The organism is Psychrobacter sp. KFRI-CH2-11 (genome assembly GCF_038239325.1).
Classification (GTDB): domain Bacteria; phylum Pseudomonadota; class Gammaproteobacteria; order Pseudomonadales; family Moraxellaceae; genus Psychrobacter; species Psychrobacter celer.
In genome coordinates this window covers 2,191,510-2,249,180 of the sequence record NZ_CP151283.1, presented here as the reverse complement: position 1 = coordinate 2,249,180, position 57,671 = coordinate 2,191,510, and the positions used below count along the sequence as shown (strand labels likewise).

Below are 57,671 nucleotides of genomic sequence, written 5' to 3'. Positions count from 1 at the left end.
GGCCAAGCGCGGCACTGCTGTCACCCAAGGCAGTAGTCATCGTTTTGAGGCGAGCAAACCTGCTAAGTTGGGTATGGCGCTGCTGTGCACGCTGGTGTTTGCGCTGGCTTTTTTGATACCGTTTTTGCAGCTTATCTACTGGACGGTGGCCAATTTTCGTCAAGACTTTGATGCTCGTTATATCGATTTTGTCACCAATAGTCTGATGATTGCGAGTATGACCACGATGTTTATTGCCTTTTTGGCGATTATCATCGCGTGGATCAAGCGTCAGTATCCTGACAAAACAACCAAGCTGATGACGACCTTGGCAAACCTAGGCTATGTGGTACCAGGTACGGTGCTGGCGGTGGGGATATTTATTCCCATTGCATGGTTTGACAATCAGATGATTGCCTTTGGTATCACCTCGCAGCAGATATTGTCAGGCAGCGTCATTGTGATGCTGCTGGCTCTATCGACGCGCTTTATGACGGTGAGTTTTCAGCCTGTCGATCGCCAGTTGCAGCGCCTGACGGTCAATCAAGAAGCGGCGGCCAAACTGCTCAGTGACAGTGCTTATCAGCGCTGGCGGCAGGTCATGCTGCCGGTATTAAGCCCCGGGGTTTTGACAGCGTTGCTCATGGGTTTTGTTGAGGTGATGAAAGAGATGCCCATAACTTTGATGACGCGGCGGCAAGGCTGGGATACGCTGGCGGTGCGGGTGTTTGAGATGACAAGCGAGGGCATGTGGGGGCGAGCTGCCCTGCCAAGTCTCTTAATCGTGTTGGTTGGGCTGCTACCAGTATGGATATTGCTGCGCCAAAGTGACAAACAAGGCTAACAGCAGTTTTGGACAGTAGGGGTTATGCACTTTATCAGCATGCGGTTTTAGCATGCGGTCTATGACTTGTGTGGCCTGAGTCCTTTAAACCTGCTACAGTACAATCTTAGTCGTTTTTAGCACCCATCTGTATGTGCGCGCAGCGTGCCCAAGGTTTTATTTTTTATCGCTAACTGGTATCTTTTATGTACACTGATTCAATCCATGATCCATCAGAATCTAAACCTATCCATGCCAGCAGTCTAAAGGCCAAGCCACTACCGGCCAAGTCTATACAAGCCAAGACGCGTCTTGAGCATCGAAAAAACGCCCCAGTTATCAAAGCCCATAATCTGGCGCATGCGGCTGTCGAGCAAGATGCACCAAAACCCGATGAGGCACCGCAAAAGATAGACGCCCGCCAAGACCATAAAGTTAAAAACACGAACTCCCAAAAAGACCAAGTAGATATCGCAGAATTGCCTTATTTTAGTGTCCAAGATCTCATCGTAGGCTATGACGATACGATCGTCGTCGATGGTCTGTCGTTGACGTTACAGCAGGGCGAGATTGGGTGTTTTTTGGGGTATAGTGGCTGCGGCAAAACCACGGCCTTACGTGCCATTGCAGGACTTGAGCAAAGCCGCGGTGGTAGTATTTATCTGAGCAATCAACGTCTGACAGACAAGCGCGCGCGCAAGTCGTTTGCCGTTGCGCCAGCCAAGCGCGGCATGGGTATGGTGTTTCAGGACTATGCGTTGTTTGGTCACCTAAGTGTGGCAAAAAACATCGCGTTTGGCCTGAACAAATGGTCTACCGCCGACAAAAAAGCCCGCGTGGCTGAGATGCTAAGTTTGGTTGACTTGACTGAGCACGCGGACAAACGCCCAAATGAGCTATCAGGCGGTCAGCAGCAGCGTGTGGCGCTTGCAAGAGCGCTGGCACCAAAACCTAAGCTACTGCTGCTTGATGAGCCGTTTTCTAATCTAGACGTAGTACTGCGTGAGTCGCTGGCGATGAGTGTACGTGATATTCTCAAACGCACCAACACCACTGCGATACTGGTCACGCATGATCAAAACGAAGCGTTTGCTATTGCTGATAAAGTTGGGGTGATGCATCAAGGTAAGCTGGTACAGTGGGCAACGCCAAGTGAGCTATATCATGAGCCAGTCAGTCCGTTTGTCGCTGAGTTTGTCGGTGAAGGCGCGATGATAGATGGCATCATCAAAGAAGGGCACGTCGAGACAGCGCTGGGTGATATCTATCGCCGTATGGAAGTCTACGACGAAGCCGGCTATCCGCAGTACTGTGAGTATGATTATCCAAATGGCACACCGATCAAGGTACTGGTGCGCCCTGATGACATCATTCATGACGATGACAGTACGCAGACTGCATTGGTAGTTGGCCGCGTGTTTCGCGGTGCAAACTATCTATACCGTTTGCAGTTGGATGATGGCCAGACGGTATTGTCTTTGGTCGCCAGCCATCACAATCATGAGATAGGCTCACACATCGGTATTTTGCCCATACTCGAGCATGTGGTTGTCTTCGATGAAAAGGACGTCAACGCCACCACATGGTCAGAGTACGATGGCGTAGAGCGGTTTGCAGATATTCGGCAAGACTGAGCAAGCGAGCAGGCAGGTTAGGCTTGCCGTGTTGCCAGTATATGCAGGTAGCGTCCCAGCCATTTGTAGGGCTCGTGCTGTGAATAGCGTAGCTCCATACGTATTACCGCCTCGGGGTCAGTGTGTCCGCCACGTTTGAGCGGGGCATAGTCATGAAACACGCGTAGACCACTGCTGCGTATGACGTGATAACGATGCGCGGTGAGCCAAGTCTCGACCTCTTCTTTTGCGACTGGATGATTGGGCGTTAGGCTCTTGACGTTGTCTGCTTTATAGTCGCTATTGTCGAGTAAATTAAAATTTCCCATGATTAAATTACGATAATCAAAGCTCGCTGGGTTATAAAAACACAGTGACAGCGCGCCTTTGGGCATCAAATACTGATCAAAAAAATCCATCACACCGGCAGGCTCTGCTAGCCATTCAAGCAGCGCATGACATAGTATCAAATCAAACTTTTCTGCATCTAACTTTTCTGCATCTAACTTTTCTGTGCTTAGCTTAGCTGGTAGCTCCTGATAAGGGCAGACATGCCAAGTGATATCAAGAGGCGTGTCTGTCTGCGCTGCATGAGCCTGGGCTTTGGCAAGCATGTTGGCGGAGATGTCATTGATTACCACAGTGTGCCCTTGGGCGGCCAGATCGATGGCGATTTGCGCCAGACCTGCGCCCACATCCAGTACACGTAGTGGCCGGCCAAGGCGCTGGCGCATCTGGGCGCTATACTCAAAAATATCACGGCGTAGTACCGCCAGCCTAATCTCACCCTTTAATCCGCCGTAGACTTTTTTTTCAAAATGATCGGCGATGGCATCAAAGCTACGATCTGTGCGCTCGCTACGGCTTTGAGGGGCTGCTGCTGGCTTGGCGGTGGCACCAGTGGTGGTCTTGGTTTTTACTTTGGAAGATGCGTGCATGTCGCTGAGACTGAGGTCGTTGTCGTTTGCCATATTTGTCATATTGTTATCGGTAGAAGGTGATTGTTGGCGTTGAGTGTGCTTAAGTGCTTGGTATCATCGGTTGCGGGATGAAAGGCTGAGCAGGCTTGTCGATACTCAACGCGGGTATGGCTGGTGCTTGTGATGCGCTATTGCGTCTGTTTTCTGGTAGCTTTTCGGTAGTGTTTGCGGTATAAATGTATCATCACTTGCCAAGGACGCATGGCGCTTTTTTTCACAATTTTTTACCGCTTTTGACTGCTAAGGATAGCCATTATGATCACTCCTCACTCACGGCGCGGACGCGCAGCGACTCACAAACCGATAGCGATGCGCAGTGTCTTATCAGTCGCCATCGCCAGTAGTATATGGCTGGTCGGCTGCGGCGATGACAATGACTTTGACAATGATGTTGATATCGTCTCATCAGCCACTGTTGAATTTGTCAACTCCTTTAGCGCCTCTCAAGTAGACAGCAGTTTTGGGCTGGGTAGTACCGCAACGCCCGCAGCCAAATGCGGCGTTACCATAGAAAAGGTCAGCTATGATACCAAGGGTGCTGCAGACGAAGATACCAATGCCACGGCTGCATTGATGCTGCCAACGGGCGATGCTCCTGAATGCCAAGGCGCGCACCCGCTGCTATTATATGCCCATGGTACGACCACCGACAAGTCTTATGACTTTGCGCAAGTGGGTAATATTCAAAATCCTGCGGTAAGCGAAGCCAACTTAATCGCTGCTAATTTTGCCGCACAAGGCTATATCGTTGTCGCACCCAATTATGCAGGCTATGATGATTCTACGCTTGATTATCATCCTTACCTTGTGGCTCAGCAGCAGTCGACAGACATGGTCGATGCCCTAGACAGCGCGCGCGATATCATGGCACGGCAAAAGCGTGCCAATGCGGTCAATTACCGTGATATTGCGGATTCAGGCAAGCTATTTATCGCTGGCTACTCGCAAGGCGGCTATGTCACGATGGCAACGGCCAGATTGCTACAATCCCAAGAAAAACCAGTGACAGCCATCGCGCCATCTTCAGGGCCTTATGCGTTAGCAGCGTTTGGTGATGAGATATTTAGAGGTAATGTCAATATCGGTGCCTCAAGGTTTGCGCCATTACTTGGCAGTGGCCTACAAGAAAAATATGGCAATATTTATAATAAAAAATCAGACATATTTTTGGATAAATATGCCAATGCGCAACTGCCAAATGCGTTGTCGTTTGGTCAGCTAGTGGAGATGGGCAAGTTGCCTAATAATGCGCTGTTTCAAAAAAATCCTAGTGACCCTAGGCTGGCAGGACTAGAGCAAGGCAAACTGTTTTCTATCTTGGGTGGTTATGATGAAAATGACTATCTGATTAAGACAGATTTTCGTGCCGCCTATGTCGCTGATACCGACAAACATCCTGATGGGCTGTGGGCAGAGAACGGCGATGGTCTGCCAGCGGCCATGCCTAAAAACACTTTACGTAAGGCATTAAAAGACAACGATTTGCGCGGCTATGTGCCGACCATGCCGACACTGCTTTGCGGCGGCAACCAAGACCCTACGGTTTATTTTGATACCAATACCGGCTCGATGGTCACGCTACTGCAAGCAGCGGCAAAAAAATCAGCCAAAAACCTTAATGTCACCGTGCTCGATGTCGATATCGACAATGCTGACGAGCGCCCAGATCAGCAGACCTTGAGCTTGATTGGCCAAGCTGCCATGAATACTTGGGATGCAGAGGCGGTCAGAGTCCGCGTACAGACTCGCTTTAGTCAGAGCGTAGAAAAGGTAAAAGCTGACGCTGAGGCGCAAGGCAGTATACCGCTCCTAGCATTTTATACCAACTATCATGGCGGTCTGGTCAGTCCAGCCTGTACTGAGGCCACGCGTGCGTTTTTTGATCAAAACTTTAAGACGGTAGTCAATCCAACATAATATCGGCAGCATTTATGTCATGTGCTACGGCTGCTATTTCGCGATAAGTTAACGATACTCAAACGGATAAATCGTCTGACAATCCACCAAACTGTGTCCATGAGGTTGGACGCAGTTTTTTATGCCGCTTAACGAGCCGTCAATAAGAGAAACCCTATGAAATCTATCTTGTTATCACTACTGGCTTGCGCCATTATTACTGCGCCCATCAGCCAAGCACAAGCTCGAAACACTCCTTGTTCAGAAAAAATGGGCGGGGTGTCGCACTGCTCAAAAGATGGCAAATTTGTTTGTCATAACGGCAAGATTAGTCAGTCTAAAAAGATCTGCCGCTGACACACAAAAAATAGAGAAAAAAAGTCAAAAAAATGACCGCTAATCTCCTGATTCGCTTGGTTTTAATCCTGTGCAAATGCCCCTAATACGGCAAATTTGTGCTAAAATAGCTTCTTTTATAAAACGTTACTTTTAACAAAAACCGTATCACTATTTTCTTGTTGTTTTGTGCACTGAGTGGGGGGGGGGTTGGGGTCTATATTTCGATGATGGCTACATTTTTTGGTAGCTGTATTTTTGTATGACCCAAAGACATCTCAAGCAGTGATGACAGCATCAGAAAAAAGTGAGTGAAGGAGTGTATATGAGCGAATCGGTCAGTCCTATTGGCATCGTAGATGAACTAAAGCAGTCGTATTTGGATTATGCGATGAGCGTGATCGTCTCACGTGCGCTGCCTGATGTGCGTGATGGGTTCAAGCCTGTACACCGCCGTGTGATGTATGCCATGCACGTGCTATCAAACGATTATAACAAACCCTATAAAAAATCAGCACGTGTGGTCGGTGACGTCATCGGTAAATATCACCCACATGGTGATAGTGCGGTTTATGATGCCATCGTGCGTATGGCGCAGGATTTTAGTCTGCGTTATCCGATGGTCGATGGCCAAGGTAACTTTGGTTCCATCGATGATGATCCACCGGCGGCCATGCGTTATACCGAAGTCCGTATGACTAAGCTCACGCACCAGATGCTTGCTGATTTGGATAAAGACACGGTCGATTGGGAAGACAACTACGATGGCTCTGAGCGCATGCCAAGCGTGATGCCAGCACGTATTCCCAATCTACTGGTGAACGGCGCAACAGGTATCGCCGTCGGCATGGCGACCAATATGGCGCCGCATAACTTGACAGAAGTCATCAATGCTTGTCTGGCCTATGCCGCAAACCCGCAGGTCTCAGCTGATGAGCTGATGTCGCATATCTCAGGCCCCGATTTCCCAACGGGCGGTATTATTTATGGCCGCGCGGGTATTTTAGATGCCTATCGCACCGGCAAAGGCCGCTTGCATATTCGTGGGCGCTATCATATCGAGCCGATGAGTGACACCGGTGTCAACCGTGATCGCGAGCGTATTGTCTTTACCGAAGTGCCGTATCAGGCCAACAAAGCCAAACTGATTGAGCGTATCGCCGAGCTGGTACGAGACAAAAAAATCGAGGGCATCACCGAGATTCGTGACGAGTCGGATAAGGAAGGGATGCGTATCGCCATTGACTTGCGCCGCGGCGAGACGGCTGAAGTCATTGTCAATAATTTGTTTTTGCAAACGCCGCTAGAGTCGAGCTTTAGTATCAATATGGTGGCGCTGGATAATGGTCAGCCGAAGCTGCTAACTTTGCGTCAGCTGATAGCGGCCTTTGTTCGTCACCGTCAAGAAGTGGTGACACGCCGTACGATTTTTGAGCTAAACAAAGCCCGTGTGCGTGGTCATTTGCTCGAAGGTCTGACCGTTGCGCTCGCCAATATCGACGATATCATCGCTACTATCAAAGCCTCAGCCAACCGCGGCTTGGCACGCGAGAGTTTATTAAATAATACATGGGGCTCCGGTAGCGTCGTGGCGATGCTAACAGCAGCTGGTAGCCAGTCTGTGCGTCCTGAATTTATCGAAGGCGAAGACCCAAAAGCGCCGTTTGGTTTGATCGAAGGTGAGGAGCGCTATCGCTTATCACTTGAGCAGGTCAATGCGATTTTAGACATGCAGCTGCACCGTTTGACGGGGCTTGAGCAAGACAAGTTGACCGAAGAGTACCAAGATTTGCTGCGTGAAATCGCTCATTTAGAGTCGATTCTTGGTGATTTTGATAAGCTGATGAGTATCATCTCTAATGAGCTTATCGAGATTCGTGATAACTTTGGGGATGAGCGTCGTACCGATATTATCGACTCGCGTATGGACTTTAACCGTGAAGATCTCATCCCTGAGCAGACTGTCGTGATGACTGTCTCGCGCACCGGCTACGCCAAGACTCAGCCTATCGATGACTATGTGGCGCAAAAACGCGGCGGCAAAGGCAAGTCGGCAACCGCCATGAAAGAAGACGATGTGATAGATCACTTGGTGGTGACCTCGACGCATGCGACCGTGCTGTGCTTTACGGACAGCGGCCGCGTCTTTAGCTTACGTGGGTTTGAAGTGCCGATTGCCAGCCGTGGATCGCGCGGTCGTCCATTGGTTAATCTCATCAGTTTGGATGCTGACGAAACTGTCACCACTATTTTGCCTATTCCAAAAATCGTCGAAGAGCTGTCTGGCAATGCTGTGAGTGATGGCGATGATGAGAACTCAGAGAGTAGCAATGAGGCCGAGCCGCCGTTTGTTTTCTTTGCTACTGCCAATGGTACAGTGAAGCGCGTGGAGCTCAAGCAGTTTGCCAATATCCGCTCAAATGGCTTGATTGCCATTGGTCTAGAAGACGGTGACAAACTGGTGAGCGCCCGTATCACCAACGGTAGTCAAGAGGTGATGCTGTTTGCATCGAGTGGTAAAGCCATTCGTTTTGATGAAAACGATGCCCGCGCCATGGGCCGTACTGCCAAAGGTGTACGCGGTATGCGTTTGGCTGATGATGAGTTTATCAAATCACTAGTCGTTATCGAAGATGATGTACGCGAAATCCTTATCGCTTGTGAAAACGGCTTTGGTAAGCGTACCTTTATCGACGAGTTTAATACGCAAAACCGCGGTGGCGGTGGTGTGATAGCCATCAAAACCAGCGCACGTAATGGTGCACTGGTGCGAGCGACGAAGGTTGACCCTACAGACGATATTATTTTAATCTCGGACAAGGGTACGCTCGTGCGCACGCCAGTTGAGCATGTGGCCAGCTCTGGTCGTAACACCCAAGGTGTCACCTTGATTCGCCTATCAAAAGAAGAAAAGCTGGTGGCGATGGCGCGAGTCGAGCACGAAGAGAGCGACGATGAGCTGGTCGATGCCATGCGTGAAGACGGCACCTTTGAGGTAGCAGGCCAAGCGCAAATCGATATCGATGCAGTGACCGATGACGCGGCGACGACCGATGTGCACGATGTGATCGACATTGCCAACGATCCTGTATTAGATGAGACAAATATTGAGGGTGAAAATACCGACGATAAATAACGGTTTCAGTAGTTTGCTTTTGCTCTAGTTTGGCATTTTTGCTCTAGAAAAGGCCTCTGACGTTATCGTTGGAGGCTTTTTTTTGGATGTTATTTATCGCTTATAGAATGTTGTCTTTGATAATCCTTTTTATCTTTTATGACCACTGTTTATGCTGATCTTTGAATGATACTTAATGATACCTAAAAAGTGCTAAGTTGAGGCTGTTGTTATGCTGACGACCAATCAAACCTTTCAGGGGACTATCGCGTCGATATCATCGAGCGTTTTATTTTCGATGATGTTTTTATTTGGGTTATTTATGCAGCCTTTGACGGGCACGCAAGTGGCGTCATGGCGTGTGCTGATGATGCTACTCAGTCTGGTGCTGCTGGTTAGTGTGAGCAAGCAGTGGCAGCATGTTTTTGATTATCTAAAAACGCTCAAAACTGCCAAAGACTGGCTGATATTTATACTGCCAACCCCGATATTGGGTGGGCAGATTTGGCTGTTTATGTGGGCACCTGTGAACGGTTATGGCCTTGATGTCACTTTGGGGTATTTTTTATTGCCGCTGGTGATGATCGTGCTTGGTCGCTTTTTTTATCGTGAGCCGATGAGCCTGCTGCAAGGAGCGGCGGCGCTACTAGCGGCTTTTGGTATTGGTCATGATATCTTGCAATACGGCTCGGTATCGTGGGTGACGCTGTTTGTATGCTTGGGCTATCCGCCGTATTATCTGCTCAGGCGGACGATTGCTGTGCCACCGATTACGGGGTTGTTGTCTGATTTGACGCTGCTGACGCCAGTGGTGCTACTGATACTCTATGCCAGTGGCGGCTTTAGTATGGCGGCGCAAAATATGAAGTTTTGGTATCTATTGCCACTGCTAGGCGCTTTTAGTGCGCTGGCGATGTCGTTGACGATGCTGGCCAGTAGCAAGCTGCCCGTGTCGCTATTTGGCGCGCTTAGCTATATCGAGCCTATGCTATTGTTTGTATTGTCCATCACCGTGCTCAGTCAGAGCTTGGATGAAGGAGGCTCATTGTTTATGTATGGCATGATTACGGCAGCGCTGCTGGTGATGATTGTCGATAGTGCGATAGGTTATCTGAGTCGTCGCCGTAGCGATCATTTGCATGGCTATCGCGAGCCACAAGTAGGCGGCTTTCCACCGCGCCGCCGCCTGATAAATCGCCGTATTGATGGCGCACTAAAAGCGCATCGGTTTCGTAAAATACGCCGTTATCAGCGAAAAATGGATAAAATCCAGCGAAAAATAGAGCAGTTAGATGCCAAATAAAGCCCCAAACTCGTAACGACATCGTTGCTCCGAAATAAAACTGGCATGCAAGATGCGATGTGTCAGGCGTTACTGGTATAAATTTTCTTTGCTTGCTGTGTGATTTCATCACGCCAGAGGCGGCATAAAATCCATTTCAGTAGTAGGGCACCTGTTTGAAAGTAGATCGGCTATATAAAAATTCAAAGACTCGTTAAGTGGATGTATTGCTTATCTATTCTGACTTTGACATAATGCTGGCTATGATATAAGTATGAGTCATTTCAAGCGTTTATCTTGTGGTATGTAACGACAGATGATTGTATTAGCCTGCTTTTAACACCGAAGGGTTTTAGCATGATTGGCGACGTACAACCTGCGTGTACAATGAGATAGACAACAGGTCTTGTAGACAAAAGCCTCCGACGTCCGCGTCTGAGGCTTTTGTTTTTTTCTAAAATTGCCAAGGACGTGCGCTTATCTCAAAAGGCTGTTTTTATGCTCACCACCACCCAAACGTCGCAGGGCACCATCGCTGCCGTGGCAGCAAACTTTTTATACTCATTATTGTTTTTATTTGGTCTGTTGATGCAGCCGCTATCTGGGACGCAAGTCGCCTCGTGGCGTGTGCTGATGATGCTGCTGAGTTTGGTACTGCTGGTCAGTGTATTAAAACAGTGGCAGCATATCTTTGATTATCTAAAAACCCTAAAAACACCCAAAGAGTGGTTTTTGTTTATCTTGCCGACGCCGATATTGGGCGCCCAGATTTGGATATTTATGTGGGCACCAGTCAATGATCTGGGGCTTGAGGTGACACTGGGGTATTTTTTGTACCCGATGATTATGATCATGGTGGGTCGGTTTTTTTATAATGAAGCGATGACGCCGCTACAGTGGGTCGCCACCATCTGCGCAGGTCTGGGCATCGCGTATGATGTTTGGCAGTATGGCGCGATTTCTTGGGCGACATTGTTTGTCTGTCTGGGTTATCCGCCTTATTATCTGCTGCGTCGCAAGCTGGCAGTACCACCCATCACCGGCCTTATCTCTGATTTGGTGCTGCTGACGCCAGTGGTGATGATCGCCCTGTATATGAGTGGCGGGTTTGCGCTGGCGATCACTACCGATAAATTTTGGTATCTGTTGCCGCTGCTGGGTATCATCAGCACCGCGGCGATGTCGCTGACCATGGTCGCCAGTCAAAAGTTGCCCGTCTCGTTGTTTGGCACGCTATGTTATCTTGAGCCGATTTTTTTGTTTATCTTTTCGATTACGATACTGCACCAAAGCATCAATGAGGGCGGCTCATTATTTATGTACGGCATGATTTTTGTCGCGCTACTGATCATGATTGCTGATAGTGCGCTTGGCTATAGGGCGCGTCGCCGTGATGATCGCCTGCATGGTTACAACGAGCCACAAGTGGGGAGTTTTCCGCCGCGTCGCCGCCTGACCAACCGCCGTATCAAAGGGGTACTTGCGGCTCATCGTTTTCGTAAAATTAAACGCTATCAGCAAAAAATAGACAAAATGACACGCAAGATAGAGCAGCTGCATTCAAAGTAAGGCGATTATTTATCGGGTGATAGGTTTGATTTGTTAGCCATGGTTTTTTAGCCATGGTTTTATCCCGCCAGTACTGCAGTTTGTGTGTCAATGATAGATGAATTGCGCTATTATCGAGCAGTATGCACGCCAAGCGCGTCAGGCGCAGGACACTTTGTCTATATGCTATTGCTCACTCACATGATAACTAGGACGGTTTATGTTACATCTTCATCATTTAGCAAACTCACGCTCGTTTCGTATTATTTGGCTGTTAGAAGAGCTAAACACCGATTATGAATTGACGTGCTATGAGCGCAACAAAGCGTATCGTGCGCCTGATAGCTTAAAGGAAGTGCATCCAATCGGTCATGCGCCAATGCTGGAGGTCAACGATCGCGTGCTGATTGAGTCAGGGTTTATCATCGAGTATTTAATCAAGCATTATGATACCGACAAGCAGTTCAAACCTGCTGATGACAACGAAGCGGCGTGGGAAGCTTATACCTTTTGGCTACACTTTGCTGAAGCATCGTTGATGCCGCCGCTAGTGATGCGTTTGGTGTTTAGCAAAGTCGTTCAGCAGTCGCCGATGCTCATCAAACCTGTCAGCAAAAAAATTCAAAGCCAAGTGGAAAAAAACATGATTAGCCGCAGCTTAGATAGTATGCTGGGCATGATGGAGCAGCACCTACAGGACAATCATTGGTTTGCGGGTAGTGAGTTTAGCGCCGCTGATATTCAGATGCATCTTGCCGTCGTCGGAGCCAATGCAGGCTCTGGTTTGGATAGCAGTAAGTACACCAATATTTTAAACTGGCTAAAACGCTGCGAAGAGCGTGAGGCGTTTAAACGTGCCGAAGAAAAAGGCGGGCGTTTAAAATTCTAAACAAGACGAATGGTATCAACGATTAGGATACGCTCTAATTATTGATTTAAAATTAACATAAAAGGTTTTGTTTATTTATAGACAAAACCTTTTTTAGGATAAGAAATGACAGACTTGAATAAGCCCAACAGGACACCGACTGACAGTGAGATTGCAGCCAAACAGCATATAGAGGCGGCAGAGGTGAATCGCCAGCAAGTATCTATCAAAGCGTGGTCACAAAAGCTGCTGGTGGTGATTTTGTGTGTTGCCAGCTTTTATGGCGGCTGGAAATCTTATGAGTCCAATATGGTCAATGAATGTACGGCCAATGGCGGTAAAATGATTGAAGGTCAAAGAACCATGCTATGCCAGTCATTATAGTAGATAAGGATTTAGTTAAAAGAGGGTATTTATGTTAAAGCTTACCTTTTTGGGCACCTCCGCTGGCGTGCCAACCAAGCAGCGTAACGTCACAGCGCTCGCGATAGAATGCCTCAATCCTTATAACTCGGGGGTAAGTCGACAGCAAAACAAAAAGTCGCGTCCTTGGGTTTTAATTGATTGCGGTGAGGGCACACAGCATCAGCTGCTTCATACCAAGCTATCTTTGCATCAGCTACAAGCCATTTGTATCACTCATGTGCATGGCGACCATTGTTATGGTCTGCCGGGGTTGCTTGCGAGTGCGGCCATGTCAGGACGTACTGCAGCGCTGACGCTTATTGCGCCCAAAGCCATTGCCAAAATGCTTGAGGCGATGAGGCTGACAACCGAGCTGTATTTGCCATTTGCCATTGATTTTATGGCGATAGAAGATATATTGTCTGAGCCAAATGATGAGTACAAAGGTGATGTAACTATCAATGTAGACCACCAACATCAGCTGGTTATAGACATTCATCCGTTATCACATCGCGTCGCCTCTTATGGTTTTGGTATTACTCAGACGATCAGCCGCCGTACCCTTAATACTGATAAATTGACAGCTGATGGTATCCCAGCCAGTGTGCTGTGGGGCAGGCTGCAGCAAGGCGAAGATGTCGTGACCGAAGACGGACACATGCTGTCGTCTGCTGAGTATGTCGATGACGATATGCAGCGTACCAAGGTCGTGGTGGCAGGTGATAATGATACGCCAGAGTGCTTGCATGCGGCGGTCGTTGATGCAGACTTGCTGGTGCATGAAGCCACTTATACCCATGAGGTGTTAAATAAGATTCAGGCAAAAAATCCAGAATTTGATCCCATGCATAGTAGCGCACAGCTGGTAGGTAGGTTCGCTCAAAACAATGAGGTTAAGAATCTAATTTTGACCCATTTTAGCGCTCGCTATCAAAGCTTTGATAATCCGCAGAGTCGTACGCCAAACATGGCGCATATTCGTTTGGATGCCCAAAGTGCTTATGCAGGTAATCTATGGCTGGCCGCAGATTTCGACCAATATATGGTGAATGGCGCAGCGAATTTGGTAAATGAAGAAGAGAGTAGCCGCGTGCAGTACTTAGGTTCTGCACGCGCTCCTAAAAAATGACTAGGGCGTGTTTAAGACAGACTGTCCTCAGCAGCTAACTGCGCTTGTCCTATCCAGTAGCGGCTAAACTGATAGGCCACTCGCCCCGAACGCCCGCCACGCTCTGATGCCCAGCGTAAGGCAGCGGCTCTGATATTGTCAGGTAGCGCTTTATTTTTTTCTTCATTATTATTACTTTCTTTACCGTCATTCGCATTATCTAGAGTACGATTTGGCGAAAGCGATAAATAATGGCGGACGATGTGTAAGTAAGTATTTTGATCCATGGGATGGAATGACAACCACAAGCCAAAGCGATCAGACAGCGATACCGTTTCGTCGATGGTCTCATAAGGATTGACTTCATCGGTTTGCCCATTATAAATATTGACATTGTCTTTCATCAGCTGCGGCAACAGGTGCCGACGGTTGCTGGTGGCATACACCAGTAGCTTGTCTTGCTCGGAGTCCAGCGCCCCGTCCAACACGCTTTTTAAGGTGCGGTAACTCTCGTCTTGACCGTTAAATGCCAAATCATCACAGTACACGATATAGCGGCAATCGGTGTCCGCTGGTAGGGCGCGGATGGCGGCGCGTATCTTATCAAGTACGCGCAGGTCATCACGGGCGATTTCGATGATACGTAGCCCTTCGCTATGGTAGGCTTGTAGCAACGCTCGAATCAACGATGACTTCCCTGCGCCGCGAGTCCCTGTCATCAGTACGTGATTGGCCGGATAGCCCTTTAAAAACTGCCGTGTGTTTTGCACCAGTTTTGCCTTTTGTCTATCGATACCATGCAAATCATCCAGACTTAAAAACAAATTGACCGCCAAAGGCTCCAAGCGCCCGCGGTGACCACCGACCCAGCGATAGGCCAGTTGCTGCGGATCGATGTCAATCGTCGGTGTGACTTGCTCTTGCAGATACTGCCCCAGTAACTCTAATAGCGGCTCGGGCAGGGCATAATTTGTAACGGATGTGGAAGACTGGGACATAATATTGGGTCGCTTATAACAAGAAAAATATTAACGAAAATAGGTACCGTCCTACTGGTATTTATTTTTTTGCGTGCTGTGCCTACGCCGGCAGATGCTGTGCAAAATGAATACCAGTAATATATGACATCAAGTGTGTCAATTTTATGTCGGTTTGACTATATAAAATGACGATATAAAAATACAAAGTAATTCTAAATAAAGGCCTTACTTTAGTATGAAAGACAATGCCAGTAATTCATCGTCATCGTTAAAACAAGCGAAGACATCGTCCGTATGGCAGGCTCATGCTCAGCAGATATTGCCTGTACTGACAAAAGAATTGGTAAAATTGCAGTATCGTCAGGTATCGCACTTGCGCATCGGCGTGTACGCAGGCGACTATCAGGGCTTGAGCCGTGCCATACACTCACAGTTTGGCCCAGTGCTACTAAAATGGCAATTAAGCGAGCATCATTGTCAGCAGAGCGCTCAAGCGGTATCTAGCGGTGTCTTTTATGAGTATGGCGTCATCACCGCGCTGTCTGCTTTAACGCCATATCAGCGCGTGGCACCGCCACTACTGGCGCATCATGAGTTACGCCTGCACATAGCAGTGCCGCCGTCAGCACTCATCGTTGTGGTGATGCCATATTATAAAAACGGCAGTCTATCACAGTATCTAAAGCAGCCGCTGCCCGCCCGTCAAAAGCATCAGCTTATCATGCAAGCGGCACAAGTAATCGCGCAGCTGCATCGCGCAGGCTGGCTGCATAATGATATTAAACCCAGTAATATCTTGCTAGATGATTTGGCGCCATCTCATTTTTTATTAAATCAGACGGATGATAACAGCCTCAAGACTGACTTATTATTAACTGATTTTGCGTTGGCCACTCGTATGGAAGCGTCAACCGTAGGTCATCCTGCGGGTACACCGGCGTATCTGGCGCCTGAGCGCTGGCGAGGACACGGCGCATCGGTGCAGAGCGATATCTATGCGTTTGGGATTATGTTGTATGAGATATTGGTGGGGGTGCGGCCGTTGCAGATTGATAAACAAAGTCGTGAGCCGCTCAAGGCATGGGCAGTCCAGCACTGTCAGCAGCCAATTCCAAGGCTACCGCCAGCATACCGCCATTATCAACCTATTATAGATCAAGCACTGGCAAAGCGAGTAGAGAAAAGGTATCAAAGCATGGCACAGATACTTTTGGCGTTAAGACGTATGCGGGATTAAAGAGGAAGTCGGTTGAAATCGGTGAGGGAAGAGTATTGAGAAATAAAGCGTAGTATAGCTTGGAGCAAGCAGCGAGCACTAAATACAGAAGCTTCTATACTTCGATAATAGCTTCGACGCTTGGCGTTGAGTAGGGACGTTTTAATTAGCAAGCATAAAAACTAACAGACACAAAAAAACCTGCATCAAGGCAGGTTTTAATATTTGGTCTAAGATGTACTATCCGAAAATGGTGGGGCTGGAGAGACTCGAACTCTCACACCTCGCGGCGCCAGAACCTAAATCTGGTGCGTCTACCAATTCCGCCACAGCCCCATTTTCGTTACTCTATCATCAAAAGCATGTGAACTCAAATGCTATCGAAATAGTTAACTGATTCGGTAGTGCGTCTCAGTGGTTGGCTATTATATAGAGTTTAAATTGTTTGGCAACCCCTATTTGCAATTATTTTCGATATTTTAGCAATTATTTTTCATATTTTTCATAAGTTAATGATATAAAAGATTTTTTTATTTTAAGTTTTTTTAACGTTTTAGTGATATTTATTTTGATCTTGTGCTGGTGTGAGGTTTAGTTGCTGCAATTTGCGTGTCAATGTATTGCGTCCCCAGCCTAGCAGGTGGGCCGCCACTATTTTTTTGCCACCACTATGGTTGAGGGCGGCGGTGAGTAGCACGCGTTCAAACTCAGGCATCGCTGTTTGTAGGATGTCGGTTTCGCCGGTCTGTAGCGCCTGCTTTGCCCATGCGGCTAGAGCCTGTTGCCAGTCGGTCTGCCTCGTCATAGGTGGATTGGGGCTAGTAGCGCTAGAGTCGATCGACCCTTGGGTGTTTATATCGTTCTGCGGCGGGATTTGGGATGAGCGCGCTGCATGAGGTGGCTGTGGTTGCTGTATTATATCCGCTGGCACAATTATATCCGCTGGCACACTATCGAGCAGCTCTGGTGGTAAGTCCTCTACCATGACCGTGTCACCGGTGGTCATCACGGTCAGCCACAGGCAGACATTTTCGAGCTGACGCACATTACCGCGCCACTCAAACGCCTGCATGACTTGCAGTGCTGCTGGATGCAGATGTTTTTTGGCAGTATTCATCTGCTTGGCGGCGCGCTGCATAAAGTAGCTGGCGAGGGCAGGGATGTCTTCGCGGCGTGTGCGCAGGGGCGGCAGAGGCAAGCGTATGACGTTAAGGCGATAAAACAAATCTTCGCGGAACTTACCTTGTTTGACCAGTGCTTCTAAGTTTTGATGAGTGGCGGCGATGATACGCACATCGACTTTGACAGGCTGCTGGCCACCAACGCGATAAAACTCGCCATTGGCCAATACTCGCAGCAAACGTGTCTGCGTACTAAAGGGCATGTCACCGATTTCATCCAAAAACAGCGTCCCACCAGTGGCCTGCTCAAAACGTCCTTGCCGTGTGGTCGTCGCCCCCGTAAACGCGCCTTTTTCGTGACCAAATAGCTCAGATTCGATTAAATCATGCGGAATCGCTGCCATGTTTAAGGCAATAAAAGGCTGCTGTCGCCGCGGTGAATGCTGATGCAGGGCGCTGGCGACCAGCTCTTTACCGGTGCCTGACTCGCCTGTGATCAACACTGTGATGGGAGAGTGGGCCAAACGGCCAATCGCGCGAAACACCGTTTGCATCGCTTGTGACTGACCGATGATGCCGCTGGGGTTGTCGGTCGCGGCGGGTGGTGTCGGGAATGTCTCTTTAGCAGCTGGTTTGATCGGCGCGGTGGTTGATGAGGTTTTGGGTGCTTGGTTTGTATGGCCAGTCGGCTCAGTAGGTTTATTGGGCTTATTGGGCTTATTGGGCGTCGCATCTGATCTAACAGTGGGTTTTTTGGTGTTTTTTGTCTTAACATCGGTATGGGGCTGATAATGAATGGCTTTATAAATCGTTGTCACCGCGTCATCTAAATCAAAAGGTTTGGGCAGATACTCAAACGCGCCCGTCTGATAGCTACTGATGGCAGAGCTTAGATCAGAGTGCGCCGTCATAATGACGATGGGCAGCTGAGGGAAATGCTGATGTACCCAATCGCTAAAGGACAGACCATCCATCATAGGCATACGAATATCAGTCAATATCACATCAGGGAGCTGGTCTGCAGGTGTTTGCTGCTGCAAGATATCATTTAGGCGTGTCCATGCCGCTTGCGCTTGCGTGAAGCTAATCACAGTGAGCCCTGCATCTTCAAAGGTATCGGCCAATATCAGGCGTAGGGCGGCATCATCATCGATAAGCCATAACGTAGCAGCGGCAGGACTGCTGGGCTTGTCCGTTGGAGCAGGTATTGGCTGATCGCTTGAGGGTTGATGGTCATGTAAAGCGCGGTGGTCATTATACTCAGTCATATCTTGGGCCTAGTGGGCGATAACATCAGAGGGCGTATTGGTTGTCATGAGGTTATTATAGGATTGTTATGAGGTTTTTATAGTAAGGTCTGGCTGGCTAAAGGGCAAATACAGGGCAAACTGTGTTTGGCGTGTGTGATGGGTGTTCGATTGGGCGGAGCTGACATCGATCATACCATGATGGCGGCTGATGATATCTTGGACAATAGACAGCCCTAGACCCGTGCCTGCTGCGCGGCTGGTGACCATCGGAAAAAATATCTGGCCGATGAGATCGGCATCTATGCCTGAGCCATTATCGGTGATGGTCACTTGCAAAACTTGTTTGTGCTGCTGGCTGCCGATGGTGTGCTGAAAGACCACTCGTGTTTGTAGATGTAGTATGGGCTGATAGGTAGAATTGCTATCCATTTGCATGGTAGCTTGTGGTGTTTCTTGAGATTCTGAGATTTTATGCTGTTGTAGCGTTTGTTCAAACTCAGTCATCGACTCACAAGCATTATTAATGAGGTTCAAAAATACTTGAATCAACTGATCCTTATCAGCGCAGAGCTCAGGCAGTGATAAATCATAATCACGCTGTAGCGTCACCTGTGGATATTGGTTGACGATTAGAGACAAGACATGCTCTAGCGGCTCATGAATATTGAGCATTTGCCAATTTGGTAACTGATGGGAGCCAAGAAACTGACCGATAAGCTGAGTCAGACGGTCGGTCTCTGCGATGATGATATCGGTGTAGCTGCGCAGTTTTGCCGCGTTTTTTTGTTTGTCAGGATGGGGGCTGGCAGCGCTTTGCTGAGTGAGAGCTGCCTCAGCAAAAAAACCGCTCTCACTGAACTTGATAAATTGCCGCTGCAACAACTGCGCCGCCCCGCGAATACCGGCCAATGGGTTTTTTATTTCGTGAGCGACCGAGCGTAGCATCTGACGCGCGACGTTATATTGCTGCTGCTGGCGCTGCTCCTCTGAGATACGGCTTTGGCGATCCTTGCCCCACATCTCAATGATAAAACCATGCTGCTGCTCATCAATGACCGGCGTCACGCTATAGTCGATCAGCAGCGCTGTATGATTGTTTAATTGTGTGCTCACAAGATGATCGTGATCAATAAATGGCTGTTGATACACTCTGGCTTGCCGAAAGCGCTCGCTCAAGGAGCAAGCGGCATCCTTTGTTTTTTTAGAATTGTGAGTATCGCTATGGGTTTTGAGATGATCTTTGAGGGGGGATTTGAAAGTCGATGTTGAGGTTTTTGGAGTGAGCAGTGCCAAGATAGATTGCCCCAGTAGGCGGCCACTACTGGTCGCCAGCAGTTGCTCTGCTTGAGCATTTAGCCAAGTAATGGTCAGATTTTCATCGACCCACAAGATAGCCGTAAACAAATGCTGAGCCATAAAGGCAAAATTGGGGGCAGGTTTTGTCACTACTACATCAGCTGTCATGAAGTACGCCTAACATAAAAAAGAAATCTACCAATATTTAATCATAAATCAACACTATAGAGCGGCAAAACTGGTGATTATCATAAAAAAAACGTACAATGCGCACAGCCAATTTATCTCAAGCAAGGTCAGCCATGCCCAACACCTCTACCGAGTCGGTAAATACGACGATATCTTCACAGCCAGCTTCTACTGCTCCAAAAAACACAGCCACTATCTTTAATCCTGCTAAGCCTGCGCACACGCAAAAGCAGTCAACGAGTCAGGCAGACGGCACTCAGCCCTATCACCACAAAGCCAATCACAATCAAAACCGCAGTATCGCGCAAAGTGGCGATGCTACAGTAGCCCGTACAGCTGCGAGCGATACGCCAGTTCAAGCCGCGCCAAAGATCGGTTTTGTGTCGCTTGGTTGCCCAAAGGCGCTGGTCGATAGCGAGCGGATCATCACAGAGCTTAGCCGCGATGGTTATCAGGTCGCAAGTGACTACGACGGCGCAGATTTGGTGGTGGTTAATACCTGCGGTTTTATTGTGTCAGCGGTACAAGAGTCGCTCGATGCCATCGGGGAAGCCATCAGCAAAAACGGTAAAGTCATCGTTACTGGCTGCTTAGGAAAAGAAGCGGATAAAATCCGTGAGATGCATCCAGCGGTGCTATCGGTCACAGGCGCACATGCTTATGATGAGGTCATCACTGCCGTCTCGCAGCATGTGCCCAAGCCCAAGCGCGACGTAGATAGCCATTACGATCCAAAAATAGATCTGATCAATGAAGCGGGTATTAAGCTGACCCCAAGCCATTATGCTTATCTAAAAATATCAGAAGGCTGTAATCACCGCTGTACCTTTTGCATCATTCCAAGCTTGCGCGGTGACTTAGTCTCGCGTCCGATTGATAATGTCATGAACGAAGCACTGGCGCTCAAAAACGCTGGCGTAAAAGAGTTGCTAATTATCTCGCAAGACACATCAGCTTATGGGCTTGATCTGAAGTACAAAACCAGCTTTTGGAATGGCATGCCGCTCAAATCCAAGTTTTATGATTTATGCCAAGCATTAAATGACTTGGGTATCTGGGTGCGCCTGCATTATGTCTATCCGTATCCGCACGTAGATAAAGTCGTCGAGCTGATGGGCGAAAAAAAGCTACTGCCGTATTTAGATATTCCGTTTCAGCACGCCAGTCACCGCATCTTAAAGGCCATGAAGCGTCCAGCGCATAGCGAAAACACCTTGGCACGTATCAAAGCGTGGCGTGAGATTTGTCCTGATATCGTCATTCGCTCAACCTTCGTCGTCGGCTTCCCTGGCGAGACCGAAGAAGACTTTCAATGTCTGCTCGATTGGCTCGTCGAGGCACGCCTTGATCGCGTCGGTGCCTTTACCTATTCAGAGGTCGAAGGCGCGGTAGCCAATGACTTGCCGGGTCATGTGCCTGAAGCGGTGAAGCAATCTCGCTATGAGCGCTTGATGACGCTACAACAAGACATCTCAGCACAAAAGCTGCAAGAGAAAGTCGGTAAAACCTTAACGGTATTGGTCGATGAGATTGATAGTGCTGAGGGCATTGCGATTTGTCGGAGTTACGCCGATGCTCCAGAGATCGATGGTCATGTCTATGTCGATGACATCAGCGCGCAGGTCAAGGTTGGTCAGTTTTTGACCGTCACCATTGACGAGGCCAGCGAGTACGACTTATTTGCCAGCTATCAAGGCTAGGGCGTGTCCTCATTTCAAAAATGGCGATAAAAATGAGATAAATCGCCGTCAAACAAGGAAAATAGCGCAGATAATATCGAGATATTAGTCAGCTATTTGACACCGTTTGGCCAGATTTAGCCATTTTTAGCCCATTTAGATGGCTATCGATTGAATTGAGGACACGCCCTAAGCCGTCATAATGATAGATGAGTGAAAATTGCCCAATCGCGGGCAGTTTTTGCTACAATTAGCGCAATTTGGCCTTTTTATCTACTCAGCACTGTATCACGAGTAGGGCGCTGCACGTAATCTAGCAATACGCAGACACTGGCTTGCGTATCGACGCTGGCTGTACGTAAATCAGAAGGCAATCTTCATTTGTATTTTATCGATGACTTTAATTATAATTTAATGCTAACAAGGTGACCTCATGTCTGACAAAAACCCGCGTTACTCTCGTATCTTGCTAAAACTCTCAGGCGAAGCCTTGGCTGGTGGCAAGGACATGGGTATCGATACCGAAGTGCTCGATAAGATGAGCCTATCTATCGCCCACTTGCGCGGCCTTGGTGTGCAAGTTGGTATCGTCGTTGGTGGTGGTAACTTATATCGCGGTGCCCAGCTGCAACAAGAGGGCCTAGTCGGCCGTGTGACCGGCGATCAAATGGGTATGCTTGCGACTGTGATGAACGGTCTGGCCATGCGTGATGCGCTTGAGCGCCGCAATATCAAAACGCGCTTGATGTCAGCCTTACCGATTGGTGAAGTCACTGAAAGCTATAGCAGCCGCAATGCCATTCGCTACCTAAAAAACGGTGAGGTTTGTATCTTTGTCGCCGGTACTGGTAACCCTTTCTTTACCACCGATACAGCAGCATGTCTGCGCGGTATCGAGGTCGAAGCAGGCTTGATATTAAAAGCCACCAAAGTGGATGGCGTCTATGACAAAGATCCAAGCTTGCATGCCGATGCCAAAAAATACGATGGTTTGACTTTTGATGAAGTCTTAGAGCAAAAACTTGGCGTTATGGACTTAACCGCTATCGCCTTGTGCCGTGAGCACAATGTACCGCTACAAGTGTTTGATATGACCAAGCCCAACGCCTTATTAAATGTGGTCATGGGCGAAAACGAAGGCACGCGCGTTTATCATTAATATTAATGGGCATAATATTGCCCAATATGCGCGGTCAAGCGCTCTGCTATGAGCGATGAATTGCCGAAAAATAACTATCTATTAACAACCATGAATGATTTATCGACAGCGATAAATAAGGATGCACAATGATTAAAGAGATTAAGCAAGACGGCGAAGCCCGTATGCAAAAAACCTTAGAAGCGCTTGAAAACACCTTTAGTAAGGTACGTACAGGCCGCGCCCATCCAGGCATGCTATCTGGCGTGATGGTCAGCTACTACGGCGCCGACACACCGCTCAACCAAGTAGCCAGTGTCAATGTCGAAGACTCGCGCACATTGCTTGTACAGCCTTTTGACCGTACGATGGTACAGGCCGTGGACAAGGCCATTCGCGAAGCGGATTTGGGATTGAACCCGATGACCGCTGATGTGATTCGTGTGCCGATGCCAGCATTGACAGAAGAAACCCGCCGCGATATGCAAAAACTGGCGCGCGGTGAAGCAGAAAACAGCCGCGTCTCGATTCGTAATATCCGCCGTGATATGATGAATGACATAAAAGATCTAGCAAAAGAAAAAGAAATCTCAGAAGACGACGAGCGCCGCGCTAGTGATGATATTCAAAAAATCACTGACAAATACATCGAGACCATCGACAGCCGTTTGAGCAAAAAAGAAAGCGAGCTGATGGAAGTATAACGAGCGATAGCAGAGCGCGACTGGGGTGCTGTTTTTAAATGCAGGCTGCGCCGTATCGAACGATAGCAGCACGCAAGTAACGTTTATACCAGTCGCGCAGCCCTATCTATAAAAGTTTTATTTCCAATAGACTATATGTCGTTTAGCAGCCACTGCGCCAGTGCGATTGGCTGCTTATTATTGTGTCGTCAATCATAAAGCCGTAGCAGACCGCTTTATGATAAGTTTGTGAATAATCACCACATCTTATCTTTTTGACTTTTTTGCCGTCATGACACGCGTTATTATTAAACCATCTTAACAATAAGCAAGCTAGCCTATGTCTACTTCAGCCGCCTTGGCTCCTGCTCTTCTACCCCGTCATATCGCCATCATCATGGATGGCAACAACCGCTATGGCAAAGCCAATCATCTACCCAAAGGCCATGGACATGTGGCAGGCAAAGATGCGCTAGACCCTATTGTCGAATACTGTGTCGATACTGGTATCGAGGTTTTGACGGTATTTGCTTTTTCTAGCGAAAACTGGCAACGCCCGCCGAGTGAAGTGGCGCTGCTCATGCAGCTTTTAACCTCGACCATTCATGAGCAAATGCCGCGGATGGACAAATACCGTATTCGCTTACGGTTTATCGGAGATCGCAGTCCGCTCAGTGCGGACTTACAAGCACTGATGGCCGATGCAGAAGAAAAAACCGCGCATTTTGATGCCATGACATTGGTCATTGCCATCAGTTATGGTGGGCAGTGGGATGTTGCCCATGCTGCCAAACAGTTGGCCAAACAGGTGCAGATAGGGGAGCTGTGTGCTGATGATATCGATAAAGACTTGCTTGGCCGCCATGTCCAGTTAGCAGACGCCCCAGCGGTCGATATGCTGATACGGACGGGCGGTGAGTACCGATTATCGAACTTTTTATTGTGGCAGTCCGCTTATGCTGAGTTGTTTTTTACCAAAACCCTATGGCCTGAGTTTAGCGCAGCAGAGCTGGCATCGATGGTTGCAGAGTTTGCCCAGCGCCAACGCCGTTTTGGTAAAACCAGCGAGCAAGTCGCTTGCGCGCAGCAATTACCCTAAACGACCCTAACGTCTTATCTTATACTTGCTTGTCTGATACTTGATCGCTGCTTGTCTTTTTTGTGCCTTAAAAGCCTGCTACGCTTTTAGTAGTGATTATTCACCGTGGTTAAGGCCGCGTGCTTATGAAATAATGAACCGCTTTTGTTGCAGTCAGTAGCAATGAGTGGGCTATTGTAGATTAGCTGCTATAATGCATTTTTTGACCATACGTTTTTCATTATTATAAGGCTCAATGAGTATGTGGCAACGGATTAAGACGGCAATTGTTCTCGTTATTATCGTTGGTATTGCAATGTTTGCGAGCCAAACACCAATTTTGTTTGCGCCGCTGTTGGCGATAGGGGTAATCATCGCCGCTCATGAATGGACCAAGCTGATGCCCAAATGGCGTCAGCCAGCGTTATTTGTGCTTTTGGTTTTGGCGCTGACCGTGGTGTCACTGCTGTTTAAAGTGACGTGGCTGTTTTGGTGGGCCGCATCGCTCGCCATATGGCTGATGGCGCTGTCTTGGGTTCGGGTCTTTCCGACGACGACCAATTGGTATGGAAAAAAGCTGGGCTTGATGGGTGCGGTGATATTAACCGCTGCCATCACGGCTATGTTTTATCTGTGGCAGCTATCGGCTTGGTGGCTGCTGTATGTGTTTTTATTGGTGTGGTGCGCGGATAGTGGGGCATATTTTGTCGGGCGCAAGCTTGGTCGCCGCAAAATGGCACCAAACGTTTCACCCAATAAAAGTATGGAAGGGTTGGCCGGTGGCATTGTCACAGGGTTGCTCGTCGTCGTGGCCATCAGCGTCTTTAAACTACAGCTGACAGGGGTGCCGCTGATCGCCTTTGCCGCGCTATCGGTACTGACGATATTGGCTTCGGTACTCGGCGATTTGTTTGAGTCAATGCTCAAACGCCGTGCTGGTGTCAAAGACTCAGGGACGATCTTGCCAGGGCATGGCGGTATCCTTGATCGTATTGACTCCTTATTGTCTGCCACGCCGATCTTTGCGCTTGGCTTTTGGGCGCTGCAATACTTTAATTTGATGGTGGTATAAAAGTGTCTTGCTTGGGTTTATCCAGTTAGGCTTTATTTTTATTTTTTTTGTATTATTGATAGGCAACGATGGTTATGATGCAACGTATCGCCGTATTAGGCGCAACTGGCTCGATTGGCGATAGTACGTTGGCGATTTTGGCGGCTCATCCGCAGCAATACCAAGTCTATGCCTTGTCGGGTTACCATCGTTTGGACAAACTGTTTGCGCTGTGTCAGCAGTTTGTGCCAAAGCGCGTCAACGTACCGACAGCCGCAGTCGATGATTTTGCTCAGCGTCTGAGCGCAGCGAAGCTTGATATCGAGGTCGTCGGGGGCGCAGCAGGGCTTATAGATATCGCCACCGATAGCCAAACCGATATGGTCGTTGCTGCCATTGTCGGTGCAGCAGGACTGCCTTCTACGTTGGCCGCCGCGCGCGCAGGCAAGCGTATCTTGCTTGCTAATAAAGAAGCGCTGGTGATGGCAGGACAGGTGATGATCGATGCGGTAAAAACGCACCATGCTACCTTGTTACCTTTAGATTCAGAGCACAACGCGATTTTTCAGTGTTTGCCGGTAGATATCCAACAAGACAGCTGCCAGATTCATCAGCCAAAGCACGGGGTGCGTAAGCTGTGGTTGACCGCCTCTGGTGGGCCATTTTTGCAGCAGTCATTTGCGCAGATGCAGCAAGCTGGTGTCGCTGAAGCCGTCAAACATCCCAATTGGTCGATGGGACAAAAAATATCGGTTGACTCGGCAACGATGATGAACAAAGGGCTTGAGCTGATAGAAGCCTGCCATTTGTTTGATTTGAGTGAGGATAAAATAAATGTGGTGATTCATCCACAAAGCATCATTCACTCAATGGTAGAATATAGCGACGGCAGCTTTTTGGCGCAGCTGGGCAGCCCAGATATGAAGACCCCCATTGCTCATGCACTCAGCTATCCTGCGCGTATTGATAGCGGCTCGCAGCCTTTGGACTTGTATGCGCTAAGCGGCCTAGAATTTATCGAGCCTGATTTACAAAAGTTTGCCTGTTTGCGTTTGGCGAGACAAGCCATGCAAGCGGGTACGCAGGCGACCATTGTACTCAATGCCGCCAATGAGATTGCCGTGGCCGCGTTTTTGGCAGGACAAATTCGTTTGACAGATATTGCTGATATCAATGAGCAGGCACTTAGTGAGATACAAGTACCGCTGTTAGCGGCGTCGGCGGATATAGAAGATATATTGTCGATTGACCAGCTAGCGCGTCGGCATACTGAGGCATTGGTGGCCAAGGTGGCAAAATTCATATAAGCGGCGCAGACGCTATAAAAATAGAAGTCCTGCAAATCAGTCTTGTACGAGAGAACTTGCTAAAAAACCATATTGAGAAGACATCATGACGTTTTTATTGACGCTCCTTGCGGCCATTTTTGTCTTAGGTCCGCTCATTGCTTTGCATGAATGGGGGCACTATATCGTGGCGCGCCTGTGCGGTGTTAAGGTGCTGACATACTCCATTGGTTTTGGCCCCAAAGTCGCAGGCTGGACCAGCAAAAAAAGCGGTATTGATTATCGGATTTCGGCGCTGCCACTGGGCGGCTATGTCAAAATGCTCGATGAGCGAGAAGGCGAGGTGGCAGCCGATGAGCAGCATTTGTCATTTAACCGTCAGCATCCGCTAAAAAAAATCGCCATCGTCGCAGCAGGCCCTATCATGAACTTTGTCATTGCGATTGGCTTGTTTTGGGTGTTGTTTATGACCCCATCTGAGCAGTTGGCGACAAAGATTGGGCAAGTGTTGCCTGATACGCCAGCGGCCACCGCTCAGCTGCCCGTTGGCGATAGGATCGTTGCCATCGATGGTCATGAGGTGCAGACGTGGGAAGGGATTAATTACCGTCTCGCTGGACGCATGGGCGAGACGGACAATATAAGTGTCACGCTACAAGCTGATGACAAAGATGCCAAGACCTACTACGCGCCTGTGGATGAGTTTATGCAAGGCGATGACCATGGAAAAGATGCGCTGAGCAGCTTTGGTATGCTGCCATGGCAACCGACGATCGCCCCTATCGTCGGTGAGCTGACGCCCGATGGTGCCGCCAATCGTCAAGGCCTCAAGGTCGGTGACCGTATCACGGCGATTAATGATGTCGCCATCGCAGACTGGATCAGTGCCACACGCATCATTCGCGATAATCCTGAGACTTTACTCAATTTTACCGTCTTAAGAGAGGGTAAGTCTGTACAATTGGCCATCATGCCGCAGGGCAAAAAAGACAATTTGGGTAACGACTTTGGGCAAATTGGTGCTATGGTGGCACAGTCTGAGATTGTCATTCCTGATGATTATAAAACCACAGTGGTCTATGGTCCAGGCGAGTCACTGGTCAAGTCGTTTGAAAAAACCGAACAGCTGGCGGTGATGACGGTCAGCTCGATGGGCAAAATGCTCTCAGGTATGATTGGTCTCGATAATTTATCAGGCCCGATTACCATTGCCAAAGTCGCCAAACAAAGCTTCGATATTAGCTGGCAGATGGTATTGTCTACCGCCGCGCTGATCAGTTTGAGTCTGGCAGTGCTCAACCTTTTGCCCATTCCTGTATTGGATGGAGGGCATATCGTCTATCATCTCATAGAGCTGATTCGCGGTAAGCCGCTCTCAGAAGGCGTACAAATGGCTGGACTTAATATCGGTTTACTCTTGCTGGCAGGTTTCATGGTGTTAGCAATTGGTAATGATATCAGCCGATTGTTTTGATGGTTTGCCCAAGCGTTTGGGTGATAAGGCAAGATGCACTAATGGTTTTACGCGTATCGGGCAGCGATTGCGGGTGTGACGGCAGAGCAGCTTTGTGCCGCCGTCTCTGTACTAATCGTAATTTTTAGTTTATTTTATGATGCGTTTTATATAAAGTGTTCTGAGTCTTGTCCGCCAAAGCATGCGACTTTATGGCAAATGGACAAGACAACATGTGCTTTTTAACTTAACTTAAGCAATTTTTTTATTGACGGATAGTGTTTATGCGTACGCCTTTATTTATGAGCGCGGCAGGGTTGCCGTTAGTGGTAGCGATGATGAGTATGCCGGTACAGGCTGCAGAATTTGTAGTGACTGACATCGGTTTTAATGGCTTACAACGTCTAACCCCCGATAGCCTCTATCCGGTTCTACCTATCACGGTAGGAGATACGGTAAATGACAGCAGCTTGGCGGCCAGTATTAAGGCACTATATGCGACCGAAAACTTCGCGGACATTCAAAGCCGTGTCGAAGGCGGTCAGTTACGCTTTGATGTCGTTGAGCGTCCTACCATCGCCGAAGTCAACTTTGAGGGCAATAAGCTCATCCCAAAAGAAGGACTAGAGCAAGGACTGAGCAACGCAGGTTTGTCTGTCGGTGATGTACTCAAGCAAGCGACGTTACAAGGCGTCGCCAACGAGCTGCAGCAGCAGTATATCAGCCAAGGCTACTACAACAGTAATATCGAAGTCGACCAAACGCTACTCGATGGCAATCGTGTCAAGCTCGATGTACGCTTTATCGAAGGCAAGCCTGCCAAAGTCGTCGATATCAATATCATCGGTAACAAGCACTTCAGCGATGATGAGATCAAAGATGTTTTTGCTGTAAAAGAATCTTCTTGGACACGCCTGTTATCTAAATCTGATCGCTATGCCAAAGAAAAGCTGGCGGCCAGTTTGGAAAACTTAAAAGCCTTATACCAAAATGACGGTTACGTGCGTTTTGCCGTCGACAATGCGGTACTTAACATCAGCGAAGATAAGCGCAGTGTGTTTATCGAAGTTAGCCTAAGCGAAGGCGAACAGTACCAGTTTGGTGAGGTCAATTTTTTAGGTAAGCCGACGTTTGAGACGACTGAGCTACAAGAGCTGGTCACCTTTGCCCCAAACGAAAAATACTCGCAAGCCAAACTTGATGAAACCACCGCCGAGCTCAAGCGCCGTTATGGCAACGAAGGCTATTATCTGGCCCAAGTCAGACCAGTACCACGTATCAATGACGATACCAAAATGGTCGATGTGGATTACTTCATCGATCCTGCCCGTCCTATCTACGTGCGCCGTATCAACTTTACGGGCAATATCAAAACCCAAGACGAAGTACTGCGCCGTGAGATGCGCCAACTAGAAGGCGCGCTTGCCTCTAGCGAAAAAATCCAATTGTCACGCACGCGTCTGATGCGCACCGGGTTTTTTAAAGCCGTCAATGTCGATGTCAAACCAGTGCCCAACCAGCCAGATCAAGTAGACGTACATTACACGGTAGAAGAGCAGCCTTCAGGTAGCTCGACCATTGCCGCTGGTTACTCACAAAGTGGCGGTGTGACCTTCCAGTTGGATTTGACCCAAAACAACTTTATGGGTACAGGTAACCGAGTCAAAGCTGCGCTGTCTCGCTCAGAGACCCGCGATTCATATAGTTTGGGCTATACCGATCCGTACTTTACCGAAAACGGTGTCTCTCAAGGTTTGAGCGCGTATTATCGTGAGACCAAGTATGATGACAGAAACGTCAGTAACTATGTGACCGACTCCTATGGTGCCACGCTCAACTACAGCTATCCTGTCGATGAAACCAAACGCGTCAGCGCAGGTCTCAACGTGGATAATACCTCAGTACGGGGTGGCCGCTTCTTAGGGGTTTCAAACGTCCAGCAGTTAATCGATGATGGTGGATCTTTTGAGCAGTTCACCTTTATTGATGAAGAAGGTAAAGAGCAGCTTTCAGGTCGTACTGGCTTTAAAAACGACTATCAGACCTATAATCTACTATTCGGCTGGGACTATAGCACCCTAGATCGTCCTGTATTCCCAACCAAAGGTATGAGCCATACCGTCGATGCGACCATCGGCCTTGGTGATGCCAGCTATCAAAAACTTGTGTACCGCGGCAATATTTATTATCCAATTTATAAGGATTGGATAGCACGTGGTTATACCAAGCTTGGCTATGGTAATGATTTACCGTTTTATGAAAACTTCTATGCTGGTGGTTATGGCTCTGTTCGTGGTTATGAAGCCTCAACACTTGGACCAAAGTCACAGACGTATTATGATGCCATCAATGATGATGTGCGTTATAAAGACGAAGAAATCGGTGGTAACGCGCTGGCCAGCTTTGGGGCTGAGCTGGTATTGCCCATGCTATTTAAAGGTGACTGGGCTGACCAAGTACGTCCTGTACTATTTGCAGAGGGCGGGCAAGTCTTTGATACCACCGATAAAGAAGACCGTACTTTCGTAAACCCTGATACGGGTGCTGATACTGGCGTACCATTATTGACTCAAGACAATGACTTGCGCTTTAGTGCTGGTGCTGGTATCACTTGGTATACGCCAATTGGCCCTATCTCCTTGAGTTATGCGATGCCTATCGGTGATAAAGAGGGTGATGAGACCGAAAAAGTACAGTTCCAGATTGGTAATACGTTCTAACGTAGCGGCCATCTGAAGCGCTTTGGTTTTTTGATCTTATTTATACGGCACAATAACTTGTGTGGTATAAATAGATGATACTAGATAAATTGGTCATCAAGCTGATATAGCAGCTTGATGACTGTCTTATTTATAATACGACTTTTATTCTTACTTCATACTAATAATAACTATGATAACGATTGAGCAAATTATCACCCAAATTGAGCAGCGCCAGCCGGTTAGAAATAAAGCAGAGCTGAGCGCCGAGCAGTTATGCCAACAGATTGGTGGTATCGGTAGTCTGACGACAGCCAATGACACGCAGCTGAGTTTTTTGGCCGATCCTCGTTACCTCTCTAGTTTGGCAGACAGTCAGGCAGGGGCTGTGTTAGTCACAGCAGGCCATCGCCAGCAAGTACCCGCATCAACCTTGGCGTTGGTGGTCGCAAATCCATACTTGGCTTACGCCAGCGCCAGTCAGTTATTTGCTTATCAGTCAGCCTCGAGTCGTATTCATCCGAGTGCGGTGATTGCCGATAGTGCCATCATCGGCGAGCAGGTGAGCATAGGGGCGTTTTGTGTGATAGGCGAGCAGGTGCAGCTGGGGGCGCGAACAGCGCTGGCTGCCCATGTGACGATTGAGGCAGGTACGAGGGTCGGCAGCGATTGTGTCATCAAATCACAAGTGGTCATCGGTCATGATTGTACCATCGGCGATCATGTCAGAGTGCATGCTGGTACAAGTATTGGCTCAGAAGGTTTTGGCTTTGCCCCGACCAACGACCCAAGCACGACCGGGTGGGAGCGTATTGCGCAGTTAGGCCGAGTCATCATCGGTGATCATGTCCGTATTGGCAGTCAGACTTGTATCGACCGCGGTGCTATCGATGATACCGTCATCGGTAATCATGTAATTATCGACAATCTGGTGCAAGTGGCGCACAACGTGCATATCGGTGATGGGACGGCCATCGCCGCGCACACCGGTATCGCTGGGAGTACGCACATCGGTAAACGCTGTATCATTGGTGGCGCGGTCGGTATCACTGGCCACATCGAGATTGCTGATGATGTTACATTGTCGGGTATGACGATGGTGACCAAATCCATCAAACAAGCAGGCTCTTACTCTTCAGGTACCGCGGCCATGCCAACTGCCAATTGGCGACGCGCTGCAGTTAGGTTTCGCCAGCTCGGTCGCGATGAGCGCTGATTTGACTGACCACAGGATATCACTCTATTTCATAACCTTTAATAGTTAACCATATAATATCCAATATTTTAACCCTTTAATCCTTTTATACTTAGCAATGAGCAAGGACGCGGCATATGAGCAGCAACGACATAGATATTTTAAATGATACCAACATGAAAAGCTTGGCTGAGCAAGGCCTGACTTTGCCTCTGACTTATCATACGCTAAAGCACTACTTACCGCATCGCTATCCTTTTATGCTGGTCGATAAAGTGATCGACTGTATCCCTGGTGAATGCATCACTGGGGTCAAAAATGTCACCATTAATGAAGAGTTTTTTAATGGGCATTTCCCCAATGAGCCTATCATGCCAGGCGTGCTGATGGTCGAGTGTATGGCTCAAGTATCAGGGGTGCTTGGGTTTATCAGCGCAGGATTAACTGCCGAAGATGGCTATCTGTATTTGTTTGCTGGGGTAGACAAGGTTCGTTTTAAGCGCCGCGTTATCCCTGGTGATCAGCTGATTATTCGGGCAAAAACTGTGATGCAAAAGCGCGGTATTTATAAGTTTGACTGTACCGTCCATGTTGAAGACGAGCTGGCGGCGAGTGCACAGGTGATGATTGCTCGTCAAGAGCAATAAAATTGGCTGATAACTTTTAGGCTCATCAGTATCTAAAGAGTTATGTCAAAACAGACAAGAAGAATTATAATGAGCATCGATATTTTGTCGCAAGACTGACTTTGGTTTGTTTGATAAGTTATGACTGACGGTCAGTGTTTTACCATTTATTCGCACCAGAAGATACAAAGGCCCACATTATGAGTCAGATCCATCCAACAGCACTCATCTCACCCTCCGCTCAGATAGATGAGACTGCAACCATTGGCCCGTACTGTATCGTCGGGGATGATGTCAGCATCGGCGCGCATACGGTGTTGCATCGTCATGTGGTCGTGACCAAGCTGACTCGTATCGGCGCGCACAATCAGTTTTATCAGTTTGCCAGTATTGGTGAAGATCCGCAGGATTTGAAGTATGCAGGCGAGCGTACTTGGCTTGAGATTGGCGATTATAATACCATTCGTGAGGCCTGCAGCTTGCACCGCGGCACCGCTCAAGACAGCGAGTTGACCAAGATAGGCAGTCATAATTTGTTGATGGTCAACACCCACGTGGCTCACGACTGCGTGATAGGCGATCACAATGTGTTGGCTAATAATGTGGGGGTAGCGGGTCATGTCACTATCGGCAACCATACCATCATCGGTGGCAACTCTGGTATTCATCAGTTTTGTACGGTAGATGACTATAGTCTGATCGGTGGGGCAAGTCTGATTTTAAAAGATGTGGCAGCCTTTACCATGGTGTCTGGCAATCCTGCCAAAACCCATGGCCTCAATGTCGAAGGTATGCGCCGCAAAAACTGGTCAAAAGAGACAATTGATGTTTTGCGTCAAGCGTATCGTACGATTTTTAGATCGGGTCTGACCACTGTACAAGCGCTTGAGGTGCTGCATAACGAGCTACTGCCGAAAGAGCCAAAGATTCAGCTGCTTATCGACTCATTACAAAACAGCCGACGCGGTGTCGTGCGCTAAGTAATTAGTAGACAATTGATTAAGATTAGCCATAGTTCATGATAAAAAGAATTGTTGATAGTCCAAACTCTTGTTAGTTATAGGTAAAATGATAGCAAGCCATAACCAATTGTTATGGCTTTTTGTATTTATGGGCACTTGACTTTTTTGGTTGCTTAGCAGAAACTGAGCGTTTACGGTATTGTAAACAATTTTTTCTTAATGTTACTGGACGCTTCATATCGGGGCGTTTAATAATTCGCTTAAGCATTATGATGGGCGGCTTATGATAATCAAGGAAGGTTATCAGTGGTATTAATTGAAGCAAGAGGACGGAAAAGATGGCTATGAATAAACAAGAACATGCACAATGGAGCTCAAGCTTTGGCTTCGTGCTAGCAGCGGTAGGGTCGGCAGTTGGGTTAGGGAATATATGGAAATTTCCATATATGGTCGGTGAAAGTGGGGGTTCCGCTTTTGTTATCGCTTATTTATTCTGTATCGCGTTAGTAGGTTTTCCGATTCTAGTCGCTGAGTGGTTGATCGGTCGCCGCGGGCAAAAAAACCCAGTCAATACCTTTGCTGATGTGGCCGCCAGCCAAGGCAAATCACGCAGCTGGGGTATCGTGGGTGCGTCAGGTATTTTGGGCGGTTTCTTAATTTTATCGTTTTATAGTGTCATCGGTGGCTGGGCGCTAAACTACATCACCAAAATCGCCTCAGGTGAGTTTGCTGGCCAAGATGGCGACGCAGTTGGTGCGACATTTGATGCTATGCTGGCCTCAGCCGGCACATTGACCATTTGGCATACGGTGTTTATGGTATTGACGGCTATCATCGTCGGTATGGGGGTGACAGGTGGTATCGAAAAAACCGCCAAGGTGTTAATGCCATTATTGGGTCTTATCTTGTTTGTCATCGTCGGTTATAACGTCATGAATGGCGGATTTGGTGAAGCGGTTGCTTACCTATTTGCTCCAGACCTTAGCAAGCTGACTGCAGACGTGATGCTTGCTGCGCTTGGTCATGCGTTCTTTACCCTATCTATCGGTATGGGCATTATGATTGCGTATGGCTCTTATTTGGGCCGTGAAGTTAACTTACTCAAGACCGCCCGTACAGTGGTAATATTGGACACCGTGATTGCCTTGGCCGCTGGTCTGGCAATCTTCCCGATTATCTTTAGCAATGGCTTAGATCCTGCCTCAGGTCCTGGTCTTATCTTTGTCAGCTTGCCAATTGCCTTTGGTAGCATGGGCGCAGGTACGATCATTGGTACTTTGTTTTTCTTATTGATTACCTTTGCCGCTATCACTTCATCGATTTCGCTACTTGAGCCGACGGTGGAGTTTTTAGAAGAGCGTACCTCGATGAGCCGTACAGTATCGACCATCGTGGCAAGTATTGTGATTTGGCTACTTGGTATCGCAGCCTTGTTGTCGTTTAACCTATGGGCTGATTTTACGATCATGGGCAACGGTGTCTTTGATGCTTTAGATAAGCTCACCAGTAAGTTTATCCTACCACTTACGGGTCTGGCGGCGATTGTCTTCCTTGGCTGGCAGATGGATCAGCGCAGTGTTCAGCAAGAGCTTGGTCTGTCTAATGGTACGTGGACGCTATGGCAGATTATCTCCAAGTTTGTAGCGCCAATCGCAGTGGTTATCGTGTTTGTGACCACATTGATGGATTAAAACGTTTGGCCATTAGCCTTTTTGAATGGCGCATACATCTATCAAGCAGCAAAAAGGGCTTAAGAATTTTCTTAAGCCCTTTTTTAGTCTGAATGATAGATAAAGATACAGAGAGATAGATGAACGTTTAAAGAGTTAGCGTAGGTTTAGCTCAGGCACCGTTTGACCACGCTTGGCATAAAACTCACTGACAAAGGCATCAAAGGTATCTTGCTCGATGGCGTCTCTGATGCCTTGCATTAAGCGCTGATAATAACGCAGGTTATGAATGGTAGCCAGCTGCGCGCCTAGCATCTCTTTACATTTATTGAGATGGTATAAATAGGCACGGCTAAAGTTTTGGCAAGTATAGCAATCACACTCAGGGTCTAGTGGGCCTTCATCGTTACGATATTGGCTATTGCGGATACGCACCACGCCTGCATTGTCTGTATCGCCTGTGACGAAGTAATGACCATTACGGGCGTTACGAGTGGGCATGACACAGTCAAACATATCGACCCCGCGGCGTACCGCCTCAACGATATCCTCAGGCTTGCCAACGCCCATCAGATAGCGCGGCTTGTCTGCTGGCATCGCATCTGGGATATAGTCTAGTACATCCATCATTTCATCTTTTGGCTCGCCGACCGATAGGCCGCCGATGGCATAACCATCAAAACCAATCTCAAGCAGGCCCTCGAGTGATTGCTGGCGTAGATCTGGGTACATACTGCCTTGAATAATACCAAACAGCGCATTGGTGCTGCCCAGTCTATTGTGCTCATCGACGCAGCGCTGGCCCCAACGTAGCGACAGCTCTAAAGACTTTTTGGCCTCATCGTGAGTGGCAGGATAGGGGGTGCACTCATCAAACTGCATGACGATGTCTGAGTTTAAGCTGTACTGAATCTGCATTGACTTTTCTGGTGACAAAAACACCTTGGCACCGTCGATAGGCGACTTAAAATTGACGCCTTCTTCGGTGATTTTGCGCATTGCACCAAGACTAAAGACCTGAAAGCCGCCTGAGTCGGTCAAGATAGGCTTATCCCAATGCATAAACTTGTGCAGACCGCCAAACTTGTCGATGACCTCAGTACCAGGACGTAGCCATAAGTGAAACGTATTGCCAAGGATGATATCAGCACCGATGGCTTCGATATCGCGCGGCAGCATACCTTTGACCGTGCCATACGTACCGACAGGCATAAAGGCAGGCGTTTGTACGTCGCCATGATTGAGATGGACAGTGCCACGGCGCGCACGCGTCTCGCCGCTGGCCGTTTTGTGTAAGACAAATTGCATATGATAACCGCTATGTAAGCTATGGAAATGGCGCTAATTATAGCATTGTTAAGGGTTTATTGGGACAGGGATGCCAATCTCAATTTTGTTGCTATTTATATTATGCGCGATTATGTGCGGCTCATAGCGCGTTATGAGGAGTGAACCTAAAATCGATATAAAAAAAGACAGCCATCTGCTGTCTTTTTTGTACTTCATAGTTGAGTTGTAAAATCAGGCGTTTTGCTTGCGGATGATGTTTAGCATACGGCGTAAGGGTTCGGCTGCGCCCCACAGTAGCTGGTCACCGACGGTAAATGCGCCGAGATATTCAGGCCCCATGTTTAGCTTACGTAGACGTCCTAGTGCCACAGTCAAGGTGCCTGTTACAGCAACAGGTGTTAAGCGGTTCATCGTGGCTTCCTTATCATCTTCGACCAAGTCCAACCACTCATTGCCGCTATTTTTTAGCGCCGCTTCTATTTCCTCTAGCGGGATGTCTTTTTTGAGCTTGATGGTCAGGCCTTGAGCGTGGCAGCGCATGGCACCGATACGCACACACATACCATCGATAGGGATGGTATTGGCCGCTGAGTTGCCAAGGATTTTGTTGGTTTCGACGCCGCCTTTCCATTCTTCGCGCGATTGCTTGTTTTCTAATTGCGCATCGATATAAGGGATTAAGCTGCCTGCGAGCGGTACACCAAAATACTGCTTAGGGAAGTCATCTGCGCGCTGGGTCTGCGCGATTTTTTTGTCGATATCCAAGATAGCGCTGGCAGGATCAGCCAGCTCGTCCTTGACCGCATCACGTAGTACGCCCATGCCTTCGATGAGCTCGCGCATGTTGTTTGCGCCAGAGCCACTCGCCGCCTGATAAGTCATGGCGCTGACCCATTCTACCCAGCCTTTATTAAACAGCTCACCGATCGCCATCAGCATCAATGATACCGTACAGTTGCCACCGATAAAGTCTTTTTTGCCACTGGCGAGCGCGCTATCGATGACATTACGGTTAACTGGATCAAGGATAATGATGCTGTCATCTGCCATACGCAAGGTGCTGGCCGCATCGATCCAGTAGCCATTCCAGCCGCTATCGCGTAGGGGCTGATGCACCTTTGAGGTGTAGTCGCCGCCCTGACAGGTAATAATCACATCACAAGCTGCGAGTGCGTCGATATCATGAGCGTCCTTTAATTGGCTGGTCTGTACGCCATCGAAGCTTGGCGCATCGCCACCTGCGTTACTGGTCGAAAAAAACACGGGCGTAATACCATCAAAGTCTTTTTCTTGCTGCATGCGCTGTATTAACACTGAGCCAACCATACCGCGCCAGCCCACCAAGCCTACTGTTAAATTACTCATGAAAACTAATCCTATTTACAATTATTTGTTGCGTCGCCAACCAATAACAATGCCGTGAATGCTCCCAAAAAGCAAGACGTTTTGGCAATTTTTAGCGGTTTTTTATACACTATTTGCTATGTTGATTATAACGTGATGTTATTAGGGCGTGTTGAACCTTCAACCATGGCACTGACAGAGACTATTTTTTAGACGATTCGAAGGTAAAAATAGTAAGCTTAGTCACTCTAAGCGTCTATTTTTACCAATGAAGCGGCAAAAAAGAGTCCTGTCCCTACGGCTGATGCTAAAATTGCGCCATACTGCGTTGCAAACCTAGCTAAGGCATCTGCATTATCGTCGCTTTGTGCCTTGTCTGGAAAAATTTTAGCGATCAGCAGTGCCTATTTGTGAATGTTCAACACGCCCTAGTATGCAGATACTTGACATTGTAATGTTTTATAGTTGTTGTCATATAATTCGGCTGTAGCAGTAGGCGTCACTGGATTGAAGTGCTAAAGTAAGCGCTAGCATCAGTATCGTGAGCCGTACGCCTAAAGATGCCTGAACACCCAACATATCTTATGCAGCGACAAACCAGAATTTCAACCAACGGTTAATACATACTATGGATTTTTCACTATTATATTATTCTGTCCAGTGGCTAGCAGGGCTTGTCGCGTTTGTGACGATTTGGGGCTGGCTGCCGCTGGATAATTGGTGGGTGCGCGGTGTCGAGTTTCCTCGTATTCAGATCATGGTGCTGGGGGTGATCGCTTGGGTTGGTATGCTGGTATTTTGGCCAGACTGGCAGCTAGGGCAGTGGTTATTGTTTGTGGTTTTGAGCCTCACATTGGTGTTTCAGCTAAGAATGGTGTTGCCCTATACCAAACTATGGAAAAAAGAAGTACAACAAGCAAAATCCAAACCTGCAGGGCAAGCGCATCAACTAAAACTCATGGTGTCAAATGTCCTAACGCCCAATGATCATACCCAAAAGCTGGTCGAGCTGGTCAAGCAAAAGCAGCCCGATATTTTAATCACCTTAGAGAGTGATAAAAGGTGGGAAAAAGCACTGGAGCAAATTGAGCCAGACTATCCTTATACCGTCAAGGTGCCATTAGACAATTTATATGGCATGCACCTATACTCGAAACTTGAACTGATCGATCCTGAGGTCAAGTATTTGATGATAGATGACATACCGTCGATTCACTCACAGCTGCGCCTGCAAAATGGTCAAGTGATTTGGCTATATTGCTTACACCCCATGCCGCCCAGTCCTACTGAAGCCGACAAATCGACCACTCGCGATGCCGAGCTGCTAATGGTCGGCAAACACATCAAAGAGCACGATCAAACCGCTATATTGGCAGGCGATCTTAATGACGTGGCCTGGTCGAAGACGACGCGCCGCTTTCAGCGCATCTCAGGCTTGCTGGACCCGCGTATCGGCCGCCATTTTATCAATACCTTTCATGTCAATTATCCATTTTTGCGTTGGGCGCTTGATCATATTTTTCACAGTGCTTGCTTCACAGTCGTTGATATTCAGCGTTTGCCGTCTATAGGCTCTGATCACTTTCCAGTCATGACGACGCTGCAGTATGAGCCAGAGGAAGCCGAGCAACAACAAAAAAACGCCCCAACGGCCGAAGTAGACGATATCAAAGAGACAGATAACAAAATAGAAGAGGGCAAAGAAGAAGGCGAAAAAGTCTCTAAAGAGCATGCTAAAAAGCAGCAGTTATTGGGATAGAATAGGGTAGTAGGCTAGATTGGTTCTAGATAAGTCACGAGCCGCCAAACAAGGCAAGTGTGGCAGTAAGCGGGTGTACAAATGTAAGCATATGCTTACGCGAAATAAGGTCTTTAGCCTCTAGGCGCATCAAAGTGATTGCCCTACAATACAACCATCAACACAAGGAGAGGCAAGGATGCAGTGTTGAGGCAGTATCGATAAAAGCACAGGTCAGCCCGCTGTCTTATAGATGACTGTTTATGACTTAGGATAAGTCGACATGGAAGAAATAATAATAACAACAACATGAAGCGCCGTAAGCCCTGAACCAATCGCCCTAGGTTCGGGGCTTTTCTTTGTGTTTAAATTTTTGATTTACAAAGATTTTTTATTAGAATAATTAATATTGGTGCCCAGTACGGTGCCCAGTAGGTTTTGCTTGGGACTTATTCATAGATAAATTCAAGAAATAAAAAGGCTTAAATAATGGGAATGTTCAAACCAATAGGGGAGTAGGGTTACTCTAAAACATTGAACATACCAGCAACTTAGGAATACTTTTTTATACTTGCACTTTGTTTGCATGGGGTTGAATTGCTAATCACTGCACGCGCTCAATAATGGCGCTAAAATGTGTGCGTTTTTAATGCATTTATGTGCATCGCGCATTGTGATTGTCTAAATATAGCTAATTTATAGCTACGTTTTTTAATGCGTTTGGCTGCATCATGCCAGCCTAGAGCCTAATCAGCATGGTTGCTGGCTAGTGTGTCGGTTAATGCCAGTCTTATTATTTGCTGGTGCCTTGGTGCGTGGTTGTTTTCTCTGTGAGTCAGTACCGATATAGGTTTGCGATTTTAGCACCAAGAGAAAAACGCCTTTTTTGGTTCCTGTTTTTTAGGCTTGGTTCCTCGCTTGGTGCGTGCTTGGGTCGCTTTCTTCGCGCTGGAATTATTCCCATAATTGGCGTTATTTTTATTCCTAATGCTTTTATATCTCCGTCCTCACGCCTTTGTGCGTATAGCTATTTCCACTTTATCGGCTTCTAAAACTAACAAGAAATTCTTCCTGATTATCGTCAGTTTCCTGTATTTTTACTCACCTTTAACTATGCCAGTGCCGATGCTTGCCAGCCAATAAAAAAGGCAGACGATAAACGCCTACCTTGTAGAGTTATTATGAGCGTTCACCGTGATAATGAGCTGTCACACCTACCAATATTCTTTTATACCTAAGAAAACGTGCCTAAACTGCCTAAATAGCTTGTAAGGCTCACCATATATAGCATTGAGTTAGTAATGCCCCCGTCCTAAGCGTGCCTAAATTGCCTTTATTGTGCCTAAATAGGCATGTTTTTAGGACAGTTTAGGCAAAAAAGGCACGGTTAGGCAAACGCCTTTACTAAGTAAAAGCCCCTAGCTATATGGGCTAAGGGCTATTTAGGCAAAAAAGGCACATTTTTACGCAAGTATCTTTATTTATAAAGCTTTGGATTGACCTCAATAATCTTTTTGCGTCCGTCCTCAATCTGTTTTATATGTAATTTACTTTCTAAATTATCAAGCTCACTTTGAAGTATGCGGTTATTCTTACGCATAGGCTTAGGTGCGCCATTATAAATATCAGTACGGTTTAACTTATGCGGCTTCTTACCCCTCGCTTTATTCACCAGCCAGCCGCTTAGCTTCTCACTGTCGTTCTGCTCACCTGTAGGTGTGGCATCAAGGTAGCGTAGGCGCTCGCTGGTTGAGTATTCCACAAGCATAAATGCCCGTTTAATATCATCAGTGGTTATCACCTTGCGCCCCTCAAAGAACGCCATAAGTGACGCTATGCGACTGGCATTTTCTGCCATACGTGAGGCATACGCTTTTAGATACTCTAATGCCTGCCCCTGTGCTTGGCGGTTCTCTATACCTTGTGCAAGGTCATTAAAGACTTGTCTTGTGTGGTTGTCCTCCCATCTTATTTTTAGGCGCGGCAATACGCCTTGCGTGTCTGTTGGCGCATTGGCTGGTAATGGGTCAAGTAAGCTCTGACAGCGTGACCAATACTCTATTAAATCAGGGTTGTTATGCGGATTGTCATTATTGCGCTGCTCGTCATTCAACACTCTTTTGCCGCGTAAGTCCTCAGGGCAAGCAATAAGCGCCCGTGCTAAAAACCCTTGCCCGTTCATGAGTGGGTCGGTTAATGCTGGCTCTAATATCACACGCTGACCTTGAAGCAGTAGCGTCATGCGAACGTCATAAGCATCAGTACGCGGTGTGGCATGGGCTGACTTTTGCGAACGTTGTCTTGATGCTCTGCCACTGCTATGTAGTTTTGTAATAGCGCCTAGTGCATTACCCGCTGTATCGCCTTTCATAGTGTGACCATTAAAAAATTGCGCTGCTTCATCAGTTGCCCATGAAGCGTTATTAATCTCACCATCGACAAGCTTATCTAAGATAGGTTCAATCGTTGCATCATCAAAAACCGTTTTGGGGTTGGTGGGCTTAGGCGTATTGCTTAGATACTCCTTTAATTCAGCGCCTTTCAATCCTACCTTGTCACTCTCCCATATATCTAAATCTATGAGATATTGCTCATACTGCTGGCGTTCATGCTCGTCTATTTTAAAGTGCGTTAAATCCATAACTCGCGTTTTACCGCTACCGCTTTCGCCCTCTGTTATCAGTATTAGGCTGGCTGGCATGTGCTTATGTCCCATCGGTGCATCAATAAAGCGTTGCCCTATATCTGCCAGTGCGCCTAAAACACAGTTACCTGCCATCGCAAGTGGTACTTGTGCATAGTACGCTACCAGCTCAATAACGCGCCTTAATAGACCTGTAAACGCATTTATAGGGTAGGGTGTGGGCTGGCTTGGGTCATTGGCTAATGGTTCAGGTTCGCCCCATGCCAGCGCTACAAATTCGATAGTTTTCGCATCAGCAATCAGGTTATTTATTAAGTCACCCTCATTCAATCTGCTAATGATGCAATCTATCGAGATATGAGCAATAGCATTCACGCCAGCCAAACGGCTTATTAACCTGTCTTTATGTTGAGCGGTGTCCATGATATGAATGGTGTGTACTTCGGCAAAGTGCCTTAATGCTTTATCAAACATGCTTTGATTAAGGCACGCTAAGACAGTGATATTAGGGTCATTAGTACTTAAATTAGCGTATAGCGTGACAGCATCACTTAAACTGGTCACTAGCCACCAGTTACTATCACGGCTCATTGAGCCAATAGAGTAGGCGCTTGCTTGTGTGGTGTCCGATATAATAGGCGGCTTATCACTATTGGGCATTTGCGCTGCCATGTTGACGGGTTCAGTCTTGTTATTAACCATAACAAGACCGTAACAACCTTTGGTGTTAGGTAGCTTGTCACCCTTGCTATTACCGCCTCTCATGCTAATATCATCATCTAGGTAGCGTGTATTATTAGTGTGATTGGTTGGCAGTCCTAAGTCATCTTGCAAGCTGTCCAACTGGCTTAAATCGGCATCTTGAGCGCGTTGTTCGGGTGTCGCATTATCAATATCAGCAATATAACCAATGAAGCCGCCCATGTTGTCCGCATGGGCTTTTTCATGACTGTCTGTTGGTGTGGTGGTCATCTATTACCCCCTGCTTTTGATTGGTTCGGCTTACGCTTGGCTTGATACTTCTTGTAGTAGCTTTTGCGCTTGGCGTGCTTACGGCTTTGTTTTGGTGGGTAGCGTTTCATTGGCTGCCCTCCTTGCCGTAGCGAGTCATTGCTAGGGTTTCTTTGATTGCCTCTAATTGGTCATGAAGTAGGTTTGACCACGTTACAGTAGCGTCCTGTGTTAATCGCGCCATTGATATAGCGGTGTGAGCGTCTATTTTCTCGTAGTGAATAAGTCCTAGTAACTGTCCAATATCATTCAATACAGTTATAGCGCCGCTAATATCACAAGCGATATGCGATAAATCATGTGACGATATAACAATCACCTCGTTATCGTCTGCCTCTGTGGTGTCTATGACTTTGCGTTGGCTGGTGTGGCTGCCACTGTATAGCGTTGCTATGGCTTGGCGATTGGCTGGCGTGTCAGCAAATAGGCTTGGCTGAAAGTCGTCCGTTTCGTTTTGATTAGCACGGACAAAATAGCCATTTCTATCATAGTAGAAGTAGCTGCCTTCATATTCTAATGCCAAAACATCACGCTTGCCGTATGGGTCATTGGTAAGTACAAACGGGTTAAGGCTCAATGATGGGCATAGAACGCTATCACCTGCCTTGAATGTGGCTGGTGTAGGGGCGCTTAGATTGATTTTGTTATCGTTGCTCATTTCTTACGTCCTCCACGTTAAAGGTTATTTCTGCTATGCGTGTGGATAGCTCTTTGAGCGACTCTACTTGTCTGTTGCCTGTAGGTAGCGAGCCAGCCAATCTTAATAGCTTATTTTCTGTTTCTACTATTTTGGTCAAGCTGTTAATAGCGGTCACATTGGCGTGTAGGGTAGTAATGAGCTGGTCGATAAAATCATCATTTATTATCAACATGCCCTCTCTTTTTAAATCGTTATCACTCATGGTCTGCTACCTCCTGCTTTGCTGTGGTCAGCATATAATCTAATTCGTCTGTAATGCCCTCCAGCGACTTTGACGCAGCTCTTAGGGCAGTTATGACGGTATTAATAAAGCCACCTGATACCGCGCAATCTACTTGCACGGCTTGCAATGCCATTGCTAGATGACTGGTATCAATATCGAGTAGCACTATCTGCTCATTGATATTTTCTAGCTGGTCGGCTGATACTGATATTTGATTACTCATTGATTGATACCTCGTCTTGTGTGATTAGCTTACCCATGATGTCCGCACTCATTTTGCTGGCGTGTTCGCTGTGTGCCAGTAGTGCAGAACGTACCGCTACAATCACGCCTTTGCTTGCTGGGTCGCTGGTTTCTATCAGGTTCAAGGCATAAGCAAGGCTTTCACAATCGTTCGATACGTCTTGCATGTAGTCGTCCACATGGCACAGCGTATAAGTATCAACTGCTACCAGCCGCGGTTTTAAGACTTCTAACTGTTCGGTTATGCTCATGGGGTCACCTCACTATCGGTAGTGTTGGCTGGCTGGTCTATCCAATAAGACTTATATCGCTTGCCGTTTTTCTCTATCATTTCATCTTGAATAACTATTCCTGCAGCGCGTAAGTCACTAATGCGCTGTAAGAAAGAAGTCATGCCGTACTGGTCGTAGGCTTGCATATTTGAAAGCCTTTTACCTGCCAGCAAGTGATTAAGGATTATTTGGCTGTGGGTTTGCTTGGTTGGCTGCTTTGAGGTAGTCATGGCTCATACCTCACTAGCTGAATGCTGGCGCTCAAGAAACGCTAATAAATCAGCATTCCTAAACATAGGAACACCGTTTACATCTACTGGTTTGGGGAATTTGCCAACTTTCCACCAGCGCCTTAGCGTTTGGTGGTGAAGTCCGATTAGTTCGGCAGTGGGCTTGATACGTGAATAGCCTTGAGGGTTTAGCGGTGCTGGCTGTTCGTTCGTAGAGGTGGGCTGATTGCTGTTAGTAACGTCTAACATATTCACTTACTCCTAGATAACGTCTGTTAAGGTGTAAGTGAATGGTATAGTTCTGGGGTAGATGGTATAAGGTCACATGACGGTCACATGACCCTTAAACTTTGATATGACCCTACTTCTTGCTGCAATTAATTTTTGCTCGATTGGCTCTTTTAAGCCACTCTGCTACAAAGTTCTTTGTCACTGGTGTGCCTTGTACTTGTGAGGCATTAACGATTAAATCATTAGCTAGACCCTTGCCCATTGGCGGCGATAAATCGTAGTCATGCGTTTTTAGAATAGCGTAAAGCATACAAGCTACTTTAGTTTGTGAGTTAGGCGCTAACTCCTTATCATCGGTCGGTACGTCTTTATATTCTTTTAGTTCTGCTTTAACTTCTGCAAGTTCCTTTTCAAGCTCAATTACGCGCTCTTTATCGGTCTTAGGTTCGCATTGGATTAGTGCTGGCGTGCCAAACGTACCTATGGTGGCTGGCTCGTCTAGCACATCACTACTTTTTGATGATATATATACTTTTACCTGTTCGATTGGGAATAATAAATTACTGATACCTATGTAGTGAGTATCACCACTGCTTAAACCATCGCGATAATCACGCTCATGGTAGTAGTCGTTGTGGTCATAGCCCCCTTTTTCTAAAGTAACCAATGCGCCCTTATCTTTTGTCCCGATTTCCTCATATATATAAGCGTTACTTATAACAAGCGTTTCTGTAAGCTGAAAAAGTAAATCGGTTAAATCGGGTAGGGTAAGATAGCCGTTAAAAGGTCTCGTGTCCTTTTTAGTAGATACAAGCTGCCCATTTTCATCTAGAAACCCTTCACTGACATATCTAGCATAAGGCAACACTGGCGTTACTTCTCCACGCCTGCATAAGTCTGCGAGCTGTGGCAAGCCAAAAGGTAAAAGCGTTTCAGGTAGGTTTTTTTGGAATACTTCTAGAGTTTGCTCTAAATTATAGTAGCTCATAATCACACGCCTTAACCCACACACCTTTAAAAAATAGGTGCAAGGCATGCCAGCCTAGGCGTGTGAAAATGGCTGGCGTTCGGGTAATTAGTCCTAGCCTTGCATAGTTGTTATAGTAGGGTATTAGCCCTGCTTTTGTTCTGCATGTTTGAAGTTTGCATAAATAACATTGTCTATCTTATTGGCTCGCATCTTGTCGATATAGTCCGCCCATTCATTCATCATCTTGGTTCTTACTTCGATAAACTTAAAACGGCTATATGCTCTGCCGTACTTGTTAATCATCTTATGCCCTAGCTGCATTTCAGTAATGAGTTCGTCATAACCGAGGCGCTCCATTTGCATAGTCTTGGCGCTGGCACGAAAACCATGTGGCGTATGTACGTCTAGATAGGTCTTGCCATTATTACCATAGTGGTTGAGCGCGTAATTAATCCTGCCAGTAGGCAATATTCCTTTCTTATTTTTTGGACTATGAAATACAAATTCATGATTGCCTGTTTGTTTATGCTGTTCTTGCAATATGGCAATGGCTTGCGGTGCCAGTGGTATGACCAATTCATCTACCATGTCCTTACGCCCTTTGCCCTTCAATGGCTCAAAAATCCATTGTTTAGCGTTGAAGTCTATATCAGCCCATTTCATAGCGCATATATCACCTACGCGAGCATAGGTTAATGCTAATAGTTTTAAGGCTGTGATTGTTGAGGGCTGCCTAGGGGTCATTTGGTCAATATCTCTAAGCAGTTGACCGAACTCACTAGGAGTAGTGATTGCTGGCTTGGGCTTATTAGCTGATGCCTCTAAACTTCTACTAGGGAATGCTCTTACTGGGTTCAGCTCTACCAGTCCACGATTGACAGCATGGTCAAAGACATAGTTCAGCACCGTCTTTGCATCTTGTCCTACTTCTATACCGCGTTCCTCTTGCAAGTCTTGGCAGAACGTTAATAACATAGTCATCTTTAATTGGTCGATAGGTACATCAGCCAACTTAGCATTGATATATTTCAACATTCGATTGTAGGTTTTTAATGTAGATACGCTAGGCTTTTTGCCTACCGCTAATCTACGCTCTAACCACTGTTCAGCAACTTTTTTAAAGGTATTGTTATAGCTGTTTTCAAGGTTTCTTTGTTGCTGCTCGCGGTGTTCTTTTGGGTCGATACCATCAGCCAATAGAGATAAATTATCGTAATATAGTTCTTTAGCACGCTTCAAACTGACGGCTGGATAGTCACCTATAGATAAGCGCGTTCTTTTGGTTCTTATGATGGGGTGAGTGTAGCGGTGCCTAAATTCTCTTTTGCCACTGGGTCTAATTCTCAATAGCAAACCATCGCAACCAGCTATGTTGATTTCGTAGTCTGCACTCATCAAAGGCTTAGCTTTTATTTGCTTATCATATTCAATAGGTTGCAAGCGTACTTGCTGATGGTCTGTGGACTCGTCTTTAATAGATGGTAGATTATTGGACTGCTTAGACATTTCGTACTCCTTCCAGTGGGCACCGTGATAGTTGGTGCCCAATATGGTGCCCAGTAATAGAGTGTTTAGATAAGTTCCTAGACGTTATCATAGGTTGTATGATACTGGCTTAATCCTTTATTTACAATGGCTTTGAGGGTTATTATAGAGTATGAGAAGTTACTAAGCGTTATCAATAATATACCCTAGGTTCGGGGCTTTTCTTTGTCTGCCTATCTTATCTTTATTTGCTAATCTTAACCGCTCCACCACCGAGGCGTTATACTCCTTAAATTCCATGCTACAAGCGCCGAGCTAAAAGAAACCAGACTGCTGACAAAGCCAAACTGCATAAAAAACAGACGACCATAAAAAAACCCTCATCAAAGTGATGAGGGTTTTGGCAAATACCATAATTGAATTAAAAATAATTCAAATTTTTACAACTAAAATGTGGCTCTCCAACCTGGGCTCGAACCAGGGACACACGGATTAACAGTCCGTTGCTCTACCAACTGAGCTATTGGAGAATAGGCTGTACGTACATGATACGTGACAACAAGACTTAGAAAGTCTCTAACGAGTTCTTGCTAAGTGGGGCGTATTCTAGCAAAGATAAAAAATACGTCAAGCCTTTTTTTGCATAAATTGCAAAGAATGTCATTTCAATGAGAAAAAATAGCTGTTTTATCAAAAGCCGGCATAAAAAAACGCCCACATAACAAATATGGGGCGTCTTTTTTATAGTTTTTAACAATCAAGCTATTTAGCTTAAAAGCCTTTTTGCTTATTCAGCGACGTCCAAGTCAGCCACAGCTTTTTCGATACGTGATAGCGCATCTTTTAGCGTCGCTTCGTCAGTGGCATAAGAGATGCGCATATAGCCGCCCAGACCAAAGGCATCACCAGGGACGACCGCTACGCCAACTTTATCCAGCAGCCATGCGGAAAACTCTGTACATGAAGACAGGCCAGCGGCTTTGATTAATGGCTTGATTTGAGGATAGACGTAAAATGCGCCATCAGGACGCAGGCACGTGATGCCTTTAATGGCATTTAGACCATCAACGACCAAATCACAACGCTTCTCAAAGGCTTCTACCATCGGTGCCAGTACGCTTTGGTCACCACTGATGGCGGCTTCGGCGGCCACTTGGCTGATAGAGGTTGGGCATGAAGTGGACTGCGACTGTACTTTTTTCATCGCGCCGATGAGTTTGGCAGGGCCACCAGCGTAGCCGATGCGCCAACCTGTCATGGCATAGGCTTTTGATACGCCGTTTAGGATGATGGCGCGCTCTTTTAGCTCAGGTGCGGCGTTTAAGATATTGTAGAATTTATCACCTGTCCAGCGAATGTGCTCATACATATCATCTGAGGCCACATAGACTTGTGGGTGCTTTTTCAATACTTCCGCAATGGCTTTTAGCTCATCCAACGTATAGATCATACCTGTTGGGTTCGATGGGCTGTTTAGCACTAGCAGTTTGGTTTTGTCCGTGATGGCGGCTTCTAACTGCTCGGCGGTGATTTTGAAGTCTTGTGCTGCTGGGCATTCGACGATGACGGGTTTACCGCCTGCGATGATGACCATGTCAGGATAGCTGACCCAGTAAGGCGCTGGGATGATGACTTCGTCGCCTGGATTGATAAAGGCTTGGGCAAGGTTAAAGAAAGACTGCTTACCACCGACCGATACTAGGATTTCATTTGGCTCATAGCTGATGTCGTTATCACGTTTGAACTTATCAATGATGGCTTTTTTGAGCTCTGGCGTACCATCGACAGCGGTGTACTTGGTAAAACCGTTATTGATTGCATCAATGGCTGCCTTTTTGATGTGCTCTGGCGTATCAAAGTCAGGTTCGCCAGCACCTAGGCCGATGATGTCTTTACCAGAGGCTTTTAGCTCTTTGGCTTTATTGGTAATCGCTAGCGTTGGTGATGGTTTGATGCTATTGACGCGGTCAGACAGTTGCAACTCGCTCATGAGGGATCCTTTTTATAGTGAAGGGTGGTTGGGGGTAGCTGATGTTAATTATATAACGTTTTTATCGTCATCAGGGCATGATGTCGGTATATAGTTAGCCCTAAATAAAACGGGCAATGACTATATAGGCCACGTGCTACTGATAGGTGGTTTGCGCGGCCTTTGTCGGTGTAGTGCCTATTGTAAAGTAGCTCAACTGTAAAGAGGCTCAACTATAGACTGAATATTGTAGCACGCTGATATTTCGCTGTCGCATGGGGCTGGTAACAAAAATTATGGTGATGCTGCATAAAATTCATCCCAGACACACTGTGTCGTTTTCTATTTATATTGAATTATCTATATTTACCGATGGGCTATTATTTATATTTTATTTACACAATGTAGACCATCTGATGACACAGGGGCGTTTGTGATATATAGCGAGCTGCTGTATAAATGATAAGCAAGCTAAAAACATAAATACGTGTACAACCCTTTAAGGAACATTATGCCGCAGTTCAACACCAGCTCCACCGCCAAAAAAGCCCCTTTAAACCACGAATTGTATATGTCGGTGCTGATGACGCCTGATATGGCAAATTTTATCGGCAATGTCCATGGTGGCGATTTGCTTAAGATGCTCGATCAGGTCGCTTATGCCTGTGCCAGCCGTTATAGCGGCAACTATGTGGTGACGCTATCGGTCGATCAAGTGATGTTTCGGGAGCCTATCTATGTCGGAGAGCTGGTGACGTTTGCTGCTAGTGTCAATTATGTGGGTACGACTTCAATGGAGGTGGGGATTCGCGTTGAGGCCGAAGATGTGCGTGCGCGTACGGTACGCCATACCAATAGCTGCTACTTTACCATGGTTGCAATCGATGACAATGGTAAGCCAACGCCAGCGCCGCCTCTTGAGATCAAAAACGAGATGCAGCAATGCCGTGCCGATGCGGCCTTGGCGCGCAAAAAGCTGCGTATGGAGAGCTCACACCGCCCCAGCTGCGATATTGATAAGATGACTGGCGAGCGAGGTGGTGAGCCGCGTAGCTAGAGCACGCCCAGCAATCTGCACGGCAGGCGACTGTTTTCTTTTTATTTCCCTATTTTTATCTCACTATCTTTGTATCACTGACCTATATAACCTGTTTATATGAGTCAGCGATAACGAGGCTAACATGACCATCAAGCCAAAAGACACCACATCGAATGACGCGTTAGCACCGAGAGGCCGTACTCGCGGCACAGGCACTGTCAAAAATCAGTCTGACGACCAGACACATCGCCATGCTAAGCCGGCAGATAAAAAGCCTGCGGGTTCATTAATTACGGTTTTGATCGCTGTTGGGGCAAATCTGATTATCGCCATTGCAAAGACGGTCGCGGCCTTTATGACTGGCTCTGCCTCTATGATTGCTGAGTCTGCGCACTCTTGGGCGGATGCTGGCAATGGGGCGCTGCTGATAGTCGCAGAAAAGAAGTCCGTCAAACCTGCCGATAGAAGCCATCCGCTCGGCTATGGTAAAGAGTCCTATGTCTGGTCGATGATTGCGGCTTTTGGCGTGTTTATGGCAGGCTCTATCGTCTCTATCTACACCGGTATCACCGAATGGAATGCTGCTGAGAGCGAGACCAACTATACCATCGGCTTTGTTATCTTGGCCATCGCCTTTGTCCTCGAGGGTTTTTCGTTGGTGCAGGCTTATTTGCAAAGTAAAAAACACGGCAAAGCCATCAATGTCAGTGCAATTGGTTATGTGGTCGACACCTCCAATCCAACACTGCGCGGGGTGTTTTTCGAGGACTTGGCAGCGGTTATCGGTTTGGTAATCGCAGCGGCAGCGATGGGGATGCATGCTTATACAGGCCAGCCGTTTTGGGATGCGCTTGGCTCCATCATCGTGGGCGTGTTATTGGGCGCTGTGGCGATATTTTTGATCAGTCGCAATCGCGACTTTTTGGTTGGTTATAAAGTGTCTGATAGCATGCACGATTATGCGCTCAGTGAACTCCTCAACCACCCTGATATCGATAGCGTGTCGTACCTGCATTTAGAGTGGGTCGGTCCCAAAAAGATATTTATGGTCGCTGCAGTCGATATCGCAGGTAACCAAAAAGAAGAAAAAATTGCGCAAAAATTTGAAGATATCGAAAACCAGTTTCGAGACAACCCCCTGTTTCAAGAAGCCATTCTCACGTTATCTGTGCCAAATGCAGCCGTGCTGACACCTCCTAGCGATGTAGAGAAAGCGCATCTTTTATAGCATGTTTTATGAGATCAGCCAGCATCTTAACCAGTGTATAAATGACAAAGTGCGGTTAGGTTGGCCCTAATAATAAACATCGCTTATTTATCACCACAAAGTCGTACTCACAAAAAAAGCCACCAATAAAGGTGGCTTTTCTATGATTATTTATCATTAATTATGATTATAAATCGATTTGACCGCTATAGATCAAGCCCGTATTACTTCTTTGGGGCATTGGCACCGATAAACCATGCGTCTTTGTCGACGATACGGCTCACCTCTGTCAATAGATCTGCCGTGTCTTCATCGCCTGCATCACCCGCGGTATCGATTGCCTCGCGCAGTGAGGCGGCGATGGTCTTGTAGCGCTTGGTCAGCTCGCGCACATGTTCATCGACCTCAGTGATATCGGTGGGGTACGTCTCTAAAATCGAATCCTCAACCACCCGTTTTGAGATGCCATTGGCTTTGCCGCCCAAAATTACGATGCGCTCAGCTACCGTATCATAAGCTTCTGTCAGGCGCTCATAGGTCTCATCTAATAACTGATGCACACCGATAAAACCTGTGCCCTGAAGATTCCAGTGGCACTGTTTGCTGTCCATGCTCAGATCGATCAGGTTGGCCAAATTGGCGTTTAGCAAATCCACCATTTTTTTGGCAGTCTCATCATTGATACCACTTGCATAACGTTCTCTCATATTTTGCTCCATTATTATCATTGTAAATGAAAAATTATTGGTTTAAGACCGTCTTAAACGTAATACTTAATTTGTTTTTATTGATGTATCCGTGGTCTTGCTGAATGAATCGTTATAAATGATAGCAGTTTGTCACGCGGTTGGAACCGTTAAGCATAGGCTTTATGAAGGGGTCATGTAATGGGTTTGTTAATCATGAAAACCTTTGTAAAGTTTGCAGGCGTTCTGTGAATTTTTATATTTAATCACATTTAACAAAGGTGGCTGATACCGCGAAAATGGCAGCAAAATATATCGCCACTTCATCATAATTTGACTAGGGCGTGTCTTTAATTCACTCGATAGTTATCTAAATGGGCTAAAAATGGCCAAATTTTGCCAAACATCGTCAAATAGCTAGTCAATATCCCGATATTAACGGCGCTATTTTTCTTGTTTGACCGCAATTTATCTCATTTTTATCACCATTTTTGAAATAACGACACGCCCTAAAAAAGAGCCTTTTGGACGCAAAAAGCTCTAATATGCAGCGATTGTATAACCTTTAAAAACGGCGGATGGGGCCCCATATTGTTATAAACCTTGAGAAGAAGAAAACCAATATGCGAATGCCCGAACCGCGCTCGTCGCGTCAGTTAAATCAATTGGCCACTCAGCTACAAGGCGAAGCTGAAATCAGTGGTGTCAATGCGTCAGGGACGCAGATATCAAGCCGCGCCTTTGAGATGGTGACCGACTTTGAGCCTGCAGGCGATCAGCCACAAGCGATTGAGAAATTGGTCAATGGTGTCAATAAAGGAATGGATGAGCAGTTGCTTCTTGGCGTAACGGGTTCTGGTAAGACTTATACCATGGCCAAGGTCATCTCCGAAACCCAGCGCCCGACCATTATCATGGCGCACAACAAAACCCTTGCCGCCCAGTTATATGGTGAGTTTAAGTCGTTTTTCCCCAATAACGCCGTTGAGTATTTTGTCAGTTATTATGACTATTATCAGCCCGAGGCGTATGTGGCGGCCAGTGATACCTTTATCGAAAAAGATAGCGCCATCAACGATCATATCGACCAGATGCGTCTATCTGCGACGCGCGCCCTGCTTGAGCGCCGCGATGCCATCATTGTCGCATCCGTCTCTTGTATCTACGGTCTGGGTGATCCTGAGAGTTATCTTAAAATGCTCTTGCACGTCGTCGTCGGTGACAAGATCGATCGTACCGCGACCATTAAACGTCTGGTCGAGATGCAATATACCCGCAACGAGCTGGATTTTGGCCGTGGTACTTACCGTCTGCGCGGTGAGCTTTTGGATATCTACCCTGCGGAGTCTGAGCAGCTTGCAGTACGTATTCATCTGTTTGATGATGAGGTAGAAAAAATCACATGGTTTGATCCTTTGACAGGCAAAACCGTGCGCAGCGTGCCGCGTATTACTATTTATCCAAAGTCGCATTATGTGACACCGCGTAATCGCCTTGAGGCCGCCAGCGAGACCATTCGTGCTGAGCTTGAGCCGCGTCTTGAGTATTTTCGTGACAACAATAAGCTGGTCGAAGCCCAGCGCCTCAAAGAGCGTACCCAGTATGATCTAGAAATGATTCAGCAGCTCGGTTACTGTAATGGTATCGAAAACTACTCACAGCATCTCTCTGGTCGGCCATGGGGAGAGGCGCCGCCGACGTTGTTTGATTATGTGCCAGAGGATGCGCTGCTGTTTATCGATGAGTCGCATGTGACGGTCTCGCAGATTGGAGCGATGTATAAAGGCGATAGATCACGCAAAGAAAACTTGGTGAACTATGGTTTTCGCCTGCCAAGCGCGATGAATAACCGGCCGATGAAGTTTGAAGAGTGGGAACGTATCAAGCCCAAGACCATTTATGTCAGCGCCACGCCAGCACAATATGAGCTTGAGCGTAGTGAGCAGGTCGTCGAGCAAGTGGTACGCCCGACGGGGCTGATTGACCCTGAGATTGAGATACGCCCTGTATTGACCCAAGTCGATGATGTGCTCTCAGAGATTACCAAACGCCGTGAGCTTGATGAGCGTGTGCTGATTACCACCTTGACCAAACGCATGGCGGAGGACTTGACCAGCTATCTTCAAGAGTATGATGTCAAGGTCGCCTATCTGCACTCAGACATCGATACGGTGGAGCGCATGCAGATTATCCATGAGCTGCGTACGGGTGTGCACGATGTACTGGTCGGTATTAACCTCTTGCGTGAAGGGCTTGATATGCCTGAGGTGTCATTGGTGGCGATATTTGATGCCGACAAAGAAGGGTTTTTGCGCTCTGAGAGATCTTTAATTCAGACCATCGGCCGCGCCGCGCGCCACTTAAATGGTAAAGCGATTCTTTATGCCGATCGTATGACGCCGAGTATGGAAAAGGCGATTGAGGAGACCGATCGTCGCCGCGAAAAGCAGATTGCCTTTAACATCGAGCATAATATCACCCCAAAAGGTGCGCGCCGTAGCATCACCGATAAGATTGATACCGGTGAGAGTGTGGATGCCAATGACAATCAAGTGATCCCAGTCAAGAGCAACCTGCCTGATGTTGATATCAGTATCTTGCGTAGCCCTGATTTGCTTGCCAAAGAAATCAAACGTTTAGAGAAGCAGATGCAGCAGCTGTCTCGCGATCTCAAGTTTGAGGAAGCCGCAAAAACACGTGACAAAGTCTTAGAGTTAAAAGCGCATTTGATCTGATAAATTATTTGTATTGTCATTCACATCTCTTTGTATTTAAGTTTTAAAAGGTGAGTTGCATATTTGTAGCTCACCTTTTTTATGATCTACTAAACACTTGAAATCATATGGCTTTTTGCCGAATACAATTAATAACTTATGTTTTGGGTTTGGGGAACTTGTAATCATACCAAATGCCACTTAATATGAGATCAATGATTAATATGAGATTAATGATTAAATGTGATCTTATTATCCACTGACAGTTAGGCGTATCGTCCATCATGCAAAATAATAAAATGATAGAGTTAAATGCGAACGAAAACTCGCTGGGCATGGCGGATTCTGCCAAAAAAGCCGTTACAGAGTCTTTAAGTGAAGGTTTTCGTTATCCAGATAATGCACGTGCTGCACTCATGAGTAAAGTTGCCAGCATTCATGGCGTGGCAGAAAACCAAATCTCATTGGGTAATGGCTCGACTGAAAATATGCGAGCTACCATTCAGATGCTGCAACATAAAGCATTTACGGAGGGCCGAGAGTTTCAGATGGTAATCCCTGTACCAACGTTTGATTGTGCAGAGATGTATGCAAACTCTATCGGGGCGTCTGTAGTCAAGATACCATTAACTGCCGAAAACTATGATTTAGATCTTCAAAGACTAAAAAAAGCGGCCGACGAGTTTAGCGGTATTAGCTTGTTATATGTTTGTAATCCTAATAATCCAACTGGAACCATTACATCAACGAACCAGCTTAAAACATGGGTAGGTAACGCACCAGACAACCACTACTTTTTATTAGATCAAGCTTACTTAGAATACGTGAATGACCCAAGCTTTGAGAGTGGGGTTGAGTGGGTAAAACAAGGATTATCAGACAACCTTATTGTGATTCATACGTTCTCAAAGTTATGTGCCTTGGCTGGTATGCGAGTGGGCTATGCGATTTCTAACCCGCAAGCTATTGAAGCTGTCGAAGCATTTATGTCTATGGATAACACCAACTTATCAGGTGCGGTCGCCGCCATTGCGACATTAAATGATGCAGAATTTTTAGATCTCAGTTTGCGCACGACCAATCAGTCGCGCCAGATGATTGAAACAGTATTGGACGAGCTTGGACTTCGCTACTTACCATCCCAGACCAATTTTATTTTTCATGAAATAAAAGGTGACTTAAAAACCTACATCGCTAGAATGCGAGGCAGTGGCATCAAGGTCGGTCGAGACTTTCCACCTGTCACGGGGTTCAACCGCGTAACGTTGGGTACGCCTGATGAGATGGCAGTATTTATCGAAGTGCTAAAGTCGTTTCGCAAAAAAGGCTGGGTGTGATAAGCCTCTAAACAAGCCATCCACTTTTACCAACATCAAACGCAGTTTTACATATCCCGCCTTAAAAAACAGCCGTGCATCTTATAGGATAAAGAAATCAAGCACGCTCTAGCCACCCGATGAATAAAAACCAGTATTGAGCGCTCGTCATAAAGATAAGTATAACGGCAGGGGCAGGCGTGCGACTGTATGGTTGAATCCTATAACACTGATGCCAGTAGTATTGGCAATATCAGCATTTTTAGAATAAGGACACGCACCAGTAAAAGCTATTAAGAATAAAGGATGGATATATGTTTGATATCAAGTCGTTTTTTAAGCGAGAAGTAGAAAAAAAGCTTATTGATGTGGATGATTATATTTTTATGCCTGAGCGCGTCGAGATGATACTCGAAGGCGGTCAGTTAAATTGCGTGCTAAACAGTGATGGCCGCGTCGATATTTTTTATAGTAAGCAGGGCGTGACAGAGGTCAGTTCAGCGGCGCGCAAGCATCCTTTTACCGCATTTGAGACCGAGTTACATCACGGTGTTTATGATGATGTGATTCATGATTTGATCAAAGAAGTCGATAAAATCATCGATAGCTCGTCCAAGTATTTTCGCCGCAGTAAAGTATTGTCAACGGCGGCGGCTTTGCCTAGCAGCTCGGCGGCGACTGATAAGTAGTCATCAGTGAACAGTGAATGCAGCAGATAAGTTGGAAGTCGCTATAAGTTTAGAGTTGCTAGATGCTTAAAAACCACAAACAGTAAAAGGGTGCGCCAGCTAATGCACCCTTTTACTGTTTATATCAACGCGGCACTGGTATAAA

The 57,671-nt window shown here is 47.0% G+C and carries 46 protein-coding genes and 2 tRNA genes (1 of these 48 running past the window's edge); 29 read left to right on the top strand and 19 right to left on the bottom strand.

Translation table 11 applies throughout. The features are described 5' to 3' along the window. Both AADH33_RS09245 and AADH33_RS09240 read left to right on the top strand, forming a co-directional pair. A protein-coding gene (locus AADH33_RS09245) for an ABC transporter permease (protein ID WP_348548722.1) crosses the window boundary here: on the top strand, window positions 1-823 show its 3' end. 857 nt of this gene lie to the left of the window's left edge; 823 of the gene's 1,680 nt are visible here — the last part of the coding sequence; its start codon lies beyond the left edge, outside the window; the stop codon is at window positions 821-823. Between the two features lie 449 nt (window positions 824-1,272). Next, entirely contained in the window at window positions 1,273-2,436 is a 1,164-nt protein-coding gene (locus AADH33_RS09240) for an ABC transporter ATP-binding protein (protein ID WP_348549974.1), read from the top strand. A gap of 17 nt (window positions 2,437-2,453) precedes the next feature. On the opposite strand, the gene AADH33_RS09235 is transcribed toward AADH33_RS09240, so the two are convergent. Continuing rightward, window positions 2,454-3,386, bottom strand: coding sequence for a methyltransferase domain-containing protein (locus AADH33_RS09235; protein ID WP_348548721.1), 933 nt, complete (start codon window positions 3,384-3,386; stop codon window positions 2,454-2,456). A gap of 264 nt (window positions 3,387-3,650) precedes the next feature. On the opposite strand from AADH33_RS09235, the gene AADH33_RS09230 reads away from it, so the two are divergent. The 8 genes from AADH33_RS09230 to AADH33_RS09195 all read left to right on the top strand — a co-directional run bounded on the left by AADH33_RS09230 (window position 3,651) and on the right by AADH33_RS09195 (window position 13,974). After that, on the top strand, window positions 3,651-5,312 hold the full coding sequence (locus AADH33_RS09230) for an alpha/beta hydrolase family protein (protein ID WP_348548720.1): 1,662 nt from the start codon (window positions 3,651-3,653) through the stop codon (window positions 5,310-5,312). A 156-nt stretch (window positions 5,313-5,468) separates the two neighbouring features. Beyond that, complete coding sequence (locus tag AADH33_RS09225; RefSeq protein ID WP_348548719.1) at window positions 5,469-5,648, top strand: hypothetical protein; 180 nt, start codon at window positions 5,469-5,471, stop codon at window positions 5,646-5,648. Between the two features lie 304 nt (window positions 5,649-5,952). Then, the gene (gyrA, locus tag AADH33_RS09220; protein WP_348548718.1) at window positions 5,953-8,763 is read left to right on the top strand and encodes a DNA gyrase subunit A; all 2,811 of its coding nucleotides are present in this window, start codon (window positions 5,953-5,955) and stop codon (window positions 8,761-8,763) included. A 211-nt stretch (window positions 8,764-8,974) separates the two neighbouring features. Next, complete coding sequence (rarD, locus tag AADH33_RS09215) at window positions 8,975-10,045, top strand: EamA family transporter RarD (RefSeq protein WP_348548717.1); 1,071 nt, start codon at window positions 8,975-8,977, stop codon at window positions 10,043-10,045. Window positions 10,046-10,522: 477 nt separating this feature from the next. Beyond that, window positions 10,523-11,593 carry an EamA family transporter RarD gene (rarD, locus tag AADH33_RS09210; RefSeq protein WP_348548716.1) on the top strand — a complete coding sequence of 357 codons (1,071 nt, stop codon included), beginning with the start codon at window positions 10,523-10,525 and terminating at the stop codon, window positions 11,591-11,593. Between the two features lie 199 nt (window positions 11,594-11,792). After that, window positions 11,793-12,461, top strand: a complete 669-nt coding sequence (locus AADH33_RS09205) for a glutathione S-transferase (protein ID WP_207970196.1) — start codon at window positions 11,793-11,795, stop codon at window positions 12,459-12,461. A 105-nt stretch (window positions 12,462-12,566) separates the two neighbouring features. Then, window positions 12,567-12,824, top strand: a complete 258-nt coding sequence (locus AADH33_RS09200; RefSeq protein WP_348548715.1) for a hypothetical protein — start codon at window positions 12,567-12,569, stop codon at window positions 12,822-12,824. Between the two features lie 31 nt (window positions 12,825-12,855). Continuing rightward, window positions 12,856-13,974 (top strand): ribonuclease Z, encoded by a 1,119-nt coding sequence (locus tag AADH33_RS09195; protein WP_348548714.1) that lies wholly within the window; start codon window positions 12,856-12,858, stop codon window positions 13,972-13,974. Window positions 13,975-13,985: 11 nt separating this feature from the next. Here the strand turns inward: AADH33_RS09195 and AADH33_RS09190 are convergent, their stop codons facing one another. After that, on the bottom strand, window positions 13,986-14,951 hold the full coding sequence (locus AADH33_RS09190) for an ATP-binding protein (protein ID WP_348548713.1): 966 nt from the start codon (window positions 14,949-14,951) through the stop codon (window positions 13,986-13,988). A gap of 217 nt (window positions 14,952-15,168) precedes the next feature. On the opposite strand from AADH33_RS09190, the gene AADH33_RS09185 reads away from it, so the two are divergent. Then, a complete protein-coding gene (locus tag AADH33_RS09185; RefSeq protein WP_348548712.1) occupies window positions 15,169-16,170 on the top strand; it encodes a serine/threonine-protein kinase in 1,002 nt (333 codons plus the stop codon). A gap of 230 nt (window positions 16,171-16,400) precedes the next feature. Here the strand turns inward: AADH33_RS09185 and AADH33_RS09180 are convergent. The 3 genes from AADH33_RS09180 to AADH33_RS09170 form a co-directional block, all read right to left on the bottom strand. Beyond that, window positions 16,401-16,485: transfer RNA gene (locus tag AADH33_RS09180), tRNA-Leu, on the bottom strand. Window positions 16,486-16,702: 217 nt separating this feature from the next. Further along, on the bottom strand, window positions 16,703-18,538 hold the full coding sequence (locus tag AADH33_RS09175; protein WP_348548711.1) for a sigma 54-interacting transcriptional regulator: 1,836 nt from the start codon (window positions 18,536-18,538) through the stop codon (window positions 16,703-16,705). 66 nt (window positions 18,539-18,604) lie between these two features. Then, the gene (locus AADH33_RS09170) at window positions 18,605-19,984 is read right to left on the bottom strand and encodes a two-component system sensor histidine kinase NtrB (protein ID WP_348548710.1); all 1,380 of its coding nucleotides are present in this window, start codon (window positions 19,982-19,984) and stop codon (window positions 18,605-18,607) included. A 134-nt stretch (window positions 19,985-20,118) separates the two neighbouring features. Between AADH33_RS09170 and rimO the strand changes: the two genes are divergently transcribed. The 12 genes from rimO to AADH33_RS09110 all read left to right on the top strand — a co-directional run bounded on the left by rimO (window position 20,119) and on the right by AADH33_RS09110 (window position 35,546). Next, the gene (rimO, locus tag AADH33_RS09165) at window positions 20,119-21,705 is read left to right on the top strand and encodes a 30S ribosomal protein S12 methylthiotransferase RimO (RefSeq protein ID WP_348548709.1); all 1,587 of its coding nucleotides are present in this window, start codon (window positions 20,119-20,121) and stop codon (window positions 21,703-21,705) included. A gap of 412 nt (window positions 21,706-22,117) precedes the next feature. After that, window positions 22,118-22,843: a UMP kinase gene (gene pyrH, locus AADH33_RS09160; protein ID WP_075101540.1), complete on the top strand. Its 726-nt coding sequence runs from the start codon at window positions 22,118-22,120 to the stop codon at window positions 22,841-22,843. 128 nt (window positions 22,844-22,971) lie between these two features. After that, complete coding sequence (gene frr / locus AADH33_RS09155; protein ID WP_075101541.1) at window positions 22,972-23,526, top strand: ribosome recycling factor; 555 nt, start codon at window positions 22,972-22,974, stop codon at window positions 23,524-23,526. Window positions 23,527-23,845: 319 nt separating this feature from the next. After that, window positions 23,846-24,604, top strand: a complete 759-nt coding sequence (gene uppS, locus AADH33_RS09150) for a polyprenyl diphosphate synthase (protein WP_348548708.1) — start codon at window positions 23,846-23,848, stop codon at window positions 24,602-24,604. A 241-nt stretch (window positions 24,605-24,845) separates the two neighbouring features. Then, window positions 24,846-25,655, top strand: a complete 810-nt coding sequence (locus AADH33_RS09145; protein WP_348548707.1) for a phosphatidate cytidylyltransferase — start codon at window positions 24,846-24,848, stop codon at window positions 25,653-25,655. A 74-nt stretch (window positions 25,656-25,729) separates the two neighbouring features. Further along, a complete protein-coding gene (ispC, locus tag AADH33_RS09140; RefSeq protein ID WP_348548706.1) occupies window positions 25,730-26,941 on the top strand; it encodes a 1-deoxy-D-xylulose-5-phosphate reductoisomerase in 1,212 nt (403 codons plus the stop codon). Window positions 26,942-27,026: 85 nt separating this feature from the next. Beyond that, window positions 27,027-28,394 carry an RIP metalloprotease RseP gene (rseP, locus tag AADH33_RS09135; protein ID WP_348548705.1) on the top strand — a complete coding sequence of 456 codons (1,368 nt, stop codon included), beginning with the start codon at window positions 27,027-27,029 and terminating at the stop codon, window positions 28,392-28,394. A 263-nt stretch (window positions 28,395-28,657) separates the two neighbouring features. After that, on the top strand, window positions 28,658-31,093 hold the full coding sequence (gene bamA / locus AADH33_RS09130; protein ID WP_348548704.1) for an outer membrane protein assembly factor BamA: 2,436 nt from the start codon (window positions 28,658-28,660) through the stop codon (window positions 31,091-31,093). A 172-nt stretch (window positions 31,094-31,265) separates the two neighbouring features. Next, window positions 31,266-32,288, top strand: a complete 1,023-nt coding sequence (gene lpxD, locus AADH33_RS09125; RefSeq protein ID WP_348548703.1) for a UDP-3-O-(3-hydroxymyristoyl)glucosamine N-acyltransferase — start codon at window positions 31,266-31,268, stop codon at window positions 32,286-32,288. 116 nt (window positions 32,289-32,404) lie between these two features. Continuing rightward, a complete protein-coding gene (gene fabZ, locus AADH33_RS09120) occupies window positions 32,405-32,914 on the top strand; it encodes a 3-hydroxyacyl-ACP dehydratase FabZ (RefSeq protein ID WP_100749188.1) in 510 nt (169 codons plus the stop codon). A 179-nt stretch (window positions 32,915-33,093) separates the two neighbouring features. Further along, complete coding sequence (gene lpxA, locus AADH33_RS09115) at window positions 33,094-33,873, top strand: acyl-ACP--UDP-N-acetylglucosamine O-acyltransferase (RefSeq protein ID WP_100749189.1); 780 nt, start codon at window positions 33,094-33,096, stop codon at window positions 33,871-33,873. A gap of 320 nt (window positions 33,874-34,193) precedes the next feature. Further along, a complete protein-coding gene (locus AADH33_RS09110) occupies window positions 34,194-35,546 on the top strand; it encodes a sodium-dependent transporter (protein ID WP_348548702.1) in 1,353 nt (450 codons plus the stop codon). 135 nt (window positions 35,547-35,681) lie between these two features. On the opposite strand, the gene tgt is transcribed toward AADH33_RS09110, so the two are convergent. Together tgt and asd are read right to left on the bottom strand one after the other, a co-directional pair. After that, window positions 35,682-36,833 (bottom strand): tRNA guanosine(34) transglycosylase Tgt, encoded by a 1,152-nt coding sequence (tgt, locus tag AADH33_RS09105; protein ID WP_075101550.1) that lies wholly within the window; start codon window positions 36,831-36,833, stop codon window positions 35,682-35,684. A gap of 213 nt (window positions 36,834-37,046) precedes the next feature. Further along, on the bottom strand, window positions 37,047-38,180 hold the full coding sequence (asd, locus tag AADH33_RS09100) for an aspartate-semialdehyde dehydrogenase (RefSeq protein ID WP_317052626.1): 1,134 nt from the start codon (window positions 38,178-38,180) through the stop codon (window positions 37,047-37,049). A 607-nt stretch (window positions 38,181-38,787) separates the two neighbouring features. Between asd and AADH33_RS09095 the strand changes: the two genes are divergently transcribed. Next, entirely contained in the window at window positions 38,788-39,918 is a 1,131-nt protein-coding gene (locus tag AADH33_RS09095) for an endonuclease/exonuclease/phosphatase family protein (protein ID WP_348548701.1), read from the top strand. A 1,456-nt stretch (window positions 39,919-41,374) separates the two neighbouring features. Here AADH33_RS09095 and AADH33_RS09090 read toward each other — a convergent pair. From AADH33_RS09090 to AADH33_RS09040, 11 genes are all read right to left on the bottom strand, one after another. Next, window positions 41,375-43,513, bottom strand: a complete 2,139-nt coding sequence (locus AADH33_RS09090) for a DUF3987 domain-containing protein (RefSeq protein WP_348548700.1) — start codon at window positions 43,511-43,513, stop codon at window positions 41,375-41,377. A gap of 106 nt (window positions 43,514-43,619) precedes the next feature. Then, complete coding sequence (locus tag AADH33_RS09085; protein ID WP_348548699.1) at window positions 43,620-44,210, bottom strand: hypothetical protein; 591 nt, start codon at window positions 44,208-44,210, stop codon at window positions 43,620-43,622. Next, entirely contained in the window at window positions 44,197-44,424 is a 228-nt protein-coding gene (locus AADH33_RS09080) for a hypothetical protein (protein WP_348548698.1), read from the bottom strand. The genes AADH33_RS09085 and AADH33_RS09080 overlap by 14 nt, the downstream gene beginning before the upstream one ends. Before the next feature lie 22 nt (window positions 44,425-44,446). Beyond that, complete coding sequence (locus AADH33_RS09075; protein WP_348548697.1) at window positions 44,447-44,698, bottom strand: hypothetical protein; 252 nt, start codon at window positions 44,696-44,698, stop codon at window positions 44,447-44,449. Further along, window positions 44,691-44,969 (bottom strand): hypothetical protein, encoded by a 279-nt coding sequence (locus AADH33_RS09070; protein WP_348548696.1) that lies wholly within the window; start codon window positions 44,967-44,969, stop codon window positions 44,691-44,693. Before AADH33_RS09070 ends, AADH33_RS09075 begins: the two co-directional genes overlap by 8 nt. Then, window positions 44,966-45,220: a helix-turn-helix domain-containing protein gene (locus tag AADH33_RS09065; RefSeq protein WP_348548695.1), complete on the bottom strand. Its 255-nt coding sequence runs from the start codon at window positions 45,218-45,220 to the stop codon at window positions 44,966-44,968. Before AADH33_RS09065 ends, AADH33_RS09070 begins: the two co-directional genes overlap by 4 nt. A gap of 3 nt (window positions 45,221-45,223) precedes the next feature. Next, entirely contained in the window at window positions 45,224-45,469 is a 246-nt protein-coding gene (locus tag AADH33_RS09060; RefSeq protein ID WP_348548694.1) for a helix-turn-helix transcriptional regulator, read from the bottom strand. A gap of 112 nt (window positions 45,470-45,581) precedes the next feature. Next, entirely contained in the window at window positions 45,582-46,439 is an 858-nt protein-coding gene (locus AADH33_RS09055; RefSeq protein ID WP_348548693.1) for a hypothetical protein, read from the bottom strand. Between the two features lie 123 nt (window positions 46,440-46,562). Then, a complete protein-coding gene (locus AADH33_RS09050; protein WP_348548692.1) occupies window positions 46,563-47,927 on the bottom strand; it encodes a tyrosine-type recombinase/integrase in 1,365 nt (454 codons plus the stop codon). Window positions 47,928-48,360: 433 nt separating this feature from the next. Then, window positions 48,361-48,436, bottom strand: a tRNA-Asn gene (locus AADH33_RS09045). A gap of 257 nt (window positions 48,437-48,693) precedes the next feature. Continuing rightward, window positions 48,694-49,896 carry a pyridoxal phosphate-dependent aminotransferase gene (locus AADH33_RS09040; protein ID WP_348548691.1) on the bottom strand — a complete coding sequence of 401 codons (1,203 nt, stop codon included), beginning with the start codon at window positions 49,894-49,896 and terminating at the stop codon, window positions 48,694-48,696. Window positions 49,897-50,386: 490 nt separating this feature from the next. Between AADH33_RS09040 and AADH33_RS09035 the strand changes: the two genes are divergently transcribed. Next, a complete protein-coding gene (locus AADH33_RS09035; protein ID WP_075101554.1) occupies window positions 50,387-50,932 on the top strand; it encodes an acyl-CoA thioesterase in 546 nt (181 codons plus the stop codon). A 124-nt stretch (window positions 50,933-51,056) separates the two neighbouring features. Then, complete coding sequence (locus AADH33_RS09030) at window positions 51,057-52,142, top strand: cation diffusion facilitator family transporter (RefSeq protein WP_348548690.1); 1,086 nt, start codon at window positions 51,057-51,059, stop codon at window positions 52,140-52,142. Between the two features lie 203 nt (window positions 52,143-52,345). Here the strand turns inward: AADH33_RS09030 and dps are convergent, their stop codons facing one another. Beyond that, window positions 52,346-52,828: a DNA starvation/stationary phase protection protein Dps gene (dps, locus tag AADH33_RS09025; RefSeq protein WP_348548689.1), complete on the bottom strand. Its 483-nt coding sequence runs from the start codon at window positions 52,826-52,828 to the stop codon at window positions 52,346-52,348. Window positions 52,829-53,430: 602 nt separating this feature from the next. Between dps and uvrB the strand changes: the two genes are divergently transcribed. From uvrB to AADH33_RS09010, 3 genes are all read left to right on the top strand, one after another. Continuing rightward, the gene (gene uvrB / locus AADH33_RS09020; protein ID WP_348548688.1) at window positions 53,431-55,542 is read left to right on the top strand and encodes an excinuclease ABC subunit UvrB; all 2,112 of its coding nucleotides are present in this window, start codon (window positions 53,431-53,433) and stop codon (window positions 55,540-55,542) included. Window positions 55,543-55,805: 263 nt separating this feature from the next. Continuing rightward, window positions 55,806-56,858 (top strand): pyridoxal phosphate-dependent aminotransferase, encoded by a 1,053-nt coding sequence (locus AADH33_RS09015; protein ID WP_348548687.1) that lies wholly within the window; start codon window positions 55,806-55,808, stop codon window positions 56,856-56,858. 293 nt (window positions 56,859-57,151) lie between these two features. Further along, a complete protein-coding gene (locus AADH33_RS09010) occupies window positions 57,152-57,526 on the top strand; it encodes a hypothetical protein (protein WP_348548686.1) in 375 nt (124 codons plus the stop codon). Window positions 57,527-57,671: the final 145 nt, after the last annotated feature.

Coding starts and splice junctions, on each gene's coding strand:
- AADH33_RS09050 (WP_348548692.1), bottom strand. CDS start 47,927: ATGTCTAAGCAGTCCAATAATCTACCATCTATTAAAGACGAGTCCACA.
- lpxA (WP_100749189.1), top strand. CDS start 33,094: ATGAGTCAGATCCATCCAACAGCACTCATCTCACCCTCCGCTCAGATA.
- AADH33_RS09235 (WP_348548721.1), bottom strand. CDS start 3,386: ATGGCAAACGACAACGACCTCAGTCTCAGCGACATGCACGCATCTTCC.
- AADH33_RS09230 (WP_348548720.1), top strand. CDS start 3,651: ATGATCACTCCTCACTCACGGCGCGGACGCGCAGCGACTCACAAACCG.
- uvrB (WP_348548688.1), top strand. CDS start 53,431: ATGCGAATGCCCGAACCGCGCTCGTCGCGTCAGTTAAATCAATTGGCC.
- AADH33_RS09070 (WP_348548696.1), bottom strand. CDS start 44,969: ATGAGCATAACCGAACAGTTAGAAGTCTTAAAACCGCGGCTGGTAGCA.
- AADH33_RS09095 (WP_348548701.1), top strand. CDS start 38,788: ATGGATTTTTCACTATTATATTATTCTGTCCAGTGGCTAGCAGGGCTT.
- AADH33_RS09185 (WP_348548712.1), top strand. CDS start 15,169: ATGAAAGACAATGCCAGTAATTCATCGTCATCGTTAAAACAAGCGAAG.
- AADH33_RS09035 (WP_075101554.1), top strand. CDS start 50,387: ATGCCGCAGTTCAACACCAGCTCCACCGCCAAAAAAGCCCCTTTAAAC.
- uppS (WP_348548708.1), top strand. CDS start 23,846: ATGTCTACTTCAGCCGCCTTGGCTCCTGCTCTTCTACCCCGTCATATC.
- dps (WP_348548689.1), bottom strand. CDS start 52,828: ATGAGAGAACGTTATGCAAGTGGTATCAATGATGAGACTGCCAAAAAA.
- asd (WP_317052626.1), bottom strand. CDS start 38,180: ATGAGTAATTTAACAGTAGGCTTGGTGGGCTGGCGCGGTATGGTTGGC.
- AADH33_RS09080 (WP_348548698.1), bottom strand. CDS start 44,424: ATGTTGATAATAAATGATGATTTTATCGACCAGCTCATTACTACCCTA.
- AADH33_RS09065 (WP_348548695.1), bottom strand. CDS start 45,220: ATGACTACCTCAAAGCAGCCAACCAAGCAAACCCACAGCCAAATAATC.
- pyrH (WP_075101540.1), top strand. CDS start 22,118: ATGTCTGACAAAAACCCGCGTTACTCTCGTATCTTGCTAAAACTCTCA.
- rarD (WP_348548716.1), top strand. CDS start 10,523: ATGCTCACCACCACCCAAACGTCGCAGGGCACCATCGCTGCCGTGGCA.
- AADH33_RS09085 (WP_348548699.1), bottom strand. CDS start 44,210: ATGAGCAACGATAACAAAATCAATCTAAGCGCCCCTACACCAGCCACA.
- AADH33_RS09090 (WP_348548700.1), bottom strand. CDS start 43,513: ATGACCACCACACCAACAGACAGTCATGAAAAAGCCCATGCGGACAAC.
- AADH33_RS09015 (WP_348548687.1), top strand. CDS start 55,806: ATGCAAAATAATAAAATGATAGAGTTAAATGCGAACGAAAACTCGCTG.
- AADH33_RS09030 (WP_348548690.1), top strand. CDS start 51,057: ATGACCATCAAGCCAAAAGACACCACATCGAATGACGCGTTAGCACCG.
- AADH33_RS09075 (WP_348548697.1), bottom strand. CDS start 44,698: ATGAGTAATCAAATATCAGTATCAGCCGACCAGCTAGAAAATATCAAT.
- rarD (WP_348548717.1), top strand. CDS start 8,975: ATGCTGACGACCAATCAAACCTTTCAGGGGACTATCGCGTCGATATCA.
- AADH33_RS09010 (WP_348548686.1), top strand. CDS start 57,152: ATGTTTGATATCAAGTCGTTTTTTAAGCGAGAAGTAGAAAAAAAGCTT.
- lpxD (WP_348548703.1), top strand. CDS start 31,266: ATGATAACGATTGAGCAAATTATCACCCAAATTGAGCAGCGCCAGCCG.
- AADH33_RS09110 (WP_348548702.1), top strand. CDS start 34,194: ATGGCTATGAATAAACAAGAACATGCACAATGGAGCTCAAGCTTTGGC.
- AADH33_RS09195 (WP_348548714.1), top strand. CDS start 12,856: ATGTTAAAGCTTACCTTTTTGGGCACCTCCGCTGGCGTGCCAACCAAG.
- AADH33_RS09055 (WP_348548693.1), bottom strand. CDS start 46,439: ATGAGCTACTATAATTTAGAGCAAACTCTAGAAGTATTCCAAAAAAAC.
- fabZ (WP_100749188.1), top strand. CDS start 32,405: ATGAGCAGCAACGACATAGATATTTTAAATGATACCAACATGAAAAGC.
- AADH33_RS09040 (WP_348548691.1), bottom strand. CDS start 49,896: ATGAGCGAGTTGCAACTGTCTGACCGCGTCAATAGCATCAAACCATCA.
- AADH33_RS09145 (WP_348548707.1), top strand. CDS start 24,846: ATGTGGCAACGGATTAAGACGGCAATTGTTCTCGTTATTATCGTTGGT.
- AADH33_RS09060 (WP_348548694.1), bottom strand. CDS start 45,469: ATGTTAGACGTTACTAACAGCAATCAGCCCACCTCTACGAACGAACAG.
- AADH33_RS09225 (WP_348548719.1), top strand. CDS start 5,469: ATGAAATCTATCTTGTTATCACTACTGGCTTGCGCCATTATTACTGCG.
- gyrA (WP_348548718.1), top strand. CDS start 5,953: ATGAGCGAATCGGTCAGTCCTATTGGCATCGTAGATGAACTAAAGCAG.
- AADH33_RS09175 (WP_348548711.1), bottom strand. CDS start 18,538: ATGACTGAGTATAATGACCACCGCGCTTTACATGACCATCAACCCTCA.
- tgt (WP_075101550.1), bottom strand. CDS start 36,833: ATGCAATTTGTCTTACACAAAACGGCCAGCGGCGAGACGCGTGCGCGC.
- bamA (WP_348548704.1), top strand. CDS start 28,658: ATGCGTACGCCTTTATTTATGAGCGCGGCAGGGTTGCCGTTAGTGGTA.
- ispC (WP_348548706.1), top strand. CDS start 25,730: ATGATGCAACGTATCGCCGTATTAGGCGCAACTGGCTCGATTGGCGAT.
- AADH33_RS09200 (WP_348548715.1), top strand. CDS start 12,567: ATGACAGACTTGAATAAGCCCAACAGGACACCGACTGACAGTGAGATT.
- frr (WP_075101541.1), top strand. CDS start 22,972: ATGATTAAAGAGATTAAGCAAGACGGCGAAGCCCGTATGCAAAAAACC.
- AADH33_RS09190 (WP_348548713.1), bottom strand. CDS start 14,951: ATGTCCCAGTCTTCCACATCCGTTACAAATTATGCCCTGCCCGAGCCG.
- AADH33_RS09170 (WP_348548710.1), bottom strand. CDS start 19,984: ATGACAGCTGATGTAGTAGTGACAAAACCTGCCCCCAATTTTGCCTTT.
- rimO (WP_348548709.1), top strand. CDS start 20,119: ATGCCCAACACCTCTACCGAGTCGGTAAATACGACGATATCTTCACAG.
- rseP (WP_348548705.1), top strand. CDS start 27,027: ATGACGTTTTTATTGACGCTCCTTGCGGCCATTTTTGTCTTAGGTCCG.
- AADH33_RS09205 (WP_207970196.1), top strand. CDS start 11,793: ATGTTACATCTTCATCATTTAGCAAACTCACGCTCGTTTCGTATTATT.